Origin of the sequence: Arachnia propionica (assembly GCF_003932785.1) — a bacterium.
In the GTDB taxonomy this organism is placed as follows: domain Bacteria; phylum Actinomycetota; class Actinomycetes; order Propionibacteriales; family Propionibacteriaceae; genus Arachnia; species Arachnia propionica_B.
On record NZ_RQYT01000004.1, the window covers coordinates 113146 to 158363 of the forward strand.

A 45218-nucleotide genomic window follows, 5' to 3' on the forward strand; every position below is an offset into this window, starting at 1 on the left:
CGGATTCCCTGGAAACCGCCCGCACGATGGCCTTCACCACCCTGGTGTTCATGCAGCTGTTCAACGCCTTCAACTCCCGCTCCGAGGACCGGTCGGCCTTCAACGGTCTGTTCAGCAACGGCTGGCTGTGGCTGTCGGTCGTGGTGGCCGCGTTGCTGCAGGTCGCGGTGGTGCATGTGCCTCTCCTCCAGACAGCCTTCGGCACCGTTGCCCTCGACGGTCATCACTGGCTCCTGGCCATCGGGCTCGGCTCGGTGGTGCTGTGGGCGGAGGAGATCGCGAAGCTGGTGCGACGGCTCCGGCGCTGAGGTCGCTCCATCGGATCGGTGCACCCGGTTCGTGACCGGAGTGGACGACACCATGGTCCGACCAGATAGCATTCGGTCGGAACTCAAGGAGGCGTTTCGTGACCTGCACCCTGCTCACCCCCGTCCGTATGGGGGGCATCGATCTACCCAACCGTCTCGTCATGGCGCCGCTGACGCGGTTGCGCTCCGGGACCCATGGCATCCCCGATGACACCGTCGTCGAGTACTACCGGCAGCGGGCTTCGGTGGGGTTGATCCTCACCGAGGGCACCTGGCCGGTGCAGGAGGGACGTAGTTGGCTCGGGCAGCCCGGCATCGCCGACGACGATCAGGCGGAGGCGTGGGGGCGTGTCGCGTCGGTCGTTCACGCCGAGGGAGGCCGGATCGCTATGCAGATCATGCATGGCGGCAGGCTGTCCCATCCTGAGTTCACGGGGACCGGGAGGGTCGTGTCCGCCAGTGCCACGGCGGGCCCCGAGCCGGCACGGCTGCCGGGCGGGAAGGTGGAGGCGCCGACCGCCCACGCCCTGACCGAGGACGAGATCTGGGAGGTCATCCGCGGGTTCGCCGACGCGGCCAGACGTGCCGTCGCGGCCGGGATTGACGCCGTCGAGGTGCACGGGGCCAACGGCTACCTGGTGCACCAGTTCCTGAGCCCTTCGACGAACCTGCGCAGCGATGGTTGGGGAGGGTCCCCCGCCCGGCGGGCCCGGTTCGCCATCGAGGTCACCCGGGCGGTGGTGGAAGCGGTCGGGGGAGAGCGGACCGGCATCCGTCTCTCACCGGGGAACAGTATCCAAGGCATCGACGAGTCGGATGCGGAGACGACGCGGGAGACGTACGCGACCTTCGCTGCGGCTGTCGCGCCCTTGGGGCTGGCCTTCGTCGACGTGCTGCATCCCGAGCCGGGAAGCGCCCTGGTGCAGGAGATCCGGCGGGCCAGTGCCGCGCCGCTCATCATCAACACCGGGTTCGCCTCCCCGAGCAGTCGTGAGGAGGTCGGGGGCATCCTGGCGCAGGATCTCGCCGATGCCGTCGCCGTGGGCAGGCCACTCATCGCCAATCCTGACCTGCTGCGTCGCTGGCGGGAGGATCTGCCCGAGAACACTCCTGACCCCGGCACCTTCTACGACGGTGGGGAGCGCGGCTACACCGACTACCCGTTCGTGGACTGAGAGGTCGATTCCTCCGGTTTCGTCGGCCAAAGGGATGGGGGTCTGGAGCCGAAAAACCGTTGAACTGTCAACTAAATGGGCGTAGGGTCGGAACTCCAGAACAACGGTGTGCTGCACCAATCCGACAAGGAGTATCACCATGAAGTCCCGTCGTTCCGTCCTCGCCGCGGCCCTCGGCCTGGCCGCCACCCCGATCCTGACCGCGCTGCCCGCCGAGGCACGGACGTCGCGCCCGTCAGCCGTCTACAAGGTCGACTCCAGGCTGCAGATCCACTTCTCACCCGCCTCTGACGCTGCCGCTCACTACCGCGAACTCGGCACGTGGTTGCGGGTTCTCCAGCTGCGGGAGAAGCAGTACCGCGCTCAGGTGCAGGCCCTCGACGTCGCGGCCTCCCCGGTGCAGCAGCGCAATCTGCGTGCCGCCGTCGAACGCCATCAGGGACCTTGGAACATCGCCGTGCTGCGGTTCCTCCTCGCCACCCTCGCGGCAGAGGGCAACCAGGCGGCCCGGGCACTGGACCTGACGAAGGTCGGCGTGGAGGACGCCGTCACCCGCAGTGCTCAGCCCCTCATCCAGGCCGGGTACGCCGATGCCCGGGCGAAGGTCAAGAGGTACCGCAGCAGGAGCGAGAGGGCAGCTCGTCAGGCGCGGCTCGCCCTGTTCACCGAGGCGCAGACCTTCATCGCCACCTGGCTGCGGGCCAGCGAGGCCGGGACCCCGATCACCGACCATGCTCCCTATGTCCCCTTCTACCTGGGTGGCGACTTCGAGATGGCGATGTACGCCTCGCTGTACCCGCAGCCGGAGGAGAAGCCGGTGGCCTTCTACTGGGAGGAGCCGGGGACCGAGCCCATCGACGTCGCCAAGGCCAAGCGCCTGTCCGACCAGAACAAGGCCTACTTCGACGGCCTGGCCAGCCTTGACAGCAACCCGCTCGTGAGGAGCACCTACTGAAAGGTGTTGTTGACGCCCTTCTTCTCCGCTGCTCACGCCGGACGGTGCGCGCCAGCGCACCGTCCGGCGTGAGCCCCTTGGTGCCCGGTGCCGGGACTTGAGTTGGGCGGGAGTCCCGCGGGGCCTCCGCAGGCTTCGGGCCCGGCTCGACCGGCGGTGGAGACGACGGCGCATTGGGTGAGTGGGTGAGGTGGGTCGGTTCCCGGCATGGGGTAGCGTCGGGACGTCAGTTCGACGCGTCGTCCCCGGGAGGTCCGAGATGCCCTCACCGTCCATGGCCCCTGACGTCACCACGGCTGTGAGGTTTCGGGCCTTCATGGTCATCTGGGTCGCCCAGTGGGTGGCCCGGCTCGGCAACGGACTCACCGCTTTCGGACTCGGAGGCTTGTTCAGCGGAAGCCTCCAGGAGGGCGCGCGGATGGGCGCATCCACTGCGGTCGCCCCGGTGCTCCCTGACCGCGGACCTCCTCGACTGCCACGATCCAGTGCGCTCCTCGTCGTCCGCCTCGCCAAGAGGCCATCGTGACGATCCTCGTCACGATCCCCCTGTCCGCGCGCCCTCCAAGCTGCCCTGACTCGGCGTCCATCCTCCCGCTGCACGACCCGCCAGGGCGTCGCTTCGTGACCGCGGTGGGTTCGCCTGCCTTGACGTGGTTTCGCCTGTCTTGTCCCGGAGGTTTGTTCAGGGATCGGTGAAGTGCTTGGCCAGAGCCACTTTGGCCGCCCGCCTGAACAACCCTCCGGTGTCCACATCGACACCGACCACCCGTTCGTGGATTGAGCTCGTCATGCACGGCCCGGTCATGAGTTGATGTCAAGGGCAGGTCAAGATCGAGGCTTGAAGGGTGGGCGGCCAAAGAGGCTCTGTCTAGGCGCTTCGCCGCTCCCTGAATGCGCCTCATGATAGGCGGTCAATAGGATCCGAAAAATCCCTTGAGTTCTCAACCAGGTGGGCGTGAGGATGGGATACAGAACAGCGACGTGCTGTACAGACCTTGAAGGAGTCGTACCATGAAGTCTCGCAGGTTCGTCCTCGCCGGAGCCGTTGGTCTTGCCATGGCCCCGGTGCTCCCGGCCTCGCTCGCCGAGGCGACGCGTCGCAGCCCGAGGCCGACGGCCACGCCGTCGCCTGCTCCGTACCGGTTGGAACCGGAGCTCGGAGTGCACTTCGTGCCAGCTGCTGACGCGGCTGCCCACTACCGTGAGCTGAACATCTGGCTGCGTGTGTTCAATCTGCGGGAGCGGCACTACCAGGCCCAGGTGATGGGCTTGAAGTACCGGCAGCGATACGAGTTCGACAGTGTCACGCCCATCCTGGATGCCCTTGACAGGCATCACGTCGTACGCAACATCGCTTTGTTGCGGTTCCTGCTCGCGGTGCTCAAGGCCGAGGGAAATGCGGAGGCTCGTTCGCTGGACCTGGAGCAGGTTGGGGTGGATGCAGCCGTGACCGAGCAGGCTCGGCCCCTCATCCGGGCCGAGCAGGCCCGTGCCAAGGAGAGGGTGGGAAGGTATGCCGACGAACGTGAGCAGTCGGCGCGTCAGGCTCGACTCACGCTGTTCACCGATGCCAATGCCTACATCGGGGAGTGGGTGCGGGCCAGCCGTGCCGGTCTCCAGTTCACCGACTATGCCCCGTACGTCCCCTTCTTCCTCGGAGGTCACTATCAGGCTGCGGTGTACATCTGGTACGGTCTCGACCCTGAGGACAAGCCGTTGAAAACCTACTGGAGGGGCTCGGGGACCGATCCCGTCGACGTGGTGGAGGCGATGGAACTGTCGAAGGTGAACAAGGCCTACTTCGACGGCTTGGCCAGCCTTGACGACAACCCCCTGTTCCGCACCACCTACGCGGCTTGACCCGCCGTGAAGGTTCGGGCCGGTCAGTTCGATCGGCCGGCGTGAGTAGTTGGTGGTAGGGGTGGAATTGAGTCGTGAGGAACAAGGTGCCCCGGGTCAACGTTGAGCACGATGTCTCCTTTCTTGCTCATGTCGGTCCCCTTCCTGCCGTACATTCTGCCCTCGTCCCCCAATGATGTCGCCGAATGCTGAGGGGGCGGGTGATCTGATGGACGGGTGCCCCGCATAGGTGGGTATCGTGAAGTCATGAGACCTCTCCTCGTGCTGGTGCACGGCTCCCTGTCGAGCGCCGACGAATGGGGTGGCTACGCCGATTTGCTGCCGGACTGTGACGTCGTCGCTGTCGACCTGCCCGGGCACGGCGGACGGGGGGACGAGGTGTTCACCACGCGAGCCGCGATCCGGGCGATTGAGCAGGCGGTGGCACAGCGTGCCACTGGGCAGCCGGTCTTCCTTGCCGGACACAGCCTCGGCGGTTACTTGGCCTCGCTCCACGCTGCCCGGAACCCCGGGGTGCTGGCGGGGCTCATTCTCATCGGGGCGACGGGGGATCCGCGCAGCCCGCTGGCCGTCGTCTACCGCGCCTATGCCTGGCTGGTCGGGAAGGTCGACCACGCGAGGCTCGCGCGGGTCCGTGACGCCGTCGCCCGAAGGTTGGGGTTGAGTGAGGATCAGTTCCCGGCCCCTGATGCCTATGCCGTGCTCCCGGCCGCGTGGCAGTCGGTCATCGACGACTGCCCCAGCCACCTCATGACCCGGGTCGACTGCCCGGTGCTGTTCATCAATGGCCAGTTCGACCAGATGCGCCTCAACGAACGCGCCTACCAGCGCCTCACCCCCTCCTCGAGGCTGGTGACGGTGCCGCGGGCCACTCACCTGGCGCCGCTCACCCACCCGGAGCAGGTGGCGGAACTCATCCAGCAGTTCGCCCGCGACCTGGCAGGATGACGAGCCGCTCCGCCCCGGGGTCACTCGGGTAGTGGGGTCTCGAAGAGGGTGTCGAGCAGCTCCTTGTTGATGAAGACGACGCCTCGCCCCACCTTCTCCTTGACGACGAGTCCGCTGTCGGCCAGCTCGGTGAGCCACTTCGCTGCCGTCTGGCGTTGGGCCAGACCCGACTCGACCACCTTCTCGATCCGCAGGTAGGGCTGCCGGAACAGCAGTTCCGTGAGATCGGCGGCGGGGAGTCGTGGATGGGTGGCGCGGATGCTCGTGCTGAACCGTTGCCGCAACTCGTCGGTGGTGTCGATGAGCCCGAGGGTCCAGTCCGCGGTCGATTCCACCGCGGCCAACATGAACAGCAGCCACTCCTCCCAGGCGTCCTGCCGGGTGACGTCGTTCAACAGCCGGTAGTACTCGTCCTTGTGACGCAGGATGTGGCCCGAGAGGTACAGCACGGGGAGCTCCAGCAGTCCCTGCTCCACCAGCAGCACCAGGTTGAGCACCCGGCCGGTCCGGCCGTTCCCGTCGTAAAACGGATGGATCGCCTCGAACTGGTAGTGGGCCATCGCCATCACCACGAGCGGGTCGAGACCGTGGGAGGCGTGGATGAACCGCTCCCAGGCGCCCAGGTGGTCGCGAATGACCGTTTCGCCCTCCGGCGGGGTGTAGACCCTGGTGCCACTGCGTGACCCACCGATGTAGGTGCCCGGCGTGTTGCGGATCCTGGCGGGTTTGCCCTGGAGACGAGTGCAGACGTCGAGGGCGGTGCGGGTGGTCACGGGTCGCACCCGGAGTGAGTCGAACCCGTGGTGGAGGGCCTCCCGGTACCTCAGGGCCTCCTTGGCCTGCGGGGTTGTGCCCGGAGAGTCGTAGTGAGCAGCCCGGAAGACCTCGTCATGGGTGGTCACGATGTTCTCGATCTCCGTCGAGGCCTGCGCCTCCAGCAGAGGGATCAGGTTGATGAGCATCGTGGGGTCGGGGAGTCGTTTGCAGGCGCCGTCCAGCCGGGCCAGGGCCCGACCCGCTGAGACCGTCGCCTTGAGCACGGCGACGCTCTCCACCGGCCGCGTGGGCGGCAGGGGCGGGAGATCCTGGTGGGGACGCTCCGGATGCAACCACATGTACGCAGCGTAACCATGTCCGGCCAATGTGTCGAAGAAAAGCGAAAATTTCGACACGTCCTGGAAACGTGTCGACGGCGTCGACACGTCATCACTCGCCGGTGACCCCGTCGATGGCCTCGCGGAGGAGGTCGGCGTGGCCGCAGTGGCGGGCGTATTCCTCGATCATGTGGGTCAGCAGCCAGCGGGCGGAGACGCGTTCGTCGCCGTGGGGGACCGTCGTGGTCAGGTCGTTGCGGGTCCGGAACTCCGCCCACGCCACTCGGGACCGCAGGATGCTGTCCTGCCACATCGCGTGGAGCTCCGCTCCGGTGTGTTCGGCGGCGGTGACCCACTCCCAGTCCGGGTCGGTCGCCCGGTCCACCGACGCCCAGGGCTCGGGAAGCCCCCGCTCGGAGAGCACCGCGATGAACCAGTAGGCCTCCACGAAGGCCAGGTGTTTCACCAGCCCGGCGAGGGTCATGGCGGAGGACGGATGGAGGGTCTGCAGCTGCTCATCGGTGAGGTCGGCCGTCTTCATGGCGACGGTGGCGCGCAGGAAGTCGAGGAAGCCGAGCAGGGTCCCCTCCTCGTCCGCCTTCGTGGGTGCTTCGGGTCGTGTCGCAGCCATGGCGCTACGGTAACCCCCATGAGCGACGAAGCTGTTCACATCCACGCGCACGGCCCCACGGAGGCGCCGCCACTGATCCTCCTCCACGGCCTCACCGACAGCGGCGCGGCCTGGCCCGACGCCGTCGCCAGGTGGTGGGGGTCGTGGCGGGTGCTCGCCGTGGATCAGCGGGGCCACGGCCGCTCCCCCCGGTTCGCGCCCGACGAGATGGGACGCCTGATGGAACCCCTCGTCGCGGACCTCATCGCGGTGGCGGAGGGATGCGACGGGCCGGTCGCCGTCGTCGGTCACTCCCTCGGGGGCCGGGTGGCGGCCGAGGCGGCGCTGCGCCGCCCCGAGTTGTTCACCTGCCTCGTGCTGGAGGATCCGGCCATCTGCGACCGCCCGATCCTGGCCCCGGGCTCCAACGCGGGGTGGGTGGAGCACGTCGAGACGGTGGCCGCGGACCCGGAGCCGGAGCTGCGTCGGATGCGTGCGGAGACCTCCTGGTCGCAGGCGGAACTGGAGGCGTGGGCGGCGTGCAAGCCCGAGGTCGACCAAGGGATGCTCCGCCACGGCGAGCTCGGGCAGGTGGACCCTGCCGAGGTGTTCAACGCCCTCCGGGTGCCGACGCTGGTGCTGTGGGCAGCCGACGGCGACCTCCGCTGCGATCCCGGCATCCTCGCCAACGACGTCGTGCGGTTCGAGTACCTCGACAGGGTGGGCCACTGCATCCGCCGGGACGACCCGCAGCTGTTCCACGGCCTCGTCGATCCATGGCTGGAGGCCCATCACCAAGGGGCGCGGACGTAACCCTTCCGTAGTCCCCAGTCCCAGATGCGGTCAAGGTCCGCCTCGGCCTTCTGCCGCAGGGCCGCCCTGTCGAAGCCGCCGCGCATGAGTCCGGGAATCATGCAGACGGGTCCCTTGTCGTGCCGGACGAGGCAGTGAGTCTGGACCAGACCGGCCCGCAGGGGGATCTGGCGGCTGGCGAGCCCCCGCCGGGAGGTCGGCCACGGGATGTCCTTGCGTCGGGAGAGCGCACACAGGTGGAAGCCCGTCGCGTTCACCGTCATCCGAAGGGAGCCCAGCCACGCGGTCAACGCGGCCAGCGTCAGGCCCGCGGCCAGGGCCAGCCATGCCGCGACGTGGCCACCACCGGTTCGGGCCAGCCCCCACACGCCCCCGCAGGACAGCAGCACGGTGAACCCGGCCAGGGTGAGCACCGCGACCATCGACGACGGCGAGTCGACGTAGCGCAGGTTCAGGGCATCGGCGGACAGCGGAACGGGGTCGTGGCGACCTCGTCGGAAGCGGGTGGTTCGGGTCATGGGGCCTCGCAGACGACTTTCACGACAAGTCCTGGATGTGGCACACCCTCGATTGGCTGGGTGAGCCAACAAGGTGTTCATGAGGAGCAGAGATGGGATTCACTGATGGACAGCGGCAACCGCGCCGAACATACCGCGTCCTGAAGGCGCTCCCAGCAGAGACATTTCGCGACCAGCAACAACGTGCAAGCATCGAACTCTTCGTTCAGGACCCGAAGCGTGACGTTCGCCTGTACGACCTTGAGCAACCCCTTTTGGAGAACGCGCGAACCTTCTTCCCTGACCGGACCCCGGACCGTCATGCCGAAGCCTCCAGAGCAGCCAGGATGCCAGTCTATGAAGTGCGAGACCGATCCGGTGCAGGCTGGCGCGGTGCCGTCGTCAGAGACGACGTGGGAGATCCTTGGCTCACTTATGCAGCCAAACACGACCACTTCCATGCCAGCGTGGCAGGCGCACTCTCGGCAAAAGTGTCGCAAGACACGAAGGTGGCGCCCTTGTCCGGGAGGATGCCTACCAAGGCGGACTACAAGATTCGAGCCCGGGAAGAGCGTGCCGCACTGGAGTTCGACTGGCGTCGAGGCATCGTCAATTCCGTCATCGTGGGTATCGCAGCGGCCTTGAAACAGGACGAATCGATCGATGTCGAGTTGGAGGCGCCCCCAGCCCGAACGGAAACAGCACGGTTGACCATCCGGTTCGAGGAGCATGAGCAGCCTGACGCCCTGAGCGATGGCGCGGGCCTCGCGACCTCTTCCAGCATCGCAACCATGGAGTTGAGATGCTCCGGCCCCTCCCAGCGAGCGGTTGACGCAGCCTTGCAAGAAGTTCTCCCAGTCCTTCAGAGTGACCAGTCCGGCATCGATGCTCATTATGATCTGGCCGGAAACATGAGCATTTGGCTCACCGTGAGTCACGCCAAGCTGGCTCAGATTGTTGCGGCCGCCGAACTTGACGATCCCCAAGTAGGCATCCCCGACGAGGCGATCACGCCGACCCACTTGCACTACGTGCATCGTGATGGACTGACGCGGGCTGTGGTGCAGGGCCGGTCCGTTCGATCAGTCTGTGGTTTCTGGTTCGTCCCCACCAAGGACGATGGCTGTGGTCTGCCGATCTGTCCTGCCTGTGAGGAACGATGGCCAGCGGCTCAGCTCGTTGTCGATCTGATCCGGCGGCGGTACTCAGTCGAGTGAGGCCAGCTCTGCGAGGTCCTCATCCGTGAGTACCGCGGCCTCATCCATCGACTCGGCAATCGACTGCGCACGGTTGGCGACCACGGAACTCATGTGGGCGTTCGCTCGCTCGTGGCGCTGGATGTAGTCCATCAGATCAGCCATCGCGACACGGCGGTGCGTCCCCACCATGCGGAACGCCAGGATGTTGCGTTCCATGAGCTTCACGACGTAGGGGCGAGAGACCCTCAGGATCTCCGCGACCTCGTTCGGCGACAGTTCCCTGTCGGCATCGAACAGTGCAACATCAACGCCACGCTCGACAGCGTCCACCAAGTGGAGCAACGCAGCGGACAGCGGGCTGTTGCCCAGCTGGTCCGCCAGCGAGTGAACCTGGTGGACAGCTTCGCGGGTCACCGTTGCAGCATGCAGAACTGTCGTCATGGAATCGCTCCTCATCATCTGAAGCAACTGCATCAGATGCAGCAAATGTAGCAAGCGTCGGAGTCTCCAACAAGCAACTCCGCTCGCAGGTGTCGAGCAGAGGGTGCAACCTGGTAAGAAAAGTATTACTATTCCTACCAAGTCCAACGGATAGGAGTTGTCATGGGTGACCAGGCAGGACTTCCCCCCGTCGAGGGGCGCTTCGCCGCGACCCTCACCATCGGCCCCAAGGGGCAGATCGTCATCCCGAAGGGGGCCCGCGACCTCCTCGGCTTCCAACCCGGCGACCAGGTGCTGCTCCTGGCCGACCGTGCCCGCGGGATCGCCATTCTTCCCGCCTCCGCGTTGAACGACATGATGGCTGCGATGCCCCCGAAGCCGGAGCCCGAGTCATGAGCGCCGTCACCTGCCGGGACGTCCACCGGCACTTCAAGGACGTCTCCGCCCTCGATGGCGTCGACCTGGCCGTCGAACCCCACCAGATCTTCGGGCTGCTCGGCCCCAACGGGTCCGGCAAGACGACGCTGCTCAACCAGCTGCAGGGACTCGACCGCCCGACCTCCGGGCAGGTGGAGGTCCTCGGCCTCGACCCGATCCGCGACCGCGACCAGCTCACCGTCCGGGTGGGCAGCCAGCTCCAGGAATCGACGATCATCCCCCGGCTCACCGTCCGGGAGGCCCTGCACACCTTCGCCTCCTTCCACGAGCACACCCGCGACATCGAGGCGCTGCTCACCGAGCTGGGCCTCGGCGGCAAGGCCGACACGCGCGTCGAGAAGCTGTCCGGGGGGCAGCGGCAACGCGTCCACATCGCCCTGGCGCTCCTTCACGACCCGGAACTGCTGTTCCTCGACGAGCTGACCTCGGCCGTCGACCCGCAGGCCCGGCTCGCCATCTGGGAGGTGCTGCGCGACCTCAAACACCAGGGGCGCACCATCATCCTCACCACCCACTCGATGGAGGAGGCGGCCGCCCTGTGCGACCGCATCGCCATCATCGACCACGGCCGCATCATCGCCGAGGGAACCGTCGCCCAGCTCATCGAACGCCACGCCGGCGGCACGGTGCTGCGGCTCCGGACCTCGGGCCCGGTGCGTCGCGACGTCCTGGCCGACATCGACGGGGTCACCGACATCACCGACGACGGCGACGAGCTCGTCGTCACCGGCTCCGGCCAGTTCACGCCCAAGGTGCTCGCCGCCCTGACCACCGACGGGATTGACGTCGTCTCGATGACCGTGTCGGAACCCAGTCTCGAGGACGTGTTCCTCACCCTCACCGGTCGGCGCATGAGGGAAGGAGAGTGACATGCGCGGCTACAGGCAACTCACCACCGCGTTCTGGAAGTCGCAGCTGAGGGAGCCCATCGGGTTCTTCTTCACCCTCGTCTTCTCGCCCGTCCTGCTGCTGGTCCTGGGCCTCATCTTCGGCAACACCCCGCAGCCCCACTTCGGCATGCGTGGCTTCGTCGACCAGATGCTGCCCGGGCTGACCGTGATCTCGATCGTCATCGTCGGCATCATGCTGGTGCCGCAGAACCAACTCCTGCTGCGCTCCAGCGGTGCGCTGACCAGGCTGCGGATCACGCCGCTCAAGCCCCGCACCTACGTCGCGGCCGACCTCACCGTGCAGTTCTGCTTCGGCCTGATCGGGGCCCTGCTCACGCTGCTGGTCGGGATCCTCGTCTTCCGGGTCGACTGGCCGGTCCACTTCGTGCTCGTCGTGGCCGCGCTCGCGCTGGGACTCGTCGCCATGCTGGCCATCGGCTACACCCTCGCCGCCCTCTACCCCAGCGTCGCCGCGGCCGCCGGCATCGGCAACGGACTGATGATCGTGCTCATGATGACCTCCGGGGCCTTCATCCCCACCGCGGCGCTCTCCGACGGGGTGCGGACGGCCATGCAGTTCTCCCCGGTCCACCACATCGCCAGGCTGGTGGAGGCCAGCTGGCAGGGCGAGCCCTGGCCGTGGCTGTCCGTGGCGGTGCTCGTCGGCTGCGCGATGGTCTTCGGGATCCTCAGCACCGTCCTGTTCCGCTGGGACCGGACGCTGTGAGTCCCGTGGTCTCGGCGAGGGCCTGCGCCAGGTGCGGGTGGCTGAAACGGAACCCGACCTCGGTCAGCCTCGCCGGGACCACCCGCTGGTCCGCGAAGGCCAGCTCCTCGGCGCCCTCGCGGCCCAGCAGCAGCCGGGGCCCGAACCGGGGGACCGGCAACCAGGCGGGTCGCCGACAGAGCCGCGCCAGCGTCGCCGCGTACTCCGCCTGGGTGACGGGCTCCGGCGCGACGGCGTTGACCGGGCCGTGCAGCGCGGGGTCGACGACGGCGCGGAGGTAGGCGCGGGCGGCATCGTCGAGGGAGACCCAGGGCAGATGGGCGCGCGGGTCGCCGAGGGTGCCGCCCAGGCCCAGCAGGAACAGCGGCAGCTGGAGCGGCAGCGTGCCGCCCAGCGTCGAGGCCACCACGCCGGAGCGGACGGAGACCCGCCTCACCCCGACCTCCTCGACGCGGGCCGCCTCCCGCTCCCACGCCCGGCAGACCTCGGCGAGGAATCCCTCCCCCGAGGTGGAGTCCTCGGTGAGGTCCTCGCCGGGGCGCCTCGCCCCGTAGAACCCGGTGGCCGACGAGCAGACGAACACCCCGGGCCGATCGGCCTCGGGCAGGGCCACAATGGCCTCGGCCAACAGCCGGGTCGAGTCCACCCGCGACTGCAGGATGAGCCGTTTGCCCTGAGCGGTGAACCGGCGGCCGATGGTCGCACCTCCGAGATGGACGACGGCGTCGGCCCAGGCCACGTCCGCCGGGTCGAGCTCGCCGCGGTCGGGGTCCCAGCGGGCCTCTCCGCTACGCGGGTCCCGACGGACCAGCCGGCGCACCTCGTGCCCCAGCGTCGTCAACAGCGCCGCGACCTGCGTGCCGACCAGCCCCGACGCGCCACCCATGAGCACCCGCAGCCCGCCGGGAAACCGGGCCGTGAGCTCCGCGGCGTGGTCGAGTTCCGAGCGGAGTCGCGCCGCGCGGGCGTCGAAGGTGGCGGCCAGGGTCCGGTTCACCAACCGTCGGGGCATCCAGAAGGGGGCCTCCCAGCGGATGTGATCCACCAGCTCGCACTCGTCGTCGCCCAGGAACAGATGAGTGTGCTCCCAGCGTCGGAACGGGCCGCGGACCATCCGGTCCACGAAGGACATCGGTTGCGGCCCCGCCTCCATGCGGCTGGCGAAGGGCAGCCGGACGAGGCCGCGGGTGAGGGGGACCCCGGCCCGCAGCCGCGCGACGGTGCCCGGTTGAAGCGGAGGGCTGGCCTCGGCCACCACCCGCATCGCCCACGCCGGGCTGAGCCGGGTCAGGGCGCCGGGTCGGGCGTGCCAGGCGAACACATCCCTTGCCGGATGGGGCAGCCGGGTTCGGATCTCGAAGGTCCTCATCACCTCAGTCAATCACGCGACGCGCCACCACCATGACATGCGGGCTGTATTCGGCGACGGCGTCGCCCAGCCGGGACCCCATGACCCGCTGCTCCAACCGCTCCGCCAGCTCCAGCGCCGCCTCCGCGACCTGCTCATCGGCCGCCAGGAGGTCGAGCGCCCCCGCGTGGGGACCCTCCAGCCCGTGCACGGACTCGACGACGCAGCCCGCCTCAGCCACCTCGTCGCGCAGTTCCGCGACGGTGTGGAAGTGCCCGCCCGGGAATCCGCCGGCGGTACTGGCCCACCGGCCGGTCCGCAGCAGCTCCCACAGCGCCGCGTCCAGCTGTCCGTACCCGAAGATGGCGGCCTCCGTCGAGAGCGCGGCCAACCGGGAGATGCCCTGGGCGAACAACAGGCCGCCCGGGCGCAACACCCGCACCGCCTCGGTGAGGGCGCCGAGCCGGTCCTGCCGCTCCGCCAGGTGGTACAGCGGGCCGAACAGCAGCACGGCATCGGCGCAGCCGTCGTCGAAGGGCAGCCGTCGCGCATCCCCGACGAGGGCCTCGAAGGTGCCGATCCCGGCCGCCCGCTCCACCTGCTGCGGCACCGGGTCGATGAGGGTGACGCGGTGTCCGTCGGCCGCCAGCCAGCGGCTGTGCACGCCGGTCGCGCCCCCGACGTCGAGGACCCGGGAGCCCGGCTCAAGCCGCGCACGCAGCAGACGTTGCACCCGGGTGAACTCCACCAGCCCACTCGTGCTGCTCCCCTGGATGCGGGAGTCCTCGTCGGCGTCGGTGTAGAAGGCGACGACGGCGTCGTCGAGGGCGCTCTGATCGACCCCGTCGGCCGTCACAGCCGCAGGTCCGCGGTGAGCGCCGTCGGGTGCCCGAACCGGTGGTTCGTGATCGACACCGCCTGCTCCCGCACATAGGGAAGCTGGGCCAGCCGTCCCGGGGGCAGGCTCGGCCCGGCGTGCACCGTCACGTCGATGGACCCGCCGACGGCGATCAGCAGGTCCCGCTCACCCAGGTACCGGACCCGGCCCCGGATCCGATCGTCGAAGGCCGCATCGGGCAGCGTCTCGACGGAGAGACCGAGGTCACGCAGCAGCCCGGCCAGATCCTCGGCCGGGGCGTCACGGAACGAGAAGACGCACTCGGCCCCCGTCGCCACGGCGGCCGAGGCCTCCCGCAGCACCGCGAGGTTGTCGTCGGACTCCACCCGGACCGTCACCTTCGTGGGACGGTACCGGAAGGCGTTGATCTCCGCGTCGAGCGCCGACGGGTCGTGGACCACGCCGAACTCGGTGCGCCACGCCTGCTGGTCCGAGGCCGCCGCCGCGCGCAGCCGATCCAGGTCGGCCGGATCGAGCAACGTCACCGCCCCGGAGACCAGCCTCGCCAGCCTGGGTTCGGTGACGGGCCGCACCGGCAGGGTGCCCGGCTCCCAGTGCCCAAAGCCCGCCACATAGTTCGGGCCGCCCGCCTTGCCGCCGGTCCCGACCGCCGACCGCTTCCAGCCGCCGAACGGCTGCCGACGCACAATGGCCCCGGTGATGCCGCGGTTGACGTACAGGTTCCCGGCCTCGACCCGGTCGAGCCAGAGCTGGATCTCGTCGGCGTCCAACGAGTGCAGGCCCGCCGTGAGCCCGTAGTCGGTGCCGTTCTGCCAGCGGATCGCCTCTCGGAGATCCTTCGCCGCCATGAGGCCCAGCACCGGGCCGAAGTACTCGGTGAGGTGGAACTCGCTGCCCGGCTGCACCCCCACCCGGATGCCCGGACGCCACAGCCGCTCGTCGATCCGTTCCGGCTTCAGCAGCCACCGCTCACCGGGGCCGAGACGGGTCAGGCCGCGCAGGAGCTTCTCGCCGGGAGCCTCCGTGAGCGGCCCCATCTGCGCCAGCGGAGCCGTCGGCCATTCGACGACGAGGGAGGACGTCGCGTCCACCACCTGGTCGATGAACCGCCGCGAGCGGGCCACGGAACCGACGAGGATGCCCAGCGACGCGGCGGAGCACTTCTGCCCGGCATGCCCGAACGCGGACTGCACCAGATCGGCGGCGGCGAGGTCCAGGTCGGCGGTCGGGGTCACGACGAGGGCGTTCTTGCCGGACGTCTCCGCCATGAGCGGCAGGTTCGGCCGCCAGGAGCGGAACAGCTGGGCAGTCTCCGCGGAGCCGGTGAGGACCACGAGCTCCACCCGCGGGTCGCTGACGAGCTGCTGCCCGAGCGCCCGATCACCCGGCACCACGAACTGCACGAGATCCTTGGGCAGCCCGGCGCGCCAGCACGCCTCCGCCAGCAGCGCCGAGCAGCGACGCGCCGGGGTCGCAGGCTTCAGCACGACGGAGGAACCGGCGGCCAGTGCCGCCGCGACCCCGCCCAGCGGAATCGCCAGCGGGAAGTTCCACGGCGGGGTGACCAGGGTGACGGAGGGCGGCACATGGGAGGCCCCGGCCACGCTCTCCTCGGTGCATTCGGCGTAGTAGTGTGCGAAATCACAGGCCTCCGAGACCTCCACGTCGGCCTGGTCGATGAGCTTGCCCACCTCGTCGGCCGCCACCGTCACGAGCTCGGTGCGCATCTCCTCCAGCGTCGCGCCCAGCCGACGCAACGCAGCCGCCCGGTCAGCCGCAGGGGTGGCGGCCCAGGTGACGCCCGCCTTGACGGCCCGCTCCAGCACCTCGTCGATGCCCTTCGAACTCGTGACCTTCGCGTTCGACACCGTCGTCTCGCCGAGCCCCGGGCAGGGCAGGGCGGCGCGGATCGCGTCGGCCCAGGTCTGGTTCGACATCAGCGCCGGGTCGGTGTCGATGGCATTGCTGAAGAATGGCGACTCGGCGCGATTCTGCTGCCGCCACGCGGTCGGGGTGGGGCTGTCGACCAGCTCCATCGCGCCGCGATAACGCTGCTCCTCGCGGTCGAGGAAGGCCGAGTCCCGGCCCAGCCCGATCGCCCCGGACATGAAGTTCTCCGGGGCGGCGTTCTCCTCAAGACGACGCACGAGGTACGAGATGGCCGCGTCGAACTCGTCACGCGGGACCACCGGGACGTAGAGCCGCAGCGACCCCGTCTCCTCCAGCAGCACCTTCTGCAACGGTACGGCCATGCCGGCCAGCATCTCGATCTGGACCCCCTGCTGCACGCCTCGGGCCTTCGCCAGCTCGACGGCGGTGGCGAGGCTGTAGACGTTGTGGCTGGCCACGCCGAGTTCGAGGCGCTCCAGCGATTCCGGGGTGATGAGCCGGTCCAGGCAGGCCAGGTAGCTGGCGTCGCTCATCATCTTCGACGGATGGATGGGGTTCGGCCACCCCTTCATCTCGCTGAGGGTGCGCTCCATCGCAAGGTTCGCGCCCTTGACCAGCCGCACCCGCAGCGGCACCCCGCCCGCGTCGTGGCGACGCTGGGCGACGGCCTCGACCCGGTTGAGCAGCAGCGACACCTCACGCAGGTATGCCTGCACCGCCAGCCCGAGCCGCAGCTTGGGCATCTCGAGGGCGAACCGCTCGAACACCTCGAGCGTGAGGTGCAGGTCGCGGTACTCCTCCATGTCGAGGTTGACCAGCTTGCCGGTGCGCTCGGCCAGGCTCATGAGCGGTCGCAGCCGGGTCATGGATTCCTCGACGGTGGCCTCATGGGCCCAGGGGGAGTGTGGGCCGGTCACCGAGGAGACCTTGATGGAGACGTAGTCGACGTCGTCGCGGGACAGGAGGTCGATGGTGCGTTGCAGGCGGCCGTGGGCGTGCTCGTCGCCGAGGACCGCCTCGCCGAGCAGGTTCACGTTGAGGCTGGCACCACTGGCGCGCAGTCGGGCCAGGGCGGGTCCCGGATCCTTGCCGATGTCGATGACGAGGTCGCCGAGCAGCAGGGTGAACGTACGCCGGACCACCGGCAGCAGCGCGCGTGGGGCTGACCGCACGCCGATCCCCAGCCCGGCCCGCAACGGCGCGGGCAGGAAGGGTGCGGGTTGCCGGGACAACCGGGCCAGGTTCTGGGCCGCGACCGCGGGGTCCTCGGGCCGCAGCACCCCGTCGACGAACTCCAGGGTGAACTTCAGCCCGTCGGGGTGGGCGAGCACCCCGGCGAGGAGTCTGGCGGCGCGCGGCTCCGGATGCTGCAGGGACTCCTTCGCCCAGCGGCGGGCAGTCGCGACGGCGGAGTTGATGAGGGTCGGATCTGTCACCTTGGTCACTGACTCATCATGCCCCAGCCATGACCCGGCGGGGGCCGGGGGTGCACTTTGTAGTCTGGTCGGATGAACGTTCAGATCATGCCAGCCATCCGGTGCCCCGGGAACGCGGTCGAGGGGGCCCGCGCCCTCGCAGGGGTGTTCCGGGATGCGACGGTGGTCGAGGAGCATCCGGGCGCGGCCGTCGTGGCGGTGCACGGCACGCGGCTGTGTCTCGTCGACGGTGATGACGTCGAAACGCCCAACCCATCGATCAGCGCGCTGCTGAAGTTCGATCCGACGGCCCTCGGTGGTGAGGCCGAGGCGATCGCGTACCTCGACGAGCTGTACGACCGGCTCAGTGTGGGTGGGGTGTTGATGCCGTTGCAGGAGTACCCCTTCAGTCGACGCTACGCCTGGGTGCGTGACGAGGTCGGCTTCACGTGGCAGCTCATGCTCACCGACCCGGCGGCGGAGCCGCGTCCCTTCCTCACGCCGTCGTTCATGTTCGGCGGGGTCGCTGATGGGAACGCGGAGCCCGCCACGAACGCCTGGCTGGACCTCTTCCATGGTTCCGGGCGGGGTGACCTCGTCCGGTACGGGGCCGGGGCTCCCGTCGCGGAGGGGTCGGTCATGTTCACCGATTTCCGGCTGAACGAGCAGTGGTTCGCGGCGATGGATGCCGGTACCTTCCACGACTTCACCTTCGGTCCGGGGGTGTCGATGATGGTGCTGTGCCGTGACGAGGCCGAGGTCGAACGGCTCCGGGCGGGGCTGTCCGCCGATCCTGCAGCGGGGCGTGACGGCAGCTGCGTCGACCGGTGGGGTGTCAACTGGCAGGTTGGTCTCGACGATCTGGCGGAGAGGCTGGCCCGATGAGCAGCCACGAGTTCACTGCGCTCGGCACGTCGAGCTTCCTTCCGACCAAGCTCCGCAACCACAATGGCTACCACCTCAACTGGGGTGGGGTGGGGATCCTCTTCGACTGTGGCGAGGGCACCCAGCGGCAGCTCACCCATGCCGGGCTCGGGGTGCGGAACATCCAGGTCATCGCCCTGACCCACCTCCACGGTGACCACTGTCTCGGGCTGCCCGGGGTGCTGCAACGGATCTCGCTGGAGCAGCCGCCCCACACGGTCACCGTCGTGTATCCCGCCGAGGGGCAGGAGTACGTGGAGCGCCTGTACCGGGCCAGCATCTACCACGATCAGGCCGACGTGCAGTTCCTGCCGGTGCGGGGGAGCGACGAGCTGCGGAATGTTCTCATGACCCCGCAGTTCCTGCTCAGAGCGGTGTCGTTGAAGCATCGGGTTCCCGCCATCGGGTACCGCGTGGAGGACCTGCCGGCCAGGACCATGGACGGGGAGGAACTGCGACGCCGGGGCATCCGGGGACCGCTCGTCGGGCAGCTGCAACGGGAGGGGCGGATCGAGGTCGACGGGAGGGTCACCACTCTCGACGAGGTGTCGAGTCCCCGGGTGGGACGTTCCTTCGCCTTCGTCATGGACACCGAGCCCTGCCGGGGAGCGGAACTGCTGGCCGAGGACGTCGACCTCATGGTGATGGAGGCCACCTACGCCAACGACTGCGCCGCGCTCGCGCCCCAGCACGGTCACTCGACGGCGGAGGACGCGGCCCGGGTGGCAGTCGCGGCGGGGGCGAGGAGGCTGGCCCTGACCCACTTCTCCACCCGCTACACCGACACGACGGCCCACCTCGCCGAGGCCGGTGCGATCCATCCGGACGTCGTGGCCCTGTCCGACCTGGACCGCCTCCCGGTGGGTCGCCGCTGACACCTGCGCCCGAGGCGCGTCATGCCGTGGGGAGGGAGGCCCGCGCCCGCCCCGCCGCCACGTCCCCTTCGCCGCGTCCCCCTCGCCGCGCCCCACCGGCCCCTCACCACGCTGATTCGAAGCACGGTCACGAATCGCCGTCCTGCTTTGATTGGAACGTTTCAAAACGCGGGCTCGCCGAAGTAAAGCGGCGGTTCGTGCCCGCCACGGCGCGCTTTCGACGCCTCCAGTGCGCTCTTCGTCGTTCGCCTTGCCAGGAGGCCACCGTGTCGGTCTTCGTTACGATTCCCCTATCCGCGCACCCTCTAAGCTGTCGGTGAAACCGATCTCGATGAGGAGCACCATGTCACTGAGTCTGAACCCCAATCCGCTGGCCCGGGCACTCGGGAAACCCGCCGACGAATTCACCCGGGCGGACATCGTCCGTTTCGTCAGTGACAACGACATTCTCATGCTGAACCTGCGCTACATCGGCGGTGACGGCAGGCTGAAGGCCCTCAACTTCGCGATTCAGTCGCGGGAGCACCTCATGCGGGTGCTGACGATGGGGGAGCGGGTCGACGGGTCGTCGCTGTTCGACTTCGTCGACGCCGCCAGCTCCGACCTCTACGTCGTGCCGCAGCTGCGGACCGCATTCCTCAACCCGTTCACCAGCGAGCCGACCCTCGACATCCTCTGCGGTTTCTACGACGTCGACGGCCAACCGCTCGCCAGTTCGCCCCAGTACGTCCTGCGCCGTGCCCAGGAGGCGCTGTTCGCCGAGACCGGATGCCGTCTCGAGGCCTTGGGGGAACTGGAGTACTACCTGTTCTCCGACGTGGAGGAACTGTTCCCCGTCGAACCGCAGCGCGGCTACCACGAGGCCGGGCCGTTCTCGAAGTGGCAGCAGATCCGCACCGAGACCCTCGGCCACCTCGTGCGAATGGGGTGCTCGGTGAAGTACGCCCACTCGGAGGTCGGCAACTTTGTCGCGGACGGCCGTCAGATGGTGCAGCAGGAGATCGAGTTCAGCCCCACCGACGTCACCCGGGCTGGGGATCAGGTGGCGTTGGCGAAATGGGTGCTGCGCGAGGTGGCCCACCGGCGCGGCGTCGAGGTGTCGTTCTCGCCCAAGATCGAGGTGGGGCAGGCCGGCTCCGGCATGCACTTCCACACCCGGCTCATGAAGGACGGCGTCAACCAGTTCTCGCAGGGGCAGGGGCTGACGGACACCGCGAAGCGGGTCATCGGCGGCTACCTGTCGCTCGCGGCCTCCCTCACCGCCTTCGGCAACACCGTCCCCACGTCCTTCCTGAGGCTGGTCCCGCACCAGGAGGCGCCGACGGCGATCTGCTGGGGCGAGCGGAACCGCTCCGTGCTGGTGCGGGTGCCGCTCGGGTGGCAGGGTGTCGACGATCGGATGTACCGCGACGCCAATCCCCACGACGAGCCGCTCGGGGAGATGGTCAACGACTCGCAGACCGTCGAGTTGCGTTCCCCCGACGGCTCGGCCAGCGTGCACCTGCTGCTGGCCGGTATCACCGTCGCCGCGCGGGTGGGTTTGACGGACCCGTCGATGCTGGAGTTCGCGGAGAGCCGACACGTGGTGGGCGACGCGTCGAGCCTGGCGGGTCTGGACCAGCTTCCCACCTCCTGCGCGGAGGCCGCCGTGCGCCTCCGGGAGCAGCGGGCCGACTACGAGGCCCACGGGGTGTTCCCGCCCGGGCTGATCGACGCGTGGTGCGCGAAGCTGGAGGCCCACCACGACAGGGCCCTGCGCGAGCAGCTGGCGCGTTCCGAGGTGTCGGTCCAGGCGCTCGTCGACCGCTACTTCCACATCGGCTGAGGGTCCGACACACCCCGCTTGTCATACTTTCGGCTGAGCAGAGATGACCTTCAGCCAGACTTCCTCGGCATTGGTCATCTCCTTGGGCTGAGGTGTTGTGTCGTGATCGTTGAAGATGTAAACATCTATGCGGTCACTGGACTTCTGCCCTGCCGGAGCCAGGATCGGCGGAACCGTTGAGGATCCTCTTCGGGCCGGGCGTCGGATGGACTCCCGCACGAAGGAACGGAGCGACGCGACGCAACCACAGAGGCTGGGCGGACGGTCCGTTCCCTGCGGGGGGCTGCGGGGCTGGACCGTCGCCCGCTGAATTCTGGTCAGAAGACGCGAGTGGCCTCACGGCTCATGAAGGCGCCGTGCCCCGTCAGAACGTTCCAGCACGTCAGGCCGTGCTTCTCGGACGCGCACACGAACTGTCCGTAATGGACGATCTGGCCGTACTCCACGACCTGCGGCTTCACCCCGGTCGACTGGGACAGGGGGTTCTCCGAGGTGGAGGTGAGACGCGGCGGCGTCGAGTCGAGCCGCACCCACCACCGCGGCCCCTGGGCATCCGAGCCGTAGGGGGCATCCTTCACGTAGGAGGACAGCCCGCAGCCCGCGTCGTGATCGGAGAGCGCGCAGGTGATGTTGCCCGACGGGGTGACGATGAGGGCCTTGGCGGAGGCCGGGTCGATGCTGGAGATCGGCAGGGCCGTCGGCGGCTTCGGGCCGCCGGCTCCGGCATAGGCCCCTTCGACGGGAGGGTCCCCTGGATCCGGTTCGACGGATCGTGGGCGCCGCTCCATCTCGGGCTCGACGGTCTCGGTCACCGTGGCGGTCGCAGTGGCGGTGGCGGCCGAGGTGATGATCTCCACCGACACGACCTCCGGGTTGGTGGGTTGGGTCGTGCTGGTGGCAGGGACGGTGGTTCCACCCTGTCCGCCGGTGCAGCCGGTGAGGACCGCCGCAGCGAAGGCGGTTCCCGCCAGCATGGTCCTGGAGAACTTCATGGTCGTCACCCTTTCGGCCTGGGGAGTCGCTGAGGTGAGCGTACCTCCTCCCGGGACGCCGCGAGATCGGAGGCGGCCCGTAGGATGGCAGCGAGTCAACGAAGGGATGGGATCGATGTCGAACCAAGGGTTGGAAGCCGCTCGGCGCAAGATGAAGGAGGCCGGTGTGTCCCGCCCGGCCATCGAGGTGTTCTCCCACTATTACCGGATGCTCGAGTCGGGGGAGACCGGGCTGATCCGGGAGGACAGCATCACGCCTCTTCTCGACGTCCCTTCCCTGGACTCCGTCGAGGTCTCCGACGAGCAGGCCCGGGAGGCGATCGGCGCCACCGTCATCATCAAGCTCAACGGTGGGCTCGGGACGTCGATGGGGCTCGACAAGGCCAAGAACCTCCTCGAGGTGCGGGACGGCCTCACCTTCCTCGACCTCATCGTGCGGCAGGTCCAAGCGGCTCGCCGCGACCACGGGGCGCGGCTGCCACTGCTGTTCATGAACTCGTTCCGCACCGAGGCCGACACGCTGGCACACCTGGCCCGGTACGACGACCTCGTCGTCGACGGACTCCCGTTGTCCTTCCTGCAGAACCAGGAGCCGAAGCTCCGCGCCGATGACCTGACCCCCGTCGAGTGGCCTGCCGATCCGACGCTGGAGTGGTGCCCGCCCGGTCACGGTGACCTGTACACCGCGCTCTATGGCTCCGGGGTGCTGCAGCAGCTCCTCGACAAGGGATTCCGCTACGCCTGCATCTCCAACGGCGACAACCTCGGGGCGGCCCCCGATGCCCGACTGGCCGGATGGTTCGCCGCATCCGGGGCCCCGTACGCGGCGGAACTGTGTCGTCGCACCGTCAACGATCGCAAGGGCGGCCACCTCGCGATTCGTCGGAGCGATGGCCAGCTCATCCTCCGTGACACCGCCCAGACCGCGCCCGAGGAGATGGACTTCTTCACCGACGAGCACCGCCACCCCTTCTTCCACACCAACAACCTGTGGTTCGACCTGCGGCGGCTCATGGAGATCCTCATGGAACGGAATGCGGTGCTCGGGCTCCCGATGATCCGCAACGAGAAGACCGTCGACCCTGCGGATGGCTCCTCGACGCCGGTCATCCAGGTGGAGTCCGCCATGGGTGCGGCCATCGAGGTCTTCCCGGGTGCCACCGCCATCTGTGTCGGCCGGGATCGGTTCCAGCCGGTCAAGACCACCAACGAACTCCTGCTGCTGCGCTCCGACGTGTACCGGCTCGACGACGACGGTCACCTCGTCGCGCAGGCCGAGACCCCCGAGGTCAGCCTCGACAGCCGCTACTACAAGACCATCCAGAAGTTCGAGGAGAGGATTCCTGAGGCCCCGTCGCTCAAGGATGCGCAGGTGCTGCGTGTGAAGGGGGACTGGACCTTCGGTCGGGGGGTGCGGGTCGTCGGCGAGGTGGAGCTCCACGACGACGGCGACGCCCGTGTCGTTGCCGACGGGACCACGCTGGGTGAGTGAGGCCGTCGAACTGGCCCGCGCTCTGACGGGCGAGGAGCTCCCCGTCAGCAGCCCGGAGCTGCCGGGGCTCGTGGCGGAGTTGGTGCAGCTCGGCTGGGACGCGTCCCGTCTCGTCTCACTCAGGCGGGGCCGCCAGGCGGAGCGGCGACCGTGGCCGTTCCCCGTCGACGCGGCTGCGGTGCGTCAGGTCGGGTTCGCCCGGTTCGAGGCGCGACTCGCCGAGCTGCGCGGCATGCTCGGGCTGAGTGGGGAGCTCTCCCGCTCCCATGTCGTTGATCGACCCTTCAACGACGACGAACGACGGCTCGCGGCAGAGCGTCCGCCCCACTGGGGATGACGGAAACGGCCGCCCCGCGGATGCGGGACGGCCGTTTCGTCGAGGTGGACGGTGCTCAGACGTTGCGGGTCCGGAGCAGGTCGCGGATCTCGGTGAGCAGCTGCTCGGAGGTCGGGGCGGCGGGAGACTCCTCCTCCTTCTTCTTGAAGCGGTCACGCATGGTGTTGTACGGCTTGACGACGAAGAAGTACACCACCGCGGCGGTGATGACGAAGGTGATGACGGCGTTGATGAAGTTGCCGATGTTGATTCCGGCGATGGCGAGCGACGAGAAGTCAGGCTGACCACCGAAGAAGCCGATGAAGTCGGTGATGATGCCGGTGAAGGCCTCGACGACCTTCGAGAAGACGGTGCCGATGATGACTGCGGTGGCAAGCTCGACGAGGTTGCCGCGCATCAGAAATTCCTTGAAGCCCTGCATTCCAAATCCTTCATGGTGGGCCGGCCGAGGGGCCGGGACTTCCCGGTACTGTGGATTCAGTCTCCGGGTCTGGCCCCCAGATCAGGGGCGCTTCGTACTTTACGCGGAGCGCCGGGGAAGGTCCACCATCTCGGACCGTCTCGTGGTGTCATGTCTCGATGACCACCGACAGCTGTCCGGTCTGCCCCAGGGCGGAGACTGTGGGGGCGGACTCGGCAGGGACGTCGAGGAGAATGAGGGGGCGTGACGATGATCCCACCCGGAACGGACCGGAGTCCTCATCGGCTGTGAGCGTTGTGATACGCGCATTTGAGACCACCACCTCGCTGGTCTCGGTGAGGACGAGGGTGACCGACATGCCCGGGGCGAGGACCTCCGCCAGCGACGGATCCGCCAGTTGAATGGGGGTCAGGGAACGGCCCTCCGCCACCGTCGGGGCCGGTGAGAGCAGGCCGGGTTGGAGAACCGTGCCGGGTGAAAGGCCGACGCCGACGACACGTCCGACGGCCTCCTCGGGCGTGGCGACATGGTCCTCCGGGAGCGAGGAGCGGGGGAGACGGGCGAGTCTCACGTCATTCGCGGCGAGGCGATCCCCCTGGGTGCGAGCCCGTGCCAGGACGACCGCGTCGACGAGGTCCGCCCCGGAAGGGGTGAGTTGGGAGAAGATGAGCATCGCCGTGACCCCCGCGAGGACCGCGGCGATGGTCCGGCGATGCCAGGAGATGAAGCGCGCCAGGCGTGGCGGAATCCTGTCCATGCCTTCTCTCTGGACAGGAAGGCGGCCTGTGGACGCTTGTCCACAGGCCGGGTTCAGCTGGCAGTGGTGGCGGGCTTCTTCTCGGAGGACTTCTTCTCCGTCTTCTCCGCGGGCTTGGAGGCCGACTTCGAGGCGCGGGAGTCGGTGGCGTAGAACCCGGAGCCCTTGAAGACGACGCCGACGGCGTTGTAGACCTTGCGCAGATCACCCTCGCAGGCGGGGCAGGTGGTGAGGGCCGGGTCGGTGAACTTCTGGACGACCTCGAGCTCATCGCCGCAGGCCGTGCAGCGGTACTGATAGGTGGGCATGCATTCTCCCGGTGGGCGGACAAACGTCGATCAGGATACGTGGTCCCTGCGTAGGAGCGTGAATCCCGCCTCGGTGATGACGGCGTCGACGGGGAGGTCGTGAGGCTCGAGCGGCAGAGTGTCGACGACCTCGTCGGCGTGGGTGAGGGCCCAGCGAGGGGTGCCGGGCCGGGCGTGGGGGAGCGCCCGGTCGTACCAGCCGCCACCGGTTCCCAGCCGTGTACCGTCGCGGGCAACGGCCAGGGCCGGGAGGATCACGAGGTCGGCCCCGGCGAGGGCATCGGCGCCGAGGGCGGGTCCCGTCGGTTCCGGGATTCCGGCCCACCCGGGGCGGAGCGGGTTGGTGGCCCAGGCCCAGTCCGGTTCGCGTCCCAGCCTTGGCAGCAGCACCCGCCAACCCGAACGCTGTACCGCGTCGATGAGTTCGATGGTGCCGGGTTCGCCGGGACGTGACGCGTACAGGGCGACGACCCCGGGGGACGGCAGGTGGTCGAGCAGGACGCGGGTGCGGGCGGCGTCGCGGCGACGGTGCTCGTCAGCGGGGAGGTTCCGCCGGGCGGCATCCCGTGCCAGTCGCAGCGCGCCCTTGTCGGCCGTGGAGTCCATTGGCCTATGGTAGGGAACATGGCGCTGTTTGGACGCAAGAAGAAGGTCGAGCCCGAGATCGAGGAGGAGACGGGGCCGATCCTCCCGCCCGCGCCGTACGAGGATGCGAACGGACTGCGTCGGGTCAGTGACCATGTTGACTACCTGCTGCGACTCGTCCAGCCGATGAAGCCGTTCGGCATGGCCGTGGTCGATGCGTTGAACCAGGTGGTGTGCGAGGACATCAATTCCCTCATCAACGTCCCCGCGAACTCCACGAGCCGGGTCGTCGGGTTCGCCGTGCGCGCCTCCGATCTGCACGACGACGAGGGCCGCCCCGTCGAGTCGCTCCTGCTCGCCAAGGAGGTGCAGCACCTCGGGACCGGTCAGGCCGTGAGGATCGGCGTCGGCGAGGCGGTGCCGAGGGGAGCGACGGCGGTGCTCCCGGCCGAGTTCGTCACCGAGCAGGCCGACCGGATCGACGTCATCCAGGCGGTACGGGAGGGCGAGTACCTGCGCGCTGCCGGGGAGCACCTGGCGATCGGCGATCGGCTGCTGTCCGAGGGGGACATGCTCAACGAACGGAACATCGGCATGCTCGCCGCGGCCGGGATCGACCGGGTGCTGGTGCGGCCGAGGCCCCGCGTGGTGATCGTCGCATCGGGGGCGGAGCTGGTCGAGCCGGGGGCCACCCTGGCGCACGGCGAGTCGACGGATGCGAACTCCTATCTCATCGCGGCGGCCGCGAAGGCGGTGGGTGCGACGGTGTTCCGGGTGGCGGTGCACGGCAACGGCACCGAGGAGCTGAAGCAGTCGATCACGGATCAGCTGATCCGGGCCGATCTGGTCATCTCGACCACGGGGGGCAGTCGTGAGGATTACGAGGCCGTGGCCAAGGCCATGTCGGAGCTGGGCCTCGTGGACGCCGTCGAGGTGGCCATGTCGCCGGGACGGACCCAGACGTTCGGCCTCATCGGTGACGAGCGGGTGCCGATGGTGATGCTGCCGGGCAACCCGGTGTCGGCATACGTGTCGTTCCAGGTGTTCGTGGTGCCGCTGCTGCGTCGGCTCATGGGGGCGGAGGTGCGTCGTCGGACCATCCGGGCGATCTCCAACGACATGCTGCGTTCCGTGAGGGGGCAGCTGCACCTGCTGCGCGGCGACCTGCAGGACGACGGCCGGATCCGCACTGTCGGGCGGGTCGCGGACCCGTTCGCGATGGCGGAACTGAACCGCAGCAACGCCCTGATCCTGCTCGACGAGCACACGGAGGTCGTGCGGCCCGGCGAGGCCGTCCAGTGCTGGCTGCTGGGCGAGTTCTGAGGGCAGGAACGGGGTCCGCGGCGCGTCCGTGACGGTTTCCTTCGGTCGCCCACTAACGTTGAAGCGTGCTTGCGGGAATTGTCATCAGCGTCATGGTCCTGGCCATCCTGGCCCTGGGCCTGCCTTGGCTCGTGGGGCATCGGGACGCTGTTGACACCGTCGATGTCGACCCGACGGAACGGTTCTCGGACACCATGCGGATCCTGCGTCGCGACGTCGTCGACTACGCGGAGGAGGCCGAGATGGAGGTGTCCACGCCGTTGACCCGTCGCGCGGAGTTGAAGGAGCTGCGGTTGCTCGCCCGGTCCGCGGCGCGTCGTCGTCGTCGGGTGATGGCGACCCTGGCGGGTGCAATGGCGCTCGGGGTGGCGCTGTGGGCGTTCTCGGTGGTGCCGTGGTGGGTGCCGGTCATCCCGGCCGCGCTGCTTGGGACGTTCATGATCCTGGCCCGGGTGGGGGTCACGATGATGTACCGGCGTTTCGACGCCCGGGCGGCGAAGCTGAGGGCTGGTTTCGACGAGGCGGAGGAGACGACGATCCTCAAGCTGGACGAGGCGGAGCCGTCGGTGGAGATGTCGATAGACCTCACGGCCCCGGAGACCACGGGTGCGCTGTGGGAGCCGGTCCCGGTGGTCGCGCCGACGTACGTGTCGAAGCCGCTGGTGCCGCGCACGGTCCGCACCATTGACCTGTCGGCGCCGGTCGTCGGCGAGCAGGTCGTCCCGACGGCGGAGAACCCGGACGCCCCCGCGACCGAGGCGTCGGAGGAGTCGTCGCAGGAGGGCCGGGTCGTGTCCTTCCGCAAGAAGGCCATCGGCGAGTGACCCACACCCGCCCGGTTGGCGCTCGGCGCCGGAACGGTGCTAGCATCGTCCGGTACTCGGGGCTATGGCGCAGTTGGTAGCGCGTCTCGTTCGCAATGAGAAGGTCAGGGGTTCGAATCCCCTTAGCTCCACTCAAGGTCTCTTATGGGAACAGGATGCATCAGACGATGCCGTGTGTTCCCGTTCACCTGCCTCACCTGTGATGTCTCGGGACATCAGTGACAGCTCTGCCGCAAGGCATGGGCGACACCTTGGCCGGGTACGGTGGCTACTTCGGATGAGCGGTCTTGGTTGCTGGTCCGAGTGTTTCCGGCGAGGTGTCAGTGGCTCGAGATACCATGAAGCGATGTTGACGACAGATCTCTTGAGTATTGCCGAGGCCGAGCGAGTTGCCGCCCTCAGCTGGCTTGACGTGAACACTCAGAGAGAGTTTGGTCAGTTCTTCACACCGGTAGCTGCGGCTCGGCTCATCGCTTCAATGCCGCGCCTGCCTGAGGCTGGGATGCTGCGTGTGCTTGACCCCGGTGCGGGCTCAGGCGTGCTTGCCGCGGCGCTTGTCAGCCGTGCGCTTTCAGAGCGACCAGGTCTGTCGATCGAGGTTTTGGCGGTTGAGTGCGACCCTGCTGTGCTGCCAAGCCTTCGGGCTACGCTCTCTGCTTGTGAGCGCGCCGGTGGTGGGCGGGTCCAGACCAACGCTGTTGAAGCGGATTTTATCTTGGACTCAGTTGGCTTGGAGGCGTCACTCAGCCTAGATGGCCAGTTCGATCTCGTGATTGAGAACCCTCCGTACGGGAAGCTGGCGGTGTCGAGCACCCATCGAACAGCCATGCGTGCTGCTGGAGTCGATGCGCCCAACCTTTATGCGGCGTTCCTTTCCTTGTCCGTCTCGGCTCTCAGGGAAGGCGGGCAGATCGTCGCGATCACTCCCCGCTCGTTCTTCAATGGTCCGTACTTTGGCGCGTTCCGTGCTCACCTACTCGACTCGATCGCGCTCGACCGAGTGCACGTCTTTGAATCTCGCTCGACGGTCTTTGCGGATACCGGTGTCCTCCAGGAAAACGTGATCTTTTCTGGAACACGGGGCGCGACGCCTAGCGTTGTCGAACTCTCAGCCAGTCGTGGCCATACAGATGGCATGTCATCTCGTGCTGTTGCCTACGAGAAAGTTGTTTTCCCTGACGACCCCAATCGATTCATTCGACTGGCCACCGATGTCGACGACACGGCAGTCGCCGACGTAGTGATTTCCCAACCTTGCACGCTTATGGATATTGGTGTTCAAGTCTCCACGGGTCGTGTGGTGGACTTCCGGTCGCGCCATGCTTTGAGTGCTGTTGAACAGCCAGAGGCAGTGCCGTTAGTTTACCCTGCTAATCTCCGGCACGGCAGGGTAGTCTGGCCGCGAGAGATTCGTAAGCCTCAGTGGTTCCGACCCAGTGATGACCAAGACCGTCGAATGCTCCTGCCAGAAGGCTGGTACACAGTCGTCAAGCGTTTCAGTGCAAAGGAAGAACGCCGCAGGATCGTTGCATCGGTCTGGTCACCCGTGGACAATCCCGGTGAGGTGGCTTTCGAGAATCATCTCAACGTCTTTCATATCGGAGGCAACGGTTTGGATGAAGACCTCGCCAAAGGCATGGCCCTATGGCTCAACTCCTCCATTGTTGATAAGTTCTTCCGTACCTTTTCTGGCCACACGCAGGTCAACGCCACCGACCTGCGATCCTTGCGGTTCCCTACCGCAAATGCATTGCGTGAATTGGGTCGCAATGTGGTCTCATCCCAGCTAGGTGTGGACTCCCTGGTTAAGGAGTTGATCGTCGCATGCGCGAGTTGAGTGATGCCGCTTATGAGCGAGTGGAAGATGCGCGCATAGTCCTCGAAACGCTCGGCATGGACGCCGAGCGCAGCAACGAACGTTCGGCGCTCGTCCTCTTGGCGCTCCTGTGCCTTGCGCCATCTCAATCCTGGGCAGAAGCGGGGAATCCGATGCTCGGCACGCGGGCGATCATGGACTTCATCCGAGACGAGTACGAAAAGAACTACGCGCCGAACAGTCGAGAGACTCTCCGGCGGTTCACGCTCCATCAGTTCGTTGAAGCGCAGCTTGTAGTACAGAACCCCGATGAGCCGCGGCGCCCGGTCAACTCCCCGAAATGGAATTACCAAGTTACTGCTGAGGCCTTAGATGTCCTGCGACAATACGGTACCGATGACTGGAGTTCGGCTGTCGATCAATACCTCGCCGATCTGCCTGGACTTAAGGCCCGCTATGCGGCTGCGCGTGAGATGAATCGCATTCCACTCAAGCTCCCGGATGGCTCGAAATTTACCTTGACTCCTGGCGGCCAGAACGTGCTTCTCAAGGCAATGATTGAAGACTTCTGTCAACGATTCACCCCAGGTGGACAGGTGCTCTACATCGGCGACGCAGGTGACAAGTGGGCGCTCTTCGAGCGCGACACCCTCGCCTCGCTCAATGTGGAAGTCAATGAGCACGGCAAGATGCCCGACCTCGTCGTCTACCTTCCCGATCGCAACTGGCTCGTGCTCCTTGAGGCAGCAAGCTCACATGGCCCGGTCGACTCCAAAAGACAATCTGAACTCGCCGACTTGTTCGAAGCATCAACAGCAGGTCTCGTTTACGTCTCCTGCTTCCCTGATCGGGCTGAGTTCCGCAAATATGTCGACAAGGTTGCTTGGGAATCCGAAATCTGGTGCGCTGACCACCCTACGCACATGATCCACTATAACGGGGAGCGTTTCCTCGGTCCCTATGAGTGAGGATGCTCGATGCGTGTAGTTGAAACCATTGCCGACCAGTTGTTTTTCACGACTGTTTACATAGAAGCCGTGGCGCCCGGCGGCGTCGCTACTGGCACTGGATTCGTGGTCAACTATCAAACATCTGTTGGAACTATGTCGATCCTAGTTACAAATAAGCATGTCCTAGGTGATTTCTCTGAGGTGACGTTCCGGATGGTCGCTGCTGAGAATGGAGCCCCCAGTCGGCGAGCAACTCAGATATCTGTCTCTGATATAGTTCCCGGGGAGACTTGGGTTGGCCATCCCGATGAGAATGTGGACGTCGCAGTGATGCCGTTCAATAGCGTGTTGAACGCCATGACGAGCAATGGTGCAGCCCCTTTCTATCGGGTGTTTGGTCCAGAAAACTTCCTGACACAGGCTCAAGCTGAGGAACTTGACGGAATCGAGCAGGTTCTCTTCGTTGGATACCCGAACGGCCTCTTCGATACGGCCTCGTGGATGCCGATCATACGGCGCGGCCAGACCGCAACTCCGATCTACAATGACTACCGAGCTCAGCCATCCTTTCTTATCGATGCGTCAGTGTTCCCTGGGTCGAGTGGAAGCCCGGTAATCATTTATGACCGAGGGATGTACTTCTCCCGTAGTGGGGCAACGGTCATCGGATCCCGGCTCTATCTTGCTGGTGTCATAGCTGCCGTTCATACTCGCGAAGTGCGTGGTCAAATAATCCCCACGCAAAGAATTCCTGTGGTCGCGTTTAGTGACATGATTAACCTCGGTATTGTCTATAAAGCTGGTGCCATTCAGGAGGCCGTTGACCTCTTCGTAAGACGGGCCGGGATTCAGCTCATTGCCCCGCCGTCAGTCGAGACTCTCGTCTAAGGGCGTTATTCACGAGGGCTATTTGTGCGTCTAAAGTAATCCCTTGATGGGGCATCGACTGCTTCATGAGAGAATGGGTATTGGAAAAAGTCCGTATCTCTCGAGGAAGCAGTCGATACGTTACGATTCTACTACAGGTCTCCCGGTGGATGTGATCCAGGAGATCGTGGCCCGGGTCTGGGACGTGGCCCAAGGTCGAGGACTTGACCTCACCCGCCACAAGATCAAGCTCTACCGGCAGGTCGTGATCTGCCTGATCCTGTTGCGGCAGAACATGTCCCAGATGGTCATCGCTGACATGGTCGGGGTGTCCCAGCCCACGATCTGCAGGATCTGGCGCCGGAACATCGAGATCCTGGAGACGGTGCTGGTGTTCACCAGTGGCGGCCGGACCGAAGCGATCCAGCAGGGACGCATCCTGCTGGTCGATGGCAGCTTCGTCCCGACGGGAAACCGCCCAGCAAGCGGTCAGGCGGCAGCGAACTACTCCGGGAAACGGAAGGTCCAATGCCTCGACCTCCAGGTCGCAGCCAAAGACTGGGGAGACCTCGTAGCGGTCTCTGACCCGTTCCCTGGCGCCCGTCACGACGCCAGGGTGATCCAGGAGTCCGGCTCGAGTGACCTCCTGGCCCAAGCAGGCGTCACGTGGGTTGCTGACACCGCCCACACTGCCACCACCGCCCTCACTCCGGTCAAGAAGAAACTCAACCATCCCCGCACTGAATGGGAGAAACAATTCAACAAGACCATCGCCGGTATCCGAGCCAAGGTCGAACACTGCATCGCCCATCTGAAGAACTGGAAAATACTCGCCACCGGCTACCGAGGACGCCTCAACGAACTCCCCGCCATCATCCGGATCGTCACCCAACTCGAACTCCTGAGAACCCAATGACAAAAACCTTCGTGAATAACGCCCTAATTTGGTATGTCCACTTCGCTTTGGTTTGCATGGTGCCGCCGTGAATCCCGAAGCGCTTCGTGCTCTCCGAAACTCGACGTCGTTTGCTCTTAGTGTTTACGTCGTGTTTACTTCTTTGCCTGTCTGGGGTGTTTAGGCTCGTCTCGGATCTTTTGGCGATTTCGTGGTGGCGGTGGGGGTTTGACGTTGTCGGGGTAGGATGAACGGTGACGTGATCGAAGGCCTATTCGCTATCCTCCTACCTGAATTGGCTCATTTAGAGGTCGTTTCTAAATGGTGTGTCGTTGCTGGCGGGTGTGGGTGGGGGTTGTGAGGATGGGTGTCATGTCGAAGCGGGTTTCTTCCCCTCCGCTGCGGCTGGTCACTGATGAGTTGTGGTCTGTGTTGGAGCCGCTGATCCCACCGCGTCCACCGGCCAAGTGAACCGTCCTGGGTTTGGTTCCGATCTGTTGTTGAGAGGATTGGGTCATGCCGAGGAAGTATCCAGAAGCGTTCCGTGCTCGGGCGGTGCGGATGGTGCGCGACCGCATCGAGCAGGAGGAAGGGGTCAGCCGGTATCGGGCGGTTGGTGACATCGCGCCGAAGTTGGGTGTGTCGTCTGCGGCGTTGCAGCGCTAGGTCGAGCAGGCTGACATCGATGCCGGGACCCAGCCAGGGGTGGCCTTGGATGCTGCTGCTGAGATCAAGCGGTTGAAGCGGGAGAATGCCGAGTTGCGGCGGGTCAACGAGATCTTGAAGACCGCGTCGGCGTTTTTCGCCGCGGAGCCAGGCCGCCCCTCGACGAGATGACCGTGCTGCATCGACACCTATCGCGATCAGTTCGGGGTCGAGCACCTTCTGACTGAGGGCGGGTTCATCACCTCTCGCGGGTACCGGGCCGCGAAACGCCGTGCTCCCAGCGCCAGGGCATTGCGTGACGAGGTTCTCATCGCTGAGCTGAAACGGATCCATGCCGCCAACTACGGCGTCTACGGGGTACGGAAGATGCGGGTATGCGATGCGTCGGGCGGGCTGGCAGATCGGCAGGGACCAGGTCGCCCGGTTGATGCGCGCAGCAGGCCTCACCGGGGTGGTGCGGGGACGGCGTCCCCGCACCACGACTCCTGCACCTGTTGCAGCATCTCGGCCTGATCTGGTCCAGCGTAGTTTCACAGCCGATGCCCCGAACCAGTTGTGGGTCGCTGACATCACCTACGTGCGCACCACCACAGGCTGGTGCTACACCGCGTTCGTGATCGATGCGTTCTCCCGTCGGATTGCTGGCTGGTCCACCCGCTCGACCATGACAACCGAAGCGCTTCCCCTGGAAGCCCTCGAACACGCCCTGGTCACCGCGAACCTGACTTGGCTCATTTTCTGTGGTTTGGGTGGTGGAGTTGGGGTTGGTTAGGGGTTTTGGTGGTTGGGGTGTGCACTAATCTGGGGGTATTGTGATCCGACTCACCCACGGCCCCAACACCGGTATCGTCACCCGCCTCAGACACCACGCCAGACACCCCGACCAAGCCACAAAACTCCTAACCACCCCCACATGAACACGACATTGCCGACCCCCTGCTGCCCGGCTCAAGTCCCAGCACCGTGTGCCAGGGGTCTCGACACGGACGGCTCGCTGGTGCTCGCGGTCCGGCTCGACCAGCGGAAAGGCAGGAAGGCTCCCGTTTCTCTTCGCTGGTCGAGCCGGGGCCCGGAACGGAGTGAAGGGACCCGTGTCGAGACCGGGTGAAGGTTTGCTGGGATCGTTGTGGGGATCTCGGGCCGGACGGCTCGCTGGCGCTCGCGGTGTGGTGTGAGCAGCGGTGAGAAGAGGCAGGCAGAGACCTCGTCAGCTCTGCCACCACTCGGCCGGGGTCGTCGCGTTGTCGCCGTTCCAGGCCAGCCGGAGCACGGGGGCGCCGTCCTTGGTCCGGGCCAGCATGACCCCGAGTTTCGACGCGGTGCGCTGGCCGGGGAACCAGCCGAGCTTCATCTCCCAGCCGGTGGGGGAGAGCCTGGATCTGCGGCCGCGTTGCAGGTCCTCGTGGAGCCAGGTGACGGTCTCGGCCAGCTGCCACGGGGCCAGCCGGGCCAGCAGCTGCCGGGCCGCCGTCACCCGATCCTGATCCACCAGATCGACGGGTCCCGTCGGGAGCCCCTGCAGCAGCCGCAGCAGACCCGGCTCCACCTGCACCCCGGCCAGCTCGCACGCCTTCCCCCAGTCCCCGTTGGCCAGGAGGGTGCGGCAGCGACGCTCCAGTTCGGTGGGGGCTGGCGGTTCCACGGACGACCACAGGTGCGGATGCCGCCCCCAGTGGTGCTGGAAGTTGTGCCGGATCTCGTCGGTGACGGCGACGGTGAACGACGGCATCCCCTTCAACGTACGCGCGCTCGAGATCATGACGCACGGCTGCCGCCTGCCTCGTGCGGCCTCGCCGAGCGTCGCCAGCAGCACCCGGGTCCGCGGCGCGGGCCGACCCCGCGCATCCCGGGGCCAGTGCCGCGCGATCCGCTGGGCGTCCAGGTCGGGAAGCTCGACTCCGGTCAGTGACGGGTCCAGCTCGAGGGCAATCCCGTCGGGGACGGGGAGATCGGGCCCCGGTGGTGTCGCGGGGATCCGGACATCGGCGAGCCTGCCGCCCGCCCCGGCATCGAAGGCGACGGCGGTGACGAGCCGTTCCACCAGCGGCGCGACGTCGTGCTCCATCCAGCCGGTGTGCAGGATCTCGTCGTCGGTGTCGAGGATCGACCAGCGGAAGTGCCACACCGACATCGGATCCCGATCCACGACGAAGGGCGGTCCCTCGGGCAGTTCGGCATCCAGCCCCGGGTAGCGCATCGACACCGCCCTGTCGGATGAGAACACCGCGACGAAGGGCTCCACCCAGGCCCGCACCGTCCCCGGGACCTCGATTTCGACCCGCCCCAGCTCCTCGTCCAGCCCACACCGGGTTCCCGACGGGAGCTGCCCCGCCATCACGATGGCATGGATGTGCTCAGCGACGGTTCCCACGGCCACAACCCTATGCCCCGTCACCAGTCGAGCTGCCACCGCCAGCGTTGCAGGATCCCGTCCTCGCCGCTGGAGACCAGGACATCATCCACCACGCACAGCGCCTTCACCGGCCCCACGTGAGTCCGGAGCGGGCCCCCGATGGGGGCTCCGGATGCGGGATCCCAGATCCGGATGGCACCGTCGACGCCGCCGGTGACAACCCTCGGGGCGCCGTGGACGATCGTCGCGTGGACACAGGCCACCCCCTCGCCCAAGGTGTGCAGCAGCTCATCGTCCTCGATCAGCACCACCGCCCGGCCGTCCCGCACCGACACACGAACCTTCAGCCCCTCGACGACGATCGACTCCGGGACCCGGGTGGGGAAGGGGCTCCAGATCCCGATGCGGCGATCCTCCATCGGGTCGATGAGATGGATCCGGCCATCGCTCGTCGTGACGGCGAGCAGGGGACGGATGTGGAAGTCGATCGCCGCAAGGGAGGTCACCGGCCCCGTGACACAGGTGAGGGCCACGGGCTCAGGGCAGCGCAACGGTTCCCCACCCGTCGTCCAGGGCCAGCGCGAGTTCCCCTGACACGATCGCCGCATCCCACACGGTGACCGGGCCGAGTTCCCGCGTGCTGACGAGGTTGCCGTCGCCGTCGACGACGACGATGCGTCCCTCCGCCCCGACCGAGACCACGCGGGAACCGTCCACGACGAGACCGCGGATGATGGCATCATGGCTGCGGATCGTGCCACCGAGTTCCCGACCCGTGACCAGGTCCCAGACCCGCACCGTGCGGTCCTCACCGGAGGACGCCAGCCGACAGGAACCATCGGGCGCCTCGAACGGCACCAGGTGACTCACCGCGTCGCGGTGCCCCCACAGCTCTCCGTCGACCAGACCGAACAGCGGTCCCGGGAGCAGCGCCCCCGTTGCCGGATCCCAGACACGGATCTGGTCCTCCCAGCCTCCCGAGACCAGACGACCATCGGGCAGGAAGGCCAGGCAGGTGGTTCCCTCATCGAGGTCCTCCCACGACGCGACGGCCGCCCCGGAGGCGAGATCGTGGACGGTGATGTCCCGCTCGTCCCCTGCGGTCGCAGCCCAGCCACGATGATCCACTGCCAGGGCGAGGGTGATGGCCTCCGAATCCACGTTGAGGGGGAGCTCCGGGACCGCCAACCTCCCGTCGGCGACGTCGATGACCGCGAGGGTCTCATCGTTCGTGACCGCCACGAGCCGATCGTCTCCCCAGGTCGCGATCGTCCGGACGTCAAGGTGCAGACTGGTCGTAGCGTCATGCCTCACGATGTCCAGCCGCCCCGGCGCCCGGAGGGCGATTCCGCCGTCGGAGAGAGGGTGAAGATCATCCACCTGGAATCCCGTCCCCGAGCGTCGCAACCACGGGGAGGTGAGGGCCAGGGGGGCTGTTTCTGTCATGGCGGTCACGCTCCGGAGAAGTCGACGACGCCCCAGCCATCCTCGAGCCCCAGCACGAGGCGCCCATCTGGCAGCGAGATCAGACACAGCACGTTGGTCACCTCGGAGGCGGAGCCGGGACGGCGAGGACTGACGGTCGTGGCGTGGCGCCAAGGGGAGGGCAGCCACAGCTCGATACGTTCGCAGAAGTTGAGGGCCAGATGCCTGCCAGCCTGGAAGGCGGACCGGAGGTGGCTGCCCGCCTCGGTCATGACCACACCCAGTTCCTCGCCGTCCGACAGCCGCCACAGCGTCGCACGACCGGCCGAGTCGACGGTGACGCAGATCGCGCCGACCCCCTCCAGCACGGTGAGGGCGGCGTTCCAGTTCGCCGAGAAGGTCCGCAGCGGAGCCCCTGAGCCGATCTCCCAGCACTCGACGTCCTGGTCCACCACCGCCACCGCCACCCGTCCGTCATCGGTCAGGAACGGCATCGTGGCGGTGAAACCCGCAGGCGCCGCCACCGTCTCGCCGAAGGCCTCCCCCGTCATCACGTCCCAGACGCGGATCGCACCGTCGGCGCTGCCGACGACGAGCAGGGTGCGGCCGGTGCGGGTCCGCACCGTGTCCAAGGTCACGATGCGCACGTCGTCGGCGTGGATGCAGGTTCCGGTCGGTTCCCCCGTCGCCGCGTCCAGCAGGTGCACCTCGCCGTGCTCCGTCGCGGCTGCCAGCAGCGGCCCGGCGGGCAGATCGACATGCATGAGTGACGTGAACCGTGGCCCCGGAGTGGCGTTTCCGAGGAGGATGGGTTGCTGGATCAGACGGCCGTCCTCCGGGTCCCACAGGTGCAGCGAATCGATGTTGAGTGACGAGACCAGACGTGGCTCCCCGTCGACCTCGAAGTTGATGAAGGCTCGTGCCTGGTCGTCGCGGAAGGAGGCACGACAGGCATCGGGGCGTGCCTGGAAGGGGCCGGTCAACAGTGAACCGGAGTCGGCGTCCCAGACCCGCAGCTCTTCCTCGGGGCAGAGGGTCACGATCCGGGCGCGGTCCTTGACGAGGTAGGTGGCCAACCCGATGGTCTGCGAGTAGGCGTCGCCAGTGTCCACGGCATCGGGTGCCGTGATTCGGCGGTAGCGGATCCGGTGCCGCATGCTCGTGACCGTCCTGTCTCGCCCGGCGGATGGGGTTTGGTGTGAGGGTACCGGTTGTTGCGTCCCGGCGCGCGAGGAAGGCCCCAACCACTACCCTCATCTTGCATGAGCATCCACCTCTCCGCCGTCATTGCCCCATTCGGCCCGGCGGGTTGCATCGAACTGACCGAGGACCAGGCGGCCTCCCTCAGCACCGCGAAACAGCCGCCGGTCGTTGTCACGATCGGCGGGAGGACGGCGAGGCTACGGATCTCGAGGATGAGCGGATCCCCATGTGTCTTCCTCAGCAAGGCCAGCCGCGCCGCGCTGGGGGTCGAGATCGGCGACGAGGTCGAGGCGACGGTCGTCCTCGACGAGGAGGAACGCGTCATCATCCCGCCGAGACCGATCCAGGAGCGGCTCGACGCGGACCCGGCGCTGCGGGCTGCGTGGGAGAAGCTGTCGTACAGTCACCAGCGGGAATGGGCGATGGCGGTCGACGACGCGAAGAAGGACGAGACCAAACAACGTCGCGTGGACCAGATGGCGAGGAAACTGCTCGGCTCGGTCTCAGGCTGACTCCCAGGCTTGGCCTTTTCTCGTTGGTGAGAGTTCCAGTAGACGGCCCCGAGGTCTCGACACGTTCGCTTCGCTTCACGGCTCGACCAGCGGATGAGGCAGCGCCGTCATGACGGTTGAACCGAGCGGATGAGGTCGACGGCGTCGGCGAGGTCCTGGCCCTTCGTGCGCATCCGGTTGAGGCGGTCGGTGAAGGAGGGGATGAGGCTGGGGGCGCGGGTGGCGAGGATGTGGATGAGCAGCGGGTCGGTGGCGTTGTCGAGGAGGGGACGGGTGGCGTCGGGGTCGAACTGGGCGAGCAGGGCCAGGCAGTAGTCGCGTAGCCGTGCATCATCCGTCGTCTCGTGGTACTCGCGGAGTGTGGCGAGGCGTTTCGGCTTCAGCCTCGGGAGGTCGCCCATCATCCGCAGGTGCAGGTTCGAGGTGACTCCGGCGATTCCGCGGTCGACCCCCTGCCGCAACCGACGGAACATCTCGCCGGCCGTCAGGCCATGGTCCTGCCATGATCGGCGCACCCCGCCGTTCAGGACGTCGTCGAGCCACGTCTCGTACCAGGTGAGGAAGTCGTCGGCGACGATCCTGGGACACTGATCGAGTGGAATGTGGTCCCAGCTGGCGGAGATGACCGATCCGCGAGCGGGGCCGGTCACGACGAGGCCGTAGAAGTCGCTGCAACCGCCGCAGCCGATCTCCAGCACCCCGTCGTGGGTGGCCCGCATCAGCTTGTACACGGCGTCGTCGTCCAACTCATCCAGGTCACGTCCCCGCTCCTGCCACTGCTCGGCGGTGAGCGACCCGATGAGGGCCTCACGGCGGGTTGACTTCTTGCGATCCCAGCGGCGGCGGTCAAGCGTGATGAGTCCGTGGCTCGGCCCGGCTCCCGTCTCCGCCGGAGACTCCTTCGTGAGACCGCCGTCGCCGATCTCGGTGACGAACCTCACATAGCTGTCCGGCAGGGTGAAGCCCCGCTTGTCCTCCAGGCGCCGGACCCGTTCCAGGCTGAGCGGGGGCCCGAGTCGGTACTCGTGGCCGTCCGCCCCGAACACCTCGAGGAGGTGGTCGACGAGGCGGGCGACGGCGAGCTTGCGTCGGATCCGTTCCATCGGGTCGGCGACATCGTCGAGGAGGAAGACCATGGGTGAATGGTAGAGGTCAGCTCCCCAACCGGGAACGGATCTCGGCGGCGCAGCGGCCCGGGCCGTCCTGGGTGCGGAACAGCTCCGCCATGCTCGCCGCCGCCCGGTGCGTCGCCTGGTCCTCGAGCAGCCACGTCGCCGCTCGCGCCCAGTCGGTGCGTGCCGCCTGCTTGCGCGTGACGAGCCTCGCGTTGCCGAACTCCACGCATCGGGTGACGTTGTAGCGCTGTTCGAACTGCAGCGGGATCCCGATGAAGGGCCAGCCGTTGGCGCAGCTGGTCTGCACGGTGCCCTCGCCGCCATGGGTGATCGCGACGTCCACCAGGGCGCCGAGTTCGTGCACCGGCAGCCAGTCCGTGACGTGGACGTTGCCCGGCAGGGTGGCGATGTCCTCATCGCTGAGGTAGAGCCTGGTCGGGGAGAGCACCATCACGTCGGCCCTTGAGACGTCGTGCAGCACCTGCAGCGCCAGGTCTCGGTTGGCGGAGCTGCCCATCGCCACCAGCACCACGGGCCGCCCCGCGTCGCGGATCCCGGCGACCTCGTCAGGGATCGGGAGGGTGAGTTGCGCGTACAGCGGGCCGACGGCGACGTGGGTGTCGTCGAGGGTGCACCAGTCCGGGATGAGCTCCGGCGGCGAGGCCAGCAGGTTGACGTCGGCGTCGATGAACCTGACCATGCTCCGCGGCAGGTCCAGACCACATTCCTTGGCGACGGTGGTGAAGCTCCGCGGGATGGGGATCACCCGGGACAGCACGGTGCGGATGAACCACGCCCAGCTGCGATCCGTGAACCGCTGCCAGGCGGTGCCGGTGGGCAGGAACCCGGTGCGGCGCATCTGGGTCATGTGGGGCACCGAGTAGGCGAACGGCTTGGCGTAGTACAGCGGGACCCCCTCGGCTCGGGCGGAGATCAGCTGCGTCAGCGTCGTCCCGATGAGGACCGCCTCGGGACGCAACTCCCGGATCAGCGCCCGCTCGGAGGCGACACGTTCCCGCACCATCGACGTCGTGAACGGATGCTTCCATCCGCGGCCCTGATCCAGGGCCAGGGCCATGTCCCCCTCCTCATCGGTCAGGACGGGCGTGAGTGGCCGGTACTCGAACCCCGCCTGCAGGATGGGGTCGACGAAACGATCCGAGAAACCGGCGAAGACGCAGCGGAACTCCGGCAGTCGGCGGGCCACCTCCACACAACGGGTGACCTCCGCGAAGTTGAAGGTCTCGGGGGCGAACAGCAGGGTCCTGGTCATCGTCACCTCACAGCGCTTGTTCCACGCATCCATTGTCCCGGGTCAAGAGGGACAATGCGGCAGCTTGGTGACACGGGTGGGTTGCTAGCGGGCCAGGATGAGGTGGACGGCGTCGGCGTGGTCCTGGCTCTTCGTGCGCATCTGGTTGAGGCGGTCGGTGAAGGAGGGGGTGAGGCTGGGGGCGCGGGTGGCGAGGATGTGGATGAGCAGGGGGTCGGGGGCGTTGTCGAGGAGGGGGCGGGTGTGGTCGGGGTCGAACTGGGCGAGCAGGGCCAGGCAGTAGTCGCGGACCCAGGGATCTGTTGCTGTCGCGTGATGGGTGCGGAGCTGGTCGGTGTGTTTGGGTCCCAGCTTCGGCAGGCCGCCGATCATCCGGAGGTGGAGATTGCTGTTGCGGTGTGCGGTGCCGTCGGCCATGGCCTCCTTGAGTCGGCGGAACAGTTCGCGGGGGCCGAGGCTGTAGGTGCGCCACGACGTGCGCACACCGTCGTCGAGGATGCCGTCGAGCCACGCCTCGTACCAGCTGAGGAAGTCCTCGCCGACGATCTCGGGTGGGCCGTCCGGGAAGTCGTGCTCCCAGTTCGAGGAGATGACCGCGCCTCGTGCCGGGCCGGAGAGGATGAGGCCGTGGAAGTCACTGCAGCCTCCGCAGGTGAGGTAGAAGACACCGCGATGGACCCTGTCGAGCAGTTTGTCATGGTCCTTCTCAGAGAGGCCTTTGGTACTGCCGAAGGTGCGTTTCCACTCGTCCTGGGTGAGGGCGCCGATGAGGGCGTCACGCTTCATCAGCTTTCTGCGGCGACCGTGGTCCTTGTGTTCCAGGGGCATGAGGCCGTAGTCGGGGCCCGCGCCGAAGCCTTCGTGGAAGTAGTGGGGGCGACCACGTCCGCCGTCGCCGACCTCGGTGACGAAGCGGACGTAGGAGTCGGGGAGCTGGATCTGTTTCCGGGCCTCGTAGCTCCGGACGGTGTCGATGTCGACTGGCGGATGAAGGATGTAGTCGTGGTCGGCAGCGCCGGAGTAGTCGCGGAAGTGGTCGACGAGGCGGGCGACGGCGAGCTTGTGTCGGATCCGCTCCGTCGGACTGGCTATGTCGTCGAGGGGAAGGGCCATGGGCGAATCGTGGCACAGATGCCAGCCGGGATCACGTGTGACGGATGAGGTCGACGGCGTCGGCGAGGTCCTGGCTCTTCGTGTGGATCTGGTTGAGGCGGTCGGTGAAGGAGGGGATGAGGCTGGGGGCGCGGGTGGCGAGGATGTGGATCAGCAGGGCGTCGCTGGCCTGGTCGAGGAGGGGGCGGGTGGCCTCGGGGTCGAACTGGGCGAGCAGGGCCAGGCAGTGGTCGCGGACCCGCTCTTCCCCGGCCGTTCGCCGGTACTCCTGCAGCAGGGCGATCTGCTCCGGGCCGCGGCCGGGGAGGCCGCCGATCAGCTGCAGGTGAAACCGCTTGCGTCGCGCGGCTGTGTCGTCGGCCACACCCGCCTCCAGGTCGTCGAAGAGCTGGCCGGGGCCGCGGCCGGGGTCCCGCCATGCCCGGGGTACGCCGTCGCCGAGGACATGGTCGAGCCAGGTCTCGTACCAGGCGAGGAAGTCGTCCGCGACGATCTCGGGTGCGGCATCGAGGAAGTCGCCGTCGCTCATCGCATGGATGACTGACCCGGCCAGGGGACCGCACAGGATGAGACCGTGGAACGCGCCGCAGCCGCCCTCGCTGACCGGGAGGACGGCATCCTGGATCCGTGCCAGGATGTCCCGGTCCGGGCGGTCGGCCCCATGGAAGACGCTGCGCCACTCGTCGTCGGTCACCTCGCCCGGCGTGATCGTCTCCTGCCAGCTGTGCTCCTCGTGCTCGAGGGGGATGATGCCGTGGCCGGGGCCGGCACCCAGGCCGTCGTTGGTGTGTCCGGGGTGGCGAGGTCCCCCGTCGCCCACCTTGGTGACGAAGCGGACATAGGCCTCCGGAAGGGTGATCCGCCGTGTGGTCTCGAACCGCCGAACGGCGTCGAGTCCCAGGGGCGGATGGAGGACATAGTCGTGGGAGGCGGCCCCGGAGACGTCGCGGAAGTGGTCGACGAGGCGGGCGACGGCGAGCTTGCGTCGGATCCGCTCCGCCTGGCCGGTGATGTCGTCGAGGGGAAGGGTCATGGGAGTGCTGCGGCGTGTGGATCAGACGGTGGGGTCATACGGCTTCGCCTCGCCGAGCGGCATGCCCGGGCCGAGTTCCGTCCAACGATCGGCGAAGGCCTCGTGCACCTCGTCGAGATCCTCGTCATCCTCCAGGTCTTCGTCATCGTCGTCGAGGTCCTCGTCGTCGGCCATCTCGTCGGGGTAGTGGTAGGCGACGACCTCGTTGCTGTGCCACCACCGGAACACGAAGTCGGTGAACGAATCCGCCACGCAACACCACGGGGCCTCGGTGATCCTCTCGTTGTCCACGTCCCGGCCGAGCGGGTACGGGGAGGCGACGACGCGGGAGGTGCCGTCTGGCAGCACGAGCAGCGCCCAGTGCAGCAGGTCCTGGTGGTCTCGCATCAACGCCAGGAGACGACCGCCCAGCCCCTCACGGAACTCCTGGCCCAGGTCGAACTGCACGAGGCTGAACGTCCGCAGCCGCGTCCAGAGCCCGCGCTCGAAGAACTCCTGGATGTCCTTCGGGCACTCGGCCAGGGCGGGGGAGGAGAGCTTGCCGGAATCGCAGTTGCCCATGTGTGTGGGCCACTCGGGACGCTCCGCCAGCCAGTCCCATCCCTCCGGGGTGGGAGTCCCGAGGGAATAGGGATATCCGACGTAGGACGCGACCGTTGCGGCGGCGTCGACCTCCTCGGGGTTCTGGACGGAGATCCACAGGTCCTGCGTTCGGGTGAAGGTCGTCATGCCCTCACCATAGAGGGTGCCCGACTGGGGGACATCCACAGCGGTCGTCTCGGTGACGCCCGGCGGAGGACATCCGCGTGACGTTCCCCGTCGGCCAGCGAGCGAGCTGTCTGATCGAGACCTCTGCAAGGGTTCCTGCGAATCCTCGCTGGGTCTCGATACGGGCCCCTCCACTACATTCCAGGTCCCGGCTCGACCAGCGGGGAGGGAGGGGGCCGTCTCGCTCAGCGGGGGAAGGGAATCCTCGGCTTGGGAGGGGGAACCGGAGCTCGGGCAGTATGCGCGCCCGGATCGATACTTCTCCGCTGGTCGAGCCGAGGCCGGAGGCCTCGTGTCGAGACCTCTGCAAGGGTTCCCGCGAATCCTCGCTGGGTCTCGATACGGGTCCCTCCACTACGTTCCGGGGCCCGGCTCGACCAACGGGGGAAAGGGGATCTTCACCAGGTCTCGACCATCGGGCGCACAGCGCCCTCAGTTCGACCAGCGGGGTGGGAAGAGGGTGTTCAGCACAGGGAGTAGTGGATCCATTCCCAGGCCTCGGATTCCAGCGGCCTGGCCTCTGGGGGTTCTGGTGGGTCGAGCCACGGCGGGGGTGGCTCTTCCACCCGCACGACTGGTTCCGGGGTGTGGAGGCGGATGGTGCCGCCGGTGGCATGCACCAGATACTCAAAGCCTGCCGGAGACTTCCAGTGGAACCAGCCCGGGGCGGGTTGGGTCAGCACCCAGCCACCGAAGGTCTTCGCCCGATGCGACCTACGCGCCAGGGGTGCGAGGTTGCCCCACCGGGTCTGTCCGGTCTCGCCGTCGCGGTAGGGGATGGTGTGATCCAGATCACACGCCCTGGAGGTGCGGGAGGCGTAGGGGAACACATCGACTGGCATCAATGCGGTGACCGCGGCGCGCAACCCGATCGACGGGTCGTGGAGATCCTCGGGTGCATGCCGGAGGGGATCAACGATCGGTCGGATGGTGACTTTCGAGTCCTTCAAGAATTCCGGCAGTCGTGTGGTGAGGAAGGCGCCCCACCGTTCGACCTCGGCCACACCCGAGGAGTCGCTGTCGGGGTTGAGGGCGGGGTCGTCGGCGTTGATGTGGACGAATACCGTGGCCTGGGGCAGCATGTCCTGCCCACCCGCCT

The 45218-nt window shown here is 67.2% G+C and carries 45 protein-coding genes, 1 tRNA gene and 1 pseudogene (1 of these 47 running past the window's edge); 25 read left to right on the top strand and 22 right to left on the bottom strand.

Translation table 11 applies throughout. The features are described from left to right. The 5 genes from EII35_RS03410 to EII35_RS03435 form a co-directional block, all read left to right on the top strand. On the top strand, positions 1-308 hold the final stretch of the coding sequence (locus tag EII35_RS03410; protein ID WP_125227061.1) for a cation-translocating P-type ATPase. Its footprint begins 2476 nt before the window's first position; only the last 308 of its 2784 coding nucleotides appear in the window; its start codon lies beyond the left edge, outside the window; its stop codon occupies positions 306-308. 98 nt (positions 309-406) lie between these two features. After that, complete coding sequence (locus EII35_RS03415) at positions 407-1483, top strand: alkene reductase (RefSeq protein WP_260464991.1); 1077 nt, start codon at positions 407-409, stop codon at positions 1481-1483. A gap of 139 nt (positions 1484-1622) precedes the next feature. Further along, the gene (locus EII35_RS03420; RefSeq protein WP_125227062.1) at positions 1623-2438 is read left to right on the top strand and encodes a hypothetical protein; all 816 of its coding nucleotides are present in this window, start codon (positions 1623-1625) and stop codon (positions 2436-2438) included. A gap of 1011 nt (positions 2439-3449) precedes the next feature. Continuing rightward, a complete protein-coding gene (locus tag EII35_RS03430; protein WP_125227064.1) occupies positions 3450-4298 on the top strand; it encodes a hypothetical protein in 849 nt (282 codons plus the stop codon). Between the two features lie 246 nt (positions 4299-4544). Further along, positions 4545-5246: an alpha/beta fold hydrolase gene (locus EII35_RS03435; RefSeq protein WP_125227065.1), complete on the top strand. Its 702-nt coding sequence runs from the start codon at positions 4545-4547 to the stop codon at positions 5244-5246. A 20-nt stretch (positions 5247-5266) separates the two neighbouring features. Here the strand turns inward: EII35_RS03435 and EII35_RS03440 are convergent, their stop codons facing one another. After that, positions 5267-6361 (bottom strand): Fic family protein, encoded by a 1095-nt coding sequence (locus EII35_RS03440; protein WP_185744136.1) that lies wholly within the window; start codon positions 6359-6361, stop codon positions 5267-5269. 91 nt (positions 6362-6452) lie between these two features. Beyond that, the gene (locus EII35_RS03445; protein WP_125227067.1) at positions 6453-6971 is read right to left on the bottom strand and encodes a DinB family protein; all 519 of its coding nucleotides are present in this window, start codon (positions 6969-6971) and stop codon (positions 6453-6455) included. Between the two features lie 18 nt (positions 6972-6989). On the opposite strand from EII35_RS03445, the gene EII35_RS03450 reads away from it, so the two are divergent. Continuing rightward, positions 6990-7763, top strand: a complete 774-nt coding sequence (locus tag EII35_RS03450; protein ID WP_125227068.1) for an alpha/beta fold hydrolase — start codon at positions 6990-6992, stop codon at positions 7761-7763. On the opposite strand, the gene EII35_RS03455 is transcribed toward EII35_RS03450, so the two are convergent. After that, positions 7742-8281, bottom strand: coding sequence for a hypothetical protein (locus EII35_RS03455; protein WP_125227069.1), 540 nt, complete (start codon positions 8279-8281; stop codon positions 7742-7744). The two genes, EII35_RS03450 and EII35_RS03455, sit on opposite strands and share 22 nt — an antisense overlap. 92 nt (positions 8282-8373) lie before the next feature. On the opposite strand from EII35_RS03455, the gene EII35_RS03460 reads away from it, so the two are divergent. Then, complete coding sequence (locus EII35_RS03460) at positions 8374-9477, top strand: DUF3039 domain-containing protein (protein ID WP_125227070.1); 1104 nt, start codon at positions 8374-8376, stop codon at positions 9475-9477. Here EII35_RS03460 and EII35_RS03465 read toward each other — a convergent pair. After that, positions 9466-9900: a helix-turn-helix domain-containing protein gene (locus EII35_RS03465; RefSeq protein ID WP_125227071.1), complete on the bottom strand. Its 435-nt coding sequence runs from the start codon at positions 9898-9900 to the stop codon at positions 9466-9468. The genes EII35_RS03460 and EII35_RS03465 overlap by 12 nt on opposite strands. Before the next feature lie 162 nt (positions 9901-10062). On the opposite strand from EII35_RS03465, the gene EII35_RS03470 reads away from it, so the two are divergent. The 3 genes from EII35_RS03470 to EII35_RS03480 are packed head-to-tail and all read left to right on the top strand — an operon-like array spanning position 10063 to position 11955. Next, positions 10063-10296, top strand: a complete 234-nt coding sequence (locus EII35_RS03470) for an AbrB/MazE/SpoVT family DNA-binding domain-containing protein (RefSeq protein WP_125227072.1) — start codon at positions 10063-10065, stop codon at positions 10294-10296. Next, positions 10293-11207, top strand: a complete 915-nt coding sequence (locus EII35_RS03475; RefSeq protein ID WP_125227073.1) for an ABC transporter ATP-binding protein — start codon at positions 10293-10295, stop codon at positions 11205-11207. The genes EII35_RS03470 and EII35_RS03475 overlap by 4 nt, the downstream gene beginning before the upstream one ends. A 1-nt stretch (position 11208) precedes the next feature. Beyond that, positions 11209-11955 carry an ABC transporter permease gene (locus tag EII35_RS03480; protein ID WP_125227074.1) on the top strand — a complete coding sequence of 249 codons (747 nt, stop codon included), beginning with the start codon at positions 11209-11211 and terminating at the stop codon, positions 11953-11955. On the opposite strand, the gene EII35_RS03485 is transcribed toward EII35_RS03480, so the two are convergent. From EII35_RS03485 to EII35_RS03495, 3 genes are read right to left on the bottom strand one after another with little or no spacing between them, the layout of a single operon-like run. Then, positions 11918-13324 carry a TIGR01777 family oxidoreductase gene (locus tag EII35_RS03485; RefSeq protein WP_125227075.1) on the bottom strand — a complete coding sequence of 469 codons (1407 nt, stop codon included), beginning with the start codon at positions 13322-13324 and terminating at the stop codon, positions 11918-11920. The genes EII35_RS03480 and EII35_RS03485 overlap by 38 nt on opposite strands. 4 nt (positions 13325-13328) lie before the next feature. After that, positions 13329-14159 (bottom strand): methyltransferase domain-containing protein, encoded by an 831-nt coding sequence (locus EII35_RS03490; RefSeq protein WP_125227076.1) that lies wholly within the window; start codon positions 14157-14159, stop codon positions 13329-13331. Continuing rightward, on the bottom strand, positions 14156-17497 hold the full coding sequence (locus EII35_RS03495; protein WP_260464992.1) for a bifunctional proline dehydrogenase/L-glutamate gamma-semialdehyde dehydrogenase: 3342 nt from the start codon (positions 17495-17497) through the stop codon (positions 14156-14158). Before EII35_RS03495 ends, EII35_RS03490 begins: the two co-directional genes overlap by 4 nt. A gap of 63 nt (positions 17498-17560) precedes the next feature. Between EII35_RS03495 and EII35_RS03500 the strand changes: the two genes are divergently transcribed. The 3 genes from EII35_RS03500 (at position 17561) to EII35_RS03510 (ending at position 21091) form a co-directional block, all read left to right on the top strand. Further along, on the top strand, positions 17561-18352 hold the full coding sequence (locus tag EII35_RS03500; RefSeq protein WP_125227078.1) for a VOC family protein: 792 nt from the start codon (positions 17561-17563) through the stop codon (positions 18350-18352). Continuing rightward, positions 18349-19266 (top strand): ribonuclease Z, encoded by a 918-nt coding sequence (locus EII35_RS03505; protein ID WP_125227079.1) that lies wholly within the window; start codon positions 18349-18351, stop codon positions 19264-19266. The genes EII35_RS03500 and EII35_RS03505 overlap by 4 nt, the downstream gene beginning before the upstream one ends. 343 nt (positions 19267-19609) lie before the next feature. Then, positions 19610-21091, top strand: coding sequence for a glutamine synthetase family protein (locus EII35_RS03510; protein WP_260464993.1), 1482 nt, complete (start codon positions 19610-19612; stop codon positions 21089-21091). 317 nt (positions 21092-21408) lie between these two features. On the opposite strand, the gene EII35_RS03515 is transcribed toward EII35_RS03510, so the two are convergent. Next, positions 21409-22083 (bottom strand): hypothetical protein, encoded by a 675-nt coding sequence (locus EII35_RS03515; RefSeq protein WP_125227081.1) that lies wholly within the window; start codon positions 22081-22083, stop codon positions 21409-21411. A 115-nt stretch (positions 22084-22198) separates the two neighbouring features. On the opposite strand from EII35_RS03515, the gene EII35_RS03520 reads away from it, so the two are divergent. Then, positions 22199-23575, top strand: a complete 1377-nt coding sequence (locus tag EII35_RS03520) for a UTP--glucose-1-phosphate uridylyltransferase (protein WP_125227082.1) — start codon at positions 22199-22201, stop codon at positions 23573-23575. Then, positions 23568-23912 (top strand): hypothetical protein, encoded by a 345-nt coding sequence (locus EII35_RS03525; protein ID WP_125227083.1) that lies wholly within the window; start codon positions 23568-23570, stop codon positions 23910-23912. The genes EII35_RS03520 and EII35_RS03525 overlap by 8 nt, the downstream gene beginning before the upstream one ends. 55 nt (positions 23913-23967) lie before the next feature. Here the strand turns inward: EII35_RS03525 and mscL are convergent, their stop codons facing one another. The 4 genes from mscL to EII35_RS03545 all read right to left on the bottom strand — a co-directional run bounded on the left by mscL (position 23968) and on the right by EII35_RS03545 (position 26004). Beyond that, a complete protein-coding gene (gene mscL, locus EII35_RS03530; RefSeq protein WP_125227084.1) occupies positions 23968-24333 on the bottom strand; it encodes a large conductance mechanosensitive channel protein MscL in 366 nt (121 codons plus the stop codon). Between the two features lie 148 nt (positions 24334-24481). Next, positions 24482-25090 carry an SAF domain-containing protein gene (locus tag EII35_RS03535; RefSeq protein ID WP_125227085.1) on the bottom strand — a complete coding sequence of 203 codons (609 nt, stop codon included), beginning with the start codon at positions 25088-25090 and terminating at the stop codon, positions 24482-24484. Positions 25091-25143: 53 nt separating this feature from the next. Beyond that, entirely contained in the window at positions 25144-25398 is a 255-nt protein-coding gene (locus tag EII35_RS03540) for an FmdB family zinc ribbon protein (protein ID WP_125227086.1), read from the bottom strand. 30 nt (positions 25399-25428) lie between these two features. Next, positions 25429-26004 carry a 5-formyltetrahydrofolate cyclo-ligase gene (locus tag EII35_RS03545; RefSeq protein ID WP_125227087.1) on the bottom strand — a complete coding sequence of 192 codons (576 nt, stop codon included), beginning with the start codon at positions 26002-26004 and terminating at the stop codon, positions 25429-25431. Positions 26005-26022: 18 nt separating this feature from the next. On the opposite strand from EII35_RS03545, the gene EII35_RS03550 reads away from it, so the two are divergent. The 9 genes from EII35_RS03550 (at position 26023) to EII35_RS16670 (ending at position 34096) form a co-directional block, all read left to right on the top strand. Continuing rightward, a complete protein-coding gene (locus EII35_RS03550) occupies positions 26023-27306 on the top strand; it encodes a molybdopterin molybdotransferase MoeA (RefSeq protein ID WP_185744137.1) in 1284 nt (427 codons plus the stop codon). A 65-nt stretch (positions 27307-27371) separates the two neighbouring features. After that, positions 27372-28130 carry a hypothetical protein gene (locus EII35_RS03555; protein ID WP_125227089.1) on the top strand — a complete coding sequence of 253 codons (759 nt, stop codon included), beginning with the start codon at positions 27372-27374 and terminating at the stop codon, positions 28128-28130. 58 nt (positions 28131-28188) lie between these two features. Further along, positions 28189-28261: transfer RNA gene (locus tag EII35_RS03560), tRNA-Ala, on the top strand. A 215-nt stretch (positions 28262-28476) separates the two neighbouring features. After that, the gene (locus tag EII35_RS03565; RefSeq protein WP_185744138.1) at positions 28477-29967 is read left to right on the top strand and encodes an Eco57I restriction-modification methylase domain-containing protein; all 1491 of its coding nucleotides are present in this window, start codon (positions 28477-28479) and stop codon (positions 29965-29967) included. Beyond that, entirely contained in the window at positions 29955-30914 is a 960-nt protein-coding gene (locus tag EII35_RS03570) for a BsuBI/PstI family type II restriction endonuclease (protein ID WP_125227091.1), read from the top strand. Before EII35_RS03565 ends, EII35_RS03570 begins: the two co-directional genes overlap by 13 nt. 9 nt (positions 30915-30923) lie before the next feature. After that, a complete protein-coding gene (locus EII35_RS03575; protein ID WP_125227092.1) occupies positions 30924-31784 on the top strand; it encodes a S1 family peptidase in 861 nt (286 codons plus the stop codon). Positions 31785-31929: 145 nt separating this feature from the next. Next, positions 31930-32679, top strand: a complete 750-nt coding sequence (locus tag EII35_RS03580; RefSeq protein WP_260464994.1) for a transposase family protein — start codon at positions 31930-31932, stop codon at positions 32677-32679. Between the two features lie 495 nt (positions 32680-33174). Beyond that, positions 33175-33324 carry a hypothetical protein gene (locus tag EII35_RS15780; protein WP_185744139.1) on the top strand — a complete coding sequence of 50 codons (150 nt, stop codon included), beginning with the start codon at positions 33175-33177 and terminating at the stop codon, positions 33322-33324. A 331-nt stretch (positions 33325-33655) separates the two neighbouring features. Beyond that, positions 33656-34096 carry a DDE-type integrase/transposase/recombinase gene (locus EII35_RS16670; protein WP_125227093.1) on the top strand — a complete coding sequence of 147 codons (441 nt, stop codon included), beginning with the start codon at positions 33656-33658 and terminating at the stop codon, positions 34094-34096. A 435-nt stretch (positions 34097-34531) separates the two neighbouring features. On the opposite strand, the gene EII35_RS03595 is transcribed toward EII35_RS16670, so the two are convergent. Genes EII35_RS03595 through EII35_RS03610 form a run of 4 tightly spaced genes read right to left on the bottom strand, consistent with a single transcriptional unit; the run spans position 34532 to position 38259 of the window. Beyond that, positions 34532-35695: a hypothetical protein gene (locus tag EII35_RS03595; protein ID WP_125227094.1), complete on the bottom strand. Its 1164-nt coding sequence runs from the start codon at positions 35693-35695 to the stop codon at positions 34532-34534. A gap of 20 nt (positions 35696-35715) precedes the next feature. Then, on the bottom strand, positions 35716-36210 hold the full coding sequence (locus tag EII35_RS03600) for a WD40 repeat domain-containing protein (protein WP_125227095.1): 495 nt from the start codon (positions 36208-36210) through the stop codon (positions 35716-35718). Between the two features lie 4 nt (positions 36211-36214). After that, a complete protein-coding gene (locus EII35_RS03605) occupies positions 36215-37123 on the bottom strand; it encodes a WD40 repeat domain-containing protein (RefSeq protein WP_125227096.1) in 909 nt (302 codons plus the stop codon). A 5-nt stretch (positions 37124-37128) separates the two neighbouring features. Then, positions 37129-38259, bottom strand: a complete 1131-nt coding sequence (locus EII35_RS03610; protein WP_125227097.1) for a WD40 repeat domain-containing protein — start codon at positions 38257-38259, stop codon at positions 37129-37131. Between the two features lie 105 nt (positions 38260-38364). On the opposite strand from EII35_RS03610, the gene EII35_RS03615 reads away from it, so the two are divergent. Further along, entirely contained in the window at positions 38365-38817 is a 453-nt protein-coding gene (locus EII35_RS03615) for a YdeI/OmpD-associated family protein (protein WP_125227098.1), read from the top strand. 107 nt (positions 38818-38924) lie between these two features. Here the strand turns inward: EII35_RS03615 and EII35_RS03620 are convergent, their stop codons facing one another. The 6 genes and pseudogenes from EII35_RS03620 to EII35_RS15790 form a co-directional block, all read right to left on the bottom strand. After that, positions 38925-39953, bottom strand: a complete 1029-nt coding sequence (locus EII35_RS03620) for an SMI1/KNR4 family protein (RefSeq protein ID WP_125227099.1) — start codon at positions 39951-39953, stop codon at positions 38925-38927. 16 nt (positions 39954-39969) lie between these two features. After that, positions 39970-41205 (bottom strand): glycosyltransferase, encoded by a 1236-nt coding sequence (locus EII35_RS03625; protein ID WP_221739664.1) that lies wholly within the window; start codon positions 41203-41205, stop codon positions 39970-39972. 84 nt (positions 41206-41289) lie between these two features. Beyond that, positions 41290-42318 (bottom strand): hypothetical protein, encoded by a 1029-nt coding sequence (locus tag EII35_RS03630; protein ID WP_125227100.1) that lies wholly within the window; start codon positions 42316-42318, stop codon positions 41290-41292. 31 nt (positions 42319-42349) lie between these two features. Further along, a complete protein-coding gene (locus EII35_RS03635; RefSeq protein ID WP_125227101.1) occupies positions 42350-43351 on the bottom strand; it encodes an SMI1/KNR4 family protein in 1002 nt (333 codons plus the stop codon). Positions 43352-43372: 21 nt separating this feature from the next. After that, a complete protein-coding gene (locus EII35_RS03640; RefSeq protein ID WP_125227102.1) occupies positions 43373-44080 on the bottom strand; it encodes a hypothetical protein in 708 nt (235 codons plus the stop codon). Between the two features lie 503 nt (positions 44081-44583). Continuing rightward, positions 44584-45218 (bottom strand): annotated as a pseudogene (locus tag EII35_RS15790) (HNH endonuclease); the annotation flags it as partial.

What these genes read in the sequence shown, in the direction of transcription:
- EII35_RS03420 (WP_125227062.1), top strand. Translation starts at nt 1,623, where the DNA reads ATGAAGTCCCGTCGTTCCGTCCTCGCCGCGGCCCTCGGCCTGGCCGCC.
- EII35_RS03430 (WP_125227064.1), top strand. Translation starts at nt 3,450, where the DNA reads ATGAAGTCTCGCAGGTTCGTCCTCGCCGGAGCCGTTGGTCTTGCCATG.
- EII35_RS03435 (WP_125227065.1), top strand. Translation starts at nt 4,545, where the DNA reads ATGAGACCTCTCCTCGTGCTGGTGCACGGCTCCCTGTCGAGCGCCGAC.
- EII35_RS03440 (WP_185744136.1), bottom strand. Translation starts at nt 6,361, where the DNA reads ATGTGGTTGCATCCGGAGCGTCCCCACCAGGATCTCCCGCCCCTGCCG.
- EII35_RS03445 (WP_125227067.1), bottom strand. Translation starts at nt 6,971, where the DNA reads ATGGCTGCGACACGACCCGAAGCACCCACGAAGGCGGACGAGGAGGGG.
- EII35_RS03450 (WP_125227068.1), top strand. Translation starts at nt 6,990, where the DNA reads ATGAGCGACGAAGCTGTTCACATCCACGCGCACGGCCCCACGGAGGCG.
- EII35_RS03455 (WP_125227069.1), bottom strand. Translation starts at nt 8,281, where the DNA reads ATGACCCGAACCACCCGCTTCCGACGAGGTCGCCACGACCCCGTTCCG.
- EII35_RS03460 (WP_125227070.1), top strand. Translation starts at nt 8,374, where the DNA reads ATGGGATTCACTGATGGACAGCGGCAACCGCGCCGAACATACCGCGTC.
- EII35_RS03465 (WP_125227071.1), bottom strand. Translation starts at nt 9,900, where the DNA reads ATGACGACAGTTCTGCATGCTGCAACGGTGACCCGCGAAGCTGTCCAC.
- EII35_RS03470 (WP_125227072.1), top strand. Translation starts at nt 10,063, where the DNA reads ATGGGTGACCAGGCAGGACTTCCCCCCGTCGAGGGGCGCTTCGCCGCG.
- EII35_RS03475 (WP_125227073.1), top strand. Translation starts at nt 10,293, where the DNA reads ATGAGCGCCGTCACCTGCCGGGACGTCCACCGGCACTTCAAGGACGTC.
- EII35_RS03480 (WP_125227074.1), top strand. Translation starts at nt 11,209, where the DNA reads ATGCGCGGCTACAGGCAACTCACCACCGCGTTCTGGAAGTCGCAGCTG.
- EII35_RS03485 (WP_125227075.1), bottom strand. Translation starts at nt 13,324, where the DNA reads ATGAGGACCTTCGAGATCCGAACCCGGCTGCCCCATCCGGCAAGGGAT.
- EII35_RS03500 (WP_125227078.1), top strand. Translation starts at nt 17,561, where the DNA reads ATGAACGTTCAGATCATGCCAGCCATCCGGTGCCCCGGGAACGCGGTC.
- EII35_RS03505 (WP_125227079.1), top strand. Translation starts at nt 18,349, where the DNA reads ATGAGCAGCCACGAGTTCACTGCGCTCGGCACGTCGAGCTTCCTTCCG.
- EII35_RS03510 (WP_260464993.1), top strand. Translation starts at nt 19,610, where the DNA reads ATGTCACTGAGTCTGAACCCCAATCCGCTGGCCCGGGCACTCGGGAAA.
- EII35_RS03515 (WP_125227081.1), bottom strand. Translation starts at nt 22,083, where the DNA reads ATGAAGTTCTCCAGGACCATGCTGGCGGGAACCGCCTTCGCTGCGGCG.
- EII35_RS03520 (WP_125227082.1), top strand. Translation starts at nt 22,199, where the DNA reads ATGTCGAACCAAGGGTTGGAAGCCGCTCGGCGCAAGATGAAGGAGGCC.
- mscL (WP_125227084.1), bottom strand. Translation starts at nt 24,333, where the DNA reads ATGCAGGGCTTCAAGGAATTTCTGATGCGCGGCAACCTCGTCGAGCTT.
- EII35_RS03535 (WP_125227085.1), bottom strand. Translation starts at nt 25,090, where the DNA reads ATGGACAGGATTCCGCCACGCCTGGCGCGCTTCATCTCCTGGCATCGC.
- EII35_RS03540 (WP_125227086.1), bottom strand. Translation starts at nt 25,398, where the DNA reads ATGCCCACCTATCAGTACCGCTGCACGGCCTGCGGCGATGAGCTCGAG.
- EII35_RS03545 (WP_125227087.1), bottom strand. Translation starts at nt 26,004, where the DNA reads ATGGACTCCACGGCCGACAAGGGCGCGCTGCGACTGGCACGGGATGCC.
- EII35_RS03550 (WP_185744137.1), top strand. Translation starts at nt 26,023, where the DNA reads ATGGCGCTGTTTGGACGCAAGAAGAAGGTCGAGCCCGAGATCGAGGAG.
- EII35_RS03565 (WP_185744138.1), top strand. Translation starts at nt 28,477, where the DNA reads ATGTTGACGACAGATCTCTTGAGTATTGCCGAGGCCGAGCGAGTTGCC.
- EII35_RS03570 (WP_125227091.1), top strand. Translation starts at nt 29,955, where the DNA reads ATGCGCGAGTTGAGTGATGCCGCTTATGAGCGAGTGGAAGATGCGCGC.
- EII35_RS03575 (WP_125227092.1), top strand. Translation starts at nt 30,924, where the DNA reads ATGCGTGTAGTTGAAACCATTGCCGACCAGTTGTTTTTCACGACTGTT.
- EII35_RS15780 (WP_185744139.1), top strand. Translation starts at nt 33,175, where the DNA reads ATGCCGAGGAAGTATCCAGAAGCGTTCCGTGCTCGGGCGGTGCGGATG.
- EII35_RS16670 (WP_125227093.1), top strand. Translation starts at nt 33,656, where the DNA reads ATGCCGCCAACTACGGCGTCTACGGGGTACGGAAGATGCGGGTATGCG.
- EII35_RS03605 (WP_125227096.1), bottom strand. Translation starts at nt 37,123, where the DNA reads ATGACAGAAACAGCCCCCCTGGCCCTCACCTCCCCGTGGTTGCGACGC.
- EII35_RS03610 (WP_125227097.1), bottom strand. Translation starts at nt 38,259, where the DNA reads ATGCGGCACCGGATCCGCTACCGCCGAATCACGGCACCCGATGCCGTG.
- EII35_RS03615 (WP_125227098.1), top strand. Translation starts at nt 38,365, where the DNA reads ATGAGCATCCACCTCTCCGCCGTCATTGCCCCATTCGGCCCGGCGGGT.
- EII35_RS03620 (WP_125227099.1), bottom strand. Translation starts at nt 39,953, where the DNA reads ATGGTCTTCCTCCTCGACGATGTCGCCGACCCGATGGAACGGATCCGA.
- EII35_RS03625 (WP_221739664.1), bottom strand. Translation starts at nt 41,205, where the DNA reads ATGACCAGGACCCTGCTGTTCGCCCCCGAGACCTTCAACTTCGCGGAG.
- EII35_RS03630 (WP_125227100.1), bottom strand. Translation starts at nt 42,318, where the DNA reads ATGGCCCTTCCCCTCGACGACATAGCCAGTCCGACGGAGCGGATCCGA.
- EII35_RS03635 (WP_125227101.1), bottom strand. Translation starts at nt 43,351, where the DNA reads ATGACCCTTCCCCTCGACGACATCACCGGCCAGGCGGAGCGGATCCGA.
- EII35_RS03640 (WP_125227102.1), bottom strand. Translation starts at nt 44,080, where the DNA reads ATGACGACCTTCACCCGAACGCAGGACCTGTGGATCTCCGTCCAGAAC.